The sequence below is a fragment of the Flagellimonas halotolerans genome, from assembly GCF_035818535.1.
GTDB classification, from domain to species: domain Bacteria; phylum Bacteroidota; class Bacteroidia; order Flavobacteriales; family Flavobacteriaceae; genus Flagellimonas; species Flagellimonas halotolerans.
Genome location: NZ_JAYKYV010000012.1, coordinates 1 through 57,671, shown reverse-complemented (window position 1 = coordinate 57,671; position 57,671 = coordinate 1). Strand labels below are relative to the sequence as shown.

Below are 57,671 nucleotides of genomic sequence, written 5' to 3'. Positions count from 1 at the left end.
AAATAAAATTGATACCACCAGCTACATACAAACAGTGGATATTGAAACGGGCAGTATTGAGACCGTACTTGCCATAAACGAACATTTTGAGGCCCCAAACTGGCATCCCAACAATTATTTGATCGTAAACAGTAAGGGAAAACTGTACACTTTGGACTTGGAAACCAAGGATTTGGAGGTGTTGGATACCGATTTTATTGACCAGAGCAACAACGACCACGGGATTTCCGCTGATAGCAAATGGCTGGCCATTAGCCACAACGATGTGACCGATCCCTCGCCCAAACCTTATAAATCCGCTATCTATGTGATGCCTGTTGAAGGTGGAAAACCTAGAAAAGTAACTTCCAAAGTGCCATCCTACTGGCACGGTTGGTCTCCCAACGGAAAACGATTGGCTTATTGCGCAGAACGAAACGGTAATTACGATGTGTATACCATCAGTGTGAATGATGGAAAAGAAAAAAGGTTGACCATGGCCGAAGGGCTGGACGATGGGCCTGAATATTCGCCCGATGGAAAATATATTTATTACAACTCCTATAAATCTGGACACATGCAGATTTGGCGGATGCTTGCCAATGGAAGAAAGCAAGAGCAGTTGACCTTTGATAAAAATTCCAATTGGTTTCCACATCCATCGCCCGATGGAAAATGGATTGCGTATATCGCCTACACTTCCGACCAAAAGCAAGACCATTTGTTCGGCAAACAAGTAAAACTTAGGCTTATGAACATTGAGACGAAGGCCATAAAAGATATTACCCCTGTTTTCTTTGGTGGCCAAGGTACCATCAATGTGCCTTCTTGGAGTCCGGACAGTAAAAAATTGGCCTTTGTGAGTTATTCAGTAAACTAAAACCTATATATAAAATCAACAATTGATGAAAAACAATTCAAACAAAAGAAGAAAATTTTTACGACAGATAGGAGCCACTACTTTGGCCTCTGCTGCCACCCCATTCACATCTTTTGCAGCACAAAAAAAAGCAGAAGAGCGCATGTTACGATATGAAAAAGGATTTTCTAACAACGATAAAATAAGAATCGGAGTAATCGGATACGGGGTACAAGGGCATTTTGACCTAAACACCGCGCTACAAGTTCCCGGGGTTGAACTTGCGGGTATCTGTGACCTGTACAAAGGCAGGTTGGTCCGGGCCCAAGAAGAATTTGGAAAAGACCTGTTTGTTACCCGAAGTTATAAAAATCTATTAGACAGGGATGATATTGACGCCGTGCTAATTTGTACTACCGATGTTTGGCATGCCCAAATAACATTGGATGCCCTTGCGAAAGGCAAACACGTATATCTGGAAAAACCCATGATGCACAAAATTGAGGAGGGCTACCCTATGATGAAAGCGGCCAAAAAATCCGGTAAGGTTGTTCAGATAGGTAGTCAAAGAGTAAGTAGTGTTGGGTATGCCAAGGCCAAAGAACTTTTGGCCGCAGGTGAAATCGGCGACCTTAACATGGTGCAAGCGGCCTGGGACCGACAAAGTTCCATCGGGGCATGGGAATATACCATTCCTGACGACGCCAGTGCGGAAACCACGGATTGGGACACTTTTATAGAGGTAACCGATAAAATGGAGTTTGATGCCAAAAAATTCTTTTGGTGGCGGGCTTTTAAGGAATTTGGTACAGGTGTAGCTGGCGACCTTTATATCCATTTGTTGAGCGGAACCCATTTTATTACGAATTCCAAAGGACCGGAAGATATTTATAGTACAGGCCAATTTAGTTATTGGAAAGATGGTAGAAACATGCCCGATGTAATGTCCGGTGTAATGCAATACCCGGATAGTGAGGAACACCCTGCGTTTCAATTAAATCTGCGCGTAAACTTTATCAGCGGTACGGGAGGCCAGGAAATTATACAAATGATAGGTTCCGAAGGTACCATCACCATAAACGGAAACGATATTACCGTGGGGTACAGCAAAATGCCCGAAGCCCCAGGTTTTGGTGGGTACGACTCTGTATTTACCTTTCCAGAGGAAATGCAAGACCGCATGACGGCCGATTACAATGCCAAATGGACCAAGGCGCAACAAAATAAACATCCAAAAGGCGATGTTATTTACAAAGCGCCCGAAGGCTATAGTGCCCATTTGGACCATTTTACCAATTTTTTTGATGCCATAAGGTCTGGAAAAGAAGTGGTGGAAGATGCTGAATTTGGCTTTAGGGCAGCGGCTCCGGCCTTGGCCTGTAACACCAGTTATTTTGACAAGAAAATAATGACCTGGGATCCCATCAATTTGAAATTGGTCTAAATTCCCAAGTTTCTTTTGGAAGGTATTGGAGGCATTAGGGACTTTTCAATGGTACATCGGATTGTTTCACCATGCTTTGGATATCCTACTGTCTCCTTCCCAAAAGAGGTGTTTTGTCCATAATTACACCCTCCGCCATTGTCACAATTATATTTATTGATATATTTACATGTTTCAATATGTAATTGTTTTGAACCTTAAACAAGTAGAGAAAATATCAAAGGCTTTGAGCGATGTCAATCGTTTGAAGATTCTTCAAGCAATCCAATGCTGTGATGACAAACTTGAATGTAGTACCATCACTGCATCACTACATCTATCACAACCATCGGTAAGCCATCATATAAAAAAATTGGTCGATGCCGAATTGATAGAACCTCAAAAAGAGGGACGGTTCTATTTTTATTCACTCAACAAAAGTGTGATGGAAAACTACTTGAAAGCCCTCAAAAAACTTTAATTTTTATTTCGACAATACATCGATACATATAAATATATGAATTCAAAAAAAATAGCGTACTCTATTCTGGAACTGGCCGTTCTTCCTAAAGGAAGCTCTATTAACCAAGTTTATAAAAACACGGTAGCCCTTGCCCAAAAAGCCGAGGCTTTGGGTTATGAGCGTATGTGGTTTGCAGAACACCACAACATGCCCGCCATTACCAGTAGTGCCCCCGAAATTTTAATTGGCCATGTGGCCCAGCACACCTCTACTTTACGTGTAGGTTCGGGTGGGGTAATGTTGCCCAACCACTCCCCTTTTGTTGTTGCCGAAAAATTCGGAACCTTGGGGAATTTGTTCCCGAACCGTATTGATCTAGGTTTGGGCAGGGCACCGGGCACCGACCAACAAACGGCACGTGCCATTAATCCAGGGTTTATTGAGGCTACACATTCCTTTCCTAGCGATATTGAAAAAATTCAGAACTATTTTTCAACCGACAACAAAACATCCAAAGTTAGGGTAACCTTGGCCGAAGGGGTTGATGTGCCCATCTACATTCTTGGTTCAAGTACCAGCAGTGCTCGATTGGCCGCCCAAAAAGGATTGCCCTATGCCTTTGCCAGTCATTTTGCAACGGCCCAACTCTTCAATGCCCTAGAAATTTATAGGGAGCAGTTTCAACCTTCGGAAGCATTACAAGAACCTTATGTTATTGCAGGTATCAACGTAATCATAGCCGATACCGATGAGGAAGCGGAAAGTTTGTATACATCGGCCTTAAGAATGGTCATCAATATTTTGTCGGGAACCCAAAGCGAGTTTATTGAACCTCCTACCGAAATGAGCACGGGTTTACAGGAAGTACGACAGCACCCTGCCATTATGCAAATGACGCGATATTCTTTTGTAGGTAGCAAGGAAACGGTAAAAAAACAGGTTCAGGGCTTTATTGGCGAAACACAGGTTGACGAACTAATGGTTTCATCCATAATGTACAGTGTTGAAGACCGAATAAAATCGGCCGAACTATTCGCGGAGATTATGGTGGAGATCAATGAAAGTGCCGAAGTCCGAAAAGCATCTTCTGTAGAGTAATAAAAAACAAGCATGGACCAATATCCATGCTTGCAGGTATTTTTAATGTATTTGAGCAGATCGATCCTCTCAACACTTGGATTGCTTTTACATCTCCGCCATCAGGGCCAAAAACTCTTTGTCGTGCTGTGGTTTTACCTCACAAGTATTGTCAAAAAACATGGTAGGTGTACGCTCCGGGGTATATTCAGGCCACTGTGGTAACCCTTTGTGGTTCGGATTTCCTGTTTTAGCAAAATTGATCCAGGCACTGCTCATTTTATTGGCAAGTACATGGGCTTCCTGTCCACCACCTGTCATTTGTCGGGCACGTTCAATATTATCAAAAACAAAAGGAAGTTCCATGCAATGCAGGGCTTTATACTTCCCATCAAAAACAGGGGATTGCCATGTGAACATAAACATATAAACGGGTGCCCCGCTATTTAATTCTGACTTTTTATTGGCCTGGAAAACGGCCCCTGGCCTAAATGTGGCATCTATGTCCAACAGGTCGGACGGTCTGGTATCGTTAGGATATGCTTTCTTTACAGCTGCCACATAATCATCTGCCTTGTCTTTGTACGTCTCCTTAATATGAGCCATCACTTCTTCTTCGGATGCTTGGAAAAAACGTCCGTTCATAAATGGTGTAAATTCATTTTTTGTGGTTCCCAACATCAAGGGAATATCTTTGGAAAGTTCGAATGCTTCGTCAGACATTAAATCGTGGGGAAGAACATTCCCATCCATACTTGGCCCCCAATTGAGGCTCAATCCCACAGGAACAATGCCTTTGGCATTCATTTGCTCGGCTACTTTTTGCAAGGCTGCAGTTCCCGCTGCGCTTAATTTATCGAACGGTATGGTTTGAAGACTATCCACTTGGTCTTCGGATAACGAAAGTTGCTGCAACACCTCAGCTGCAATGGCTCTTGTGGTTTCCTTTTTGGACAAACTGCCCCTGAACGACCCACTTTGGTTAATTGCTTTATGAAACAATCCCTTGGCTCTGGGCATAGCCATCAATGTATTTACTTTGGCTCCTCCCCCGGACTGACCAAAAATGGTAACGTTGTTAGGGTCACCGCCAAAATTGGAAATATTGGTTTTTACCCATTCCAAAGCTGCAACAATGTCCAACATACTGTTATTGGCCGATTCCTTGTACTTATCACCATAGGCGGATAAGTCCAAAAAGCCGAGAATATTGAGCCTGTGATTGATGGAAACCACGACAACATCTCCCTTAGCACTTAAGTTTTCGCCATGGTAAGAAGGAAGCTCTTGACTGGAACCTGCCGTATATCCCCCACCGTGAATCCAAAAAAGCACTGGTCTTTTTTTGCCATCATCAATACTTGGGGTCCAAATATTGATACGCAGGCAATCTTCGCTGGTATAGCCCCAATCGTGGTCAAAAACAAATTCAGGTTCATCTTGAACCTGTGTAGTGGGAGTCATTAAAGGTGCCACGGGACCATACATGGTCGAGCTTCTCACTCCTTCCCAAGGTTCCACTTTTGTTGCTGGCATAAAACGTTCTGCCGTTGCGTAGGGAATTCCTTTATAGGTGTAAATTCCATTTTGGATAAATCCGCGGACTTTTCCGGATTCGGTGTCGGTGACCGCAACATTTTCTCCGGTAACAACTTCAGTTTGTGCATATATTGAGCTCAACCCTGAACAGACCAAGGTTGCTAGGAGCATTGTTTTTAATTTCATTACAGTTTGTTTAGTTGTTAAATTTATGTGTAAAATTTAATGTATTTTTTCCTGATTCAGGAATAAACCCATTAAAGAATGCCTGTTTTTGAATGATAATAACAAAATAATCGTCAGTTTGATTTTTTCCTTGGAAAAAGCCTGTCCGCCTTTGGGAGGATATCGAGAACAAGGGTTTTAAGTATTGAAATCAATTCTCGATACTATTTTCCTTAAGCGCCTAGATTAACCTAAAAGCAGCTCTACAGGTTCAAAAACATCTTTTTCAGAACCACAAACAGGACATATATAAGCTTCGGGCAAATCCTCAAACTTTGTATGGGGCTCTATACCGTTTTGGGCATCTCCCGTTTCACTATCATACACCGTTAAGCAGTTTGGGCATTGATGAACCTTGTGTTTTACTTGTTCCTTTTTTGCTGTTTTCTTTGTTGGTGCGGTTTTCTCTTGTCCAAGTTGCTGGAAATATTCTCTGCTCAACTCGATCAAGAGGTTGGGCAATTCCTTTTTGTCCACATCTCGGGCATAGATTAAATAGTGTCTTGTGTTGGGGTCAAAGTCTTTAAAGTAACAAACATTGTACGTTGGTCTTACTTTATAATCCAATCCAATCTGGGTTGGTGGGTTCTTCTCAATGACAATGGATGAAAAATGGGACTGTTTTCCCACATCTTTACTAATACCAAAGGTAAGCCCATAAGTACTGATGTCGTTCTGGTCAAAATTGTTTACCAAATACTGTTTAAGTTCCAATGCTTCCTGGTCATCCACGGGCAAATGCCAGTTCATTTCCAATTGCGAGTGCCGAACATTGATTCCCCTTTGCCCAAGGAACCTTTCCAGCTCAGGGCGGCTCTCCTTAGAAATTCCCTTTACTATGAACGATTTCCAAGGCGTGATGCATATTTTACCTATGCTGTTGTCCAGACAAAATCCGCAAAATTCCTTTAAAAATTGAAGATCATAGCGGTTGTTGCGCCAATATAGCCCCAACCAAAATTGGTCCAACCCCATTCGGTTCATTCCCTCGTAGTAGGGAAATGTAACAAAAGGAATTTGAAGTTCCTTTTTTATGGTCCTGTTGTTATGGGTCTGCAATTTCTGGTTCAGTATGGCAAAGAGTTGATCCACATTGTCCATGGCCGGGTAAACTTCTTCTATGGCCCTACATACCGAAACCATGTCCCAGCTGTAGATCAATACAGGATAGTAAGCACTTTTCTTCCAATGCGGCAGCAGGATGTTCAAATACCAATAATCTTCGTCTTCGGATGCCACAAAATTGAGGTTTCCACTGAAAATAGGCACCAAGCGTTGTTTTGGATCGGTAATATTGATCTTTAACCTTGGCATAAAATCAAACTGTTCCAAAAGATACAGGTAGGTGGAACCTTTGAGCCAATGGGTGCCATCAAAGATATCTGCCGATACATAAGAACAAACAATATTTTGGTAAGATCTATCGGCAACAATATCCATCTTGTATTTCGAGGTCTTTTCCAAAGGGCGCTTTTTGTTATTGTCCAACGGAAAAAGCAAATCCTGCCTTGAGCCAAAATAAACTTCCGATAGCCCTGCGGCCTCTAACATGGCAATACTATCTTTGAGTTCTCCGGGAGAAGTGATGCCTCCTTTCATCAATATCCTGTGCAAATCATCGTTCATAGCCTTAAACCATTGTTGTTTTCAGTTGTCCATTCAATATTGCCTGAACTTCGGGCTTACAGCTTCCACAACCCAATCCGGCACCAGTTTGGGAACAGAGCTGTGCAAAATCCGTGCAACCACCTGTAATGGCATCTTTTATATTACCATCGCCCACTTGGCTACAAGAACACACCAGACTTCCTTTGAGCGGTTCCATTGTTGATGTACCCCGTAGCAATTCCTCTCTTTTTTCAGAGAGCTCTATTTCCTCTTCAATAAGCCGCTTGAATTCTGCAAACTCGTTCTTATCCCCCATCAGGATGGCTCCTTTGAGCGTATCGTCCTTTACGATACATTTTTTGTAGAACCTTTTGCTTACATCCATCAGTAAAATCTCTTCGTAGGAAGGGTCGTTTTTTGGAGCATTTACCATTCCGATACTACAGAGATCAAGATTCTCAAATTTTAAAATATTCATCAATACCGAACCGCTGTACATACTTCCCAAATCGCCCAAAATATAATTTGCGGCCACATCAGCTTGTTGTTCGGCCGCCGAGGTAATGCCGTAGAGTGCATTTTCGAACTCAGCGATTTCGCCCAATGCAAAAATGGATGGGTCACTTGTCTTAAGGTAGGCATCCACCAGTACGCCCCTTCTCGTTTCAAGACCGGCTTTTGTGGCCAAGGATATGTTGGGCCGGGTTCCAATAGCATAAACAATGGCATTACAACGTAGCGTCCTACCTGTCTTTAGATTGACCATCAAAGTATATTGAGATTCCTCTTCCTCAAAAATGGTGCTTACCTCATTGTCAAAAAACAATTGAATTCCCCTTTCTGAAACATCTTCGGCCAATAATTTACTGGAAACAGGGTCCAACTGGCGTTCCATTAATCTTGGGGCGCGTTGTATTATGCTGATGTTGATATTGATTTTTTTCAGGGCAGCAGCGAGTTCAAGGCCTAGCAAACCTCCTCCCACGATCACCACATGCTGTTCGTCTGCAGGAAGCCCTGTTTTGGATAGATAGTTTTTGAGGCGGTCTGCATCCCCCCTTTCCCGCATCGTAAATCTTCCCGGAAGATCCATACGCACTTCATTGGGTACAAAAGCCCGACTTCCAGTGGCCATCACCATAAGATCGTAATCATGTACCTCGCCCAACTCGTCCGTAACAGTCTTTGCTTTAGCATTGATGCCTTGGATACCATTATTGGGGTACAGCTTCACTTTGAGTTTCCCCAGTTCGCCTTGTTTCAATTTTTGAAGGGCTTCCCAAGACAGTTCTTCGTTCACATATTCCGGTAACAAGACACGGTTGTAAAAAGGGTACTCCTCTTTGGAAAACACATGGATTTCATCCGTTCTGTTCTTTTCCCGATAGGTTTGGATAAAACGGTAAGCTGCGGCCCCAGCTCCAACAACAACTATTTTTTGCTGGGGCTTCTTATATTTTTCAACCTGAACGGCACAATATTTAAAGTCGGGTTCCTTGGATACGGGGTCTACAATATTATTGGTAAGGTTGTTGGCCCGACTAAAATCACTGTTAAGGATTTTGCCCCAGTGCATGGGAAGAAAGACCACCCGTTCACGAATATCGTAATTGATCTTGACCTTGACCCTTACATTGCCCCGCCTGCTCTTAACAACGGCAATATCGCCTTCCTTAAGGTTCCGCACATAGGCATCCACTTTGTTCATTTCAAGGAAAGGAGATGGGATATGGGTCAATAATCGTTTTACTTTTCCCGTTTTTGTGCGAGTATGCCATTGATCCCTGATCCTTCCGGTATTGAGCACCAATGGAAAGTCCGTTGTTGTGACTTCTGATTTGTTGTACAGGTTTCTGGGTGCATTGAAATGTACTTTCCCATTTGCAGTGAAATATTTTTGGTCTTGAAAAAGCCGTGGTGTCCCTTTGTGTTCTGGAGAAGGAACGGGCCATTGAAAGCTCCCTTCTTTTTTAAGTCGGTTATGCGATAATCCCGAAATATCGATATTGGTTCCCTTGGTCATCAAACAGTATTCATCATACACTTCCGACACATTGTTATAGTCAAAGCCACCATATCCCATTTCTTGGGCAAACCTCCACAGGATCTCCGCATCGGGCAAGGCTTCACCTGGAGCGTCGATTACCTTGGGCAAATAACTTATCCTGCGTTCGGAATTGGTCATAGTGCCTTCTTTTTCCAACCAACCTGCCGCGGGCAATAATAAGTCGGCATATTTTGTGGTCTCCGAATTATGGGAAATATCCTGAACAATAACAAAATTGGCCTTTTCCAGCGCTTTCTCTATTTTTTTGGCATTGGGCATACTCACAACTGGATTGGTACAAATAATCCAAACGGCCTTCATTTTTCCAGACTCCAAGGCATCGAACATTTCCGTTGCCGTAAATCCAGGTTCTCCTTTAATTTCTTTTCCTCCCCAAAATTGCTGGACTTCTTTCCTGTGTCTGGGATTTCCCAAATCCCGATGGGCTGCCAACAAACTGGCCATCCCCCCTACTTCTCTTCCCCCCATGGCATTGGGTTGCCCTGTTAAAGAAAAAGGACCGGAACCCGGTTTTCCAATCTGTCCCGTCAATAAGGAAAGATTTAATAGCGATACATTTTTGTCGACCCCGATCACGCTTTGGTTCAGCCCCATGGTCCACATACTGATGAACCCTTTCGCATCGGCTATCATTTTGGCTGCCGTTCGTATTTCATTGGCCGTAATGCCACATTTTTCCGCTGCCTGACGAATGGAAAGTTCAAAGGCCATCTGTTTACAGGCTTCAAAATTGGAGGTATGTTTCTTGATGAACGCCTTGTCGATTTTCTTTTTTTCGATGAGCCATCTAGCCATGGCATTGAAAAGAATGACATCGGTGCCCGGTAAAATTTGTAAGTGCAGGTCTGCCAAGGCACATGTCTGTGTCTTACGTGGGTCTACTACAATCAGTTTAACCTTTGGGTTTTGTTCCTTATGCTTTTCAATACGGCGGAACAAAATGGGGTGGCACCATGCCGGATTGGCCCCTGCGATCAAAAAACAATCTGCCAGTTCTATATCGGCATAAGCAATGGGAACGGCATCGTTGCCCACGGTCTTCTTGTAGCCGACTACGGCAGAACTCATGCAAAGCCTGGAGTTAGTGTCAATATTATTAGTTCCCAAAAAGCCCTTGGTCAGTTTATTGGCCAAATAATATTCTTCGGTAAGACATTGCCCCGACACATACAGCCCAACACTGTCCGGGCCATATTTTTCCATGATACTTCCAAAAACGGCAGTTGCCCTTTTAAAGGCAATATCCCAAGTAACCCGTTGCATGGGATGGTTTCTACTCCATCGCATTTCTGGATAAAGTATTCTATCCTTGGTATCTTGGGCCACGTAATTCAAAGTTTTTCCCTTGGTGCAGAGCATCCCCTTGTTAACGGGATAATCCTCATCCCCTTTAACGGACAATATGCCCTTGACATCTTTGGATACCTCGATGCCGCACCCCACTCCGCAATACGAGCAAATAGTTTTATGTGTGTCTTTTTTCTGCATTCTGGCAACACCGTATTTTTTCGATGTTGAAAATTAAAAATTTACGTATAAATACGTAGTGATAATTTAATAAAAGTGATGCTCTAAATCGAGAGAATGATAAAAATCACGGCAAAATGTTGAAAAAATGGAACCTAGACTAAATTGTATTTGTTTGCCTTTTTGGAAAGATCTATCAAGTTTTTCACTTCCATCTTCTTCATCAGGTTGAAACGATGGGTCTCGATAGTACGTTTACTGTTCTGCAGCTTTTCCGAAATTTCCTTGTTTGTGTACCCTGCCAAAATAAGTTCCAACACCTGAAGCTCCTTGTTGGTAAGATCGAACGGGTTGTTTTTCCTATCCTTTGAAGCTGGCTTTGTCTTTTTGTCCGGACCGAAGAGATTATTGACCAAAACATTGGAAATATCCCCGCTAAAATATTTCCCGCCTTCTTGAACCATGTGAATTGCCTTGACAAACTCAGTTTTGCCCGTATCCTTTAAAAGGTAACCATTGGCCCCGGCCTGTACCGATTTAAGAATGTATTCCTCCGAATCGTGCATGGAAAGAATAATGGATTTGGTTTTGGATTCGCCCTTGGCATTCAAACGTTCAACGGTCTCGATACCGCCCAATTCGGGCATGCGAATATCAATGATCAGAATATCCGGGGATTTCTCACTGACCATTTTAAGGGCATCCAATCCATTGGAAACTTCTCCGATTACATCCAAATCAGGTTCCTCTTCCAATAAAGCGCGTATGCCATCCCGAACCAAAGAGTGGTCATCTGCCAATACTATGGTAATGGTTTGTTGCTGTTCAGAATCTTGCATTGCACAAAAATAATCGAATTATTGAAATACGTAGGACATAAAAAAGGGCCATCCCATTTGAAACTGAACAGCCCAATCATCTGACCAACTCAATATTTTATTTTCATTTGTCCGAAGAAAACAACTTGGGTTTTATGATCAGCATGGCCCATGCCCAATTTTGGGTACTGGCGGCATCACTCTCGGCCACGCCTTTGAGTTCGTACATCCCATCTGATGGAAACAAGTGTGAATACCCGATTTTTAGTGCATACCCCTTAAACTTTTGGGCGAACACTAAATCCACCTCGGTTCCCAAAAAGTTTTCACCACTGGGCAGGTCTTGCTCTCCCCTAAAATTTAAAACCTTGGCCAAGAGGCTAGATTTTTCTCCTAATTTTATATTGGTGCTGACATGGATATCGAACAATCCTATGGAATTAGCATGGTTGCCCACATAGAAGTAATCCATAAAACCATTGAATTTGTGATTGGTGCCATACAACGGAAAAAAAGCTCCTGTTTCTCCCGCTGTTTGTCCATCATTTCCACTTATGATTTCAAATCCAGCCCCCAAACCAATTGCATTTGAAGCTTTGTAGCTGGCATCCAACCCTATCAGGTAAGCCCCTTTCACTTGCAACTCCCCTCGTCTTTCCCCTGTTTGGAGAAATGCGTTTGCGGTCAGTCCAAAACTTCCGTTTTTATAGGTAAGATGTGTACCCAAGGTCTGTAAATTGCTCAGTCCGTTTGCTGCATCATTTCCATCAAAATTTTGAAACCCATTGTTGAGCAACAACAAGCTTGCTGCAAAACTTTCCCATTTTTGGTTTAGATAAAGCATCTGCATGGTCTTGTAACTGAAAAAGCCCTTTGTATTGTACACATTGCTTTCGGACTGAAAGCCGCTAGGATTGTCATAATCCTGATTAAAGGCAAAGGCAGCATCGATGACAAAATTAACTTTGGAATATCGTATCAGAGCCGCATCGTGGTTTCTGGCCTGCTGCGTCCAATCCACTTCGCCCAAAATACGCTGATCATCATAGGAAAGTACCTGCCTCCCCAATTTTGTGGACCAACCGGAACCAAGCTCAAGTTGTGCCCATGCTTCAAAAACGGCAAAGGAATTGTTCTCATCATCGGGCCGTAACTGGCGGTTTTCCCCCCAGACCAAAACATCTTGGAGACTTAGATAAAACTTATAAGTTTCGTTTTGGTAGCCCGTATTCAAGCGAACCCGTGTAGCAGTTGCAAAACCAGGGTCGGAGGCATCGGAAATCAAACTGCCAAAGCCATTTCTATATTCCGTTCTAGGTCGAAACTGTCCATCTACAACAAACTGCGCAAATGAAAGATGCATCCCCAAAAAACATAGGCACACCAAGAACCCTTTCTTATTGATAAATTTCATGTTGTTTACTATTTGGTTGAATTATTAAGAAAACAATGAAGTCTAGTTTTCCACTGTTGACAAGGCCATTTTACCTTCCATCTCTTGAAGTACGGCCTCTTCATCAGCCGTAGAAAACTTGATGGCAAACGCACTGATGGCAGCTACGACCACAAAAACCCCAATAATAAAGTATCCGCTTGACACAGCACTCGAGGCAGCGGCAGCTTGTGCGGCCTTTACCGCTTCTTCCCCAAAGGCAGCGTTGGCCTTTATCGCCGTGGTTTCCGCAACGGCAGATTTGGATTTTAGGAACAATGCGGCCAAAAATGCACCAACATTACCCCCTGCCCCAACGATTCCCGAGATGGAACCAATGGCTTTTTTATTGATAAAGGGAACAACCGAAAATGTAGCGCCCTCTGCCATTTGCACCGTAAGACTAAAAGCCACCAAAAAGATGATTCCAACCGCAAGACTTGTGGTCAATGAGAATACGGAGAGCATAACGCCTTCGGCCATCAAAATAAAAGTCAGGAACAATACTCTTCCACGAAGACCTTTTAACTTTCCGAAACGATCACCGAAAAAGCCGCCCAAGGTACGGGCAAAAATATTCATCAGGGCAAAGGACAAAACAATGTTTCCTGCCGTAATCCTATCCAAGCCAAAGGTGTTTTGCAAATAATCGTCCATGGTTCCATAAACGGTAAGCTCCATACCAAAACAAGCAGCATACACCAAGAACAATATCCAAACGCGGTAATCTTTCAAGGTGCTTACAAAAGATACTTTATCCTTCTTCAAAACCGGCATGTTTCCTGTTTTCCGCAATTCTGCAAAATTGCCCTCTGGGGTATCCTGGGTAAAGAAGTAGTACACAAGCCCCATTAAAAAACATACTATTCCAGCAATAACCATGGAGTAACGCCATGCAACTTCATCGGCAACACCAAAACTTACCACAGCTGCAGCAATTAAGGGCATTCCCAATCTGTTGGCACCACCACCAAGATTTCCCCATCCTGCGGATGTGGCATTGGCTGTACCTACGATATTGGGAGCAAACATTATGGATGTATGGAATTGGGTAATCACAAAAGAAGCACCAATGAATCCAATTAAAAATCTACAAAGAAGAAATTGAAGCGGTGTTTGTACCAAACCAATTAAAATCACGGGTATCGACCCGATAATCAGTAACCAAGTGTAACACAGTCTCGGACCAAATCTGTCGCACAATTTACCGATTAGCAATCGGGCAAAAACAGTACCTGTAACCGCCAGAATTATAGAGTTCCATTTTTGGGCTGGTGTGAGCCCTAAATCTTTTACTACATCCGGCATAAATGGAACAATTCCAAACCATGCAAAAAAACAAATGAAGAAGGCTATGGCGGATATCCAAAACGTTCTAATGGGAATACTTTTAAGGTTCAATAGATTTAATCGTGTGGCTTTCATAATACTTAGATTAATTGATTAGACAATCAAAACTAAGTATTTATACGTATTAATTAAATTATATAACGATTTCCTACGTATTTTTACGAGATAACACAAAGGACCCCTGTCATATTGTGACATTTTAAAATTGAGCCTTGTGTTACTGATAATTTGAAAATAAACATTGAAAACAATGTAATCCATACTATATTAAGGTATGGGTTCAAAGCTCCATACCTACCACTCTTTGGATGGCATCTTCAAAAAATGAAGGATGGTCAGCCACCACATCGCCCACAATAATGATTCCAGGGCATGATAAATCCAATTCGCTGGACATATGGACAGCATCATTTAATGTGCCCGTGATACAATTCTCGTTTGGCAAAGTTCCATTTTGAACAATGGCAAGCGGCGTGTGACCTTCTCTATACCTCCCTATTTCCTTAGCTATGTCTACCAATTTACGGACTCCCATCAAAATGACCAGTGTTGCGGAAGATTGAGCGGCCAATTGAAAGTCCCTGGAGAGCCCCCCTTCTTTTGTTGTTGCGGTCACCACCCAAAAACTTTCGCTCACCCCTCTTTTGGTTACAGGTATTCCTTGACTTGCAGGCACAGCTATGGCACTGGAAACCCCTGGCACAACAGCTACGGGAATTCCAAAAGATTCAACATATTCAAGTTCTTCCGACCCCCTACCAAATACAAAAGAATCCCCTCCCTTTAGTCGCACTACATGGCCGTATGTGAATGCATTTTCCACAATCATTGAATTGATTTGATCCTGAACAAAGCTATGCTTTCCACATCGTTTACCTACGTATATTTTCGGAACACCATCAGCAACTTCATCCAACAGAGCAACATCCGTCAACGCATCGTACAAAACAACATCTGCTTGCTTCAAAGCCCTTAAACCCCTTACAGATATAAGGTCTGCAGAGCCTGGACCAGCTCCGACCAAGGTCACTCTTGCTTCTTTGTCATATTGTTTCATTATAAATATTTGTTTTGATTTTTATGAATACCGCAACAAGAATACGTATTTATTTTTAAAAAAACATCAATAATATACGTAATTATACTTAGTTTTGATTTTTATTTCAAAATCATATGGATATGAAAACTATAATTGTAGTGGGAAATGGGATGGTCGGATATAAGTTTTGTGAAAAATTTATCGCATCATCCTCCAATGATGGATATAAACTTTTAGTATTCGGGGAAGAACCCAGACCTGCATATGACAGGGTGCATCTCAGTGAATATTTTGAAAACCAAAATGCAAAGGCCCTAGAACTCGCACCTGCTTCTTGGTACAGTGATAATGGCATAGAACTTATTACAGGGCAACGGGTCACAGACATTAAAAAAGAGGACAAGGAAATCCACACAGCTACGGGCAATTCCTATACATACGACTACTTAGTGCTAGCTACAGGCTCTGTACCTTTTGTACCTCCCATTTCCGGTGTTGAAAAGGAAGGTGTTTTCGTTTACCGCACCATAGAGGATTTGGAAGATATGATGGCTTATGCCTCACAAATCAAAGCCATCAAACCCAATGGAAGGGCAGCCATCCTTGGAGGTGGCCTTTTAGGTCTTGAAGCTGGGAAAGCGGTCTTGGATATGGGGTTGGAACCTCATGTAGTGGAATTCGCCCCAAAACTCATGCCCAGGCAATTGGACACGCGAAGCAGCAATGTGCTTCGGTTAAAATTGGAATCGATGGGAATACAAATCCATCTGAGCAAGGCGACCAATCAAATATTGGGAGATAAAGTCATCGAAGGGATGGAATTTGGAGAAGATGACCAGTTGGATGTGGATATGCTCATCATCTCGGCCGGAATACGCCCTAGGGATGAACTAGGTAAAACCTGTGGGCTTGACATGGGTACTCGTGGCGGAATAGTTGTCAACAACAAGATGCAAACATCCGCTAAGGACATTTTTGCCATTGGTGAGGTAGCCCTTTACAATCAGATGATATATGGTCTTGTGGCCCCCGGGTACGAAATGGCCGATGTGGCCGTAAACCAAATTTTGGGTAACCAAGAAGTGACTATGCCGGAAGATATTGATATGTCCACCAAATTGAAACTAATGGGCGTGGACGTGGCGAGTTTTGGCACTCCATATATGCCTGCGGATAAAGGTTTGTCCATCATTTTTGAAAATAAGACCAAGTTCCTGTACAAAAGAATCAATGTAAGCCATGATGGAAAAACCCTCTTAGGGGGAATTCTCGTTGGAGATGCCGCGGACTACAATATTCTGCACCAAATGTACCTTAATGGAATGGCCTTGCCCGATAATGCGGAAGAATTGATCGTGGGAGCTCGTGGCGAAGGAGGTTCTGCCTTTGGCAGTGCCATGGATTTGCCCGATACAGCTCAAATATGCTCCTGTGAAAGTGTTTCCAAAGGAAATATTTGCTCGTCCCTGTTAAATGGCGAATCCGATTCCCTCAAAGATATTATAAGCTGTACCAAGGCCGCCACAGGCTGTGGAGGGTGCAAACCCATGGTGATGGAACTGGTCAATGAGACCCTTAAATCCATGGGGAAAGAGGTAAAAGATGTTATTTGCGAACATTTTGAATATACCCGGCAAGAACTCTACGGCATTATCAAGGTAAAGGGCATCACAAGTTATGATGAAGCCCTCGACAAATGTGGACAGGGCGATGGGTGTGAAGTGTGCAAACCTGCTCTTGCCTCCATTTTTGCCACCATTTATAATGACACGGCCAACAAGGAAGATGTGATACAGGACTCCAACGATCGTTTTTTGGCCAACATCCAACGGAATGGCTCCTATTCGGTCGTACCACGGATACCCGGAGGAGAAATTACCCCGGAAAAATTGATCGTTATTGGAGAAGTGGCCAAAGAATTTAATCTGTACACCAAAATTACCGGGGGACAGCGCATTGATTTATTCGGTGCCGAGCTAAACGATCTTCCCGCCATCTGGAAAAAACTCATCGCTGCAGGTTTTGAAAGTGGTCACGCCTATGGCAAGTCCTTACGTACCGTAAAAAGCTGCGTGGGCTCCACATGGTGCCGATACGGTATGGACGAGAGTGTAAGCTTTGCCATTGCCCTTGAAGAACGTTATAAAGGAATTCGGTCCCCCCACAAACTAAAGGGCGGTGTATCGGGATGCATTCGCGAATGCGCGGAGGCCCGCGGCAAGGATTTTGGGGTAATCGCGGTAGAAGGCGGTTGGAACCTTTATGTATGTGGCAATGGAGGAGCCACACCAAAACACGCACAATTGTTGGCAGAACAAATTGATAACGAAACGGTCATAAAATACCTGGATCGCTTTTTAATGTACTACATCCGAACAGCTGCTCCATTGATGCGTACCGCTGCATGGCTTGAAAAACTGGAAGGCGGCATAGAACAGCTCAAAAAGGTTGTAATCGAAGACAGCTTGAACATTGCCGAAGAACTCGAAAAGGATATGCAAAGTCTTGTGGACAAATATGAATGTGAATGGAAACAAGCAGTGGAAAATGAAGAAATCGGAAAGCGTTTCAAGCACTTTGTGAATACTGATGATAAAGACGACAACTTGGTTTTTGTTCCTATGAGAGAGCAGAAAATGCCACAACCATGGACCAACTAAACACCAATAACATGGAAACATTATTTCACCAATACGCTCCCGTTGCCTTGGACAAGGTAACGGTTTGGTTCAAAGCCTGCCATGAGCAAGACATACCAGAAAATGGCGGGGCATGCATCAAATACAAGGACAAGCAAATTGCCGTGTACCATTTTAAACGAAAACAAAAATGGTATGCCTGTCAAAACTTGTGTCCCCATAAAATGGAAATGGTACTTTCACGGGGCATGATAGGAGATTCCGAAGGTATTGCCAAAGTGGCCTGCCCCATGCACAAAAAAACATTTTCTTTGGAAACGGGGGAAAACCTCAACGGTGATCTGCCTTCGATTGCCACTTTCCCCATAAAAGTTGAAAATGGCTTTGTGTATATTGGTTTTTCTGAATAGTTTTAAGAAAACCACTAGATATGGGCAAATCCAAAAAACTTTTGGAAGCATTCAAGCTATTTGATGAGGCCAATACACAAGACCCCAACAAGGAAAATTTTGAAGGGACAGCATACCCAAAAGAGCTTTTATATGCACAGCGTATGACGGATACTCTGAATGAATTTGAACCCGATGCTTCGGAGGCCCTTCAGTTAACGGCACGCTGCCAGCACATCTGCCGTTGGGAAATCCCGAGGGAATCCTACGAAATGAACCGCGTTGGCTACCTAAAATGGAGGCAAGAGCTCAAAAAGTTCCATGCTGAAATGTCCAAGTCCATATTAAAAGAAGCGGGGTACGATGATAAAACTATTGACAGGGTTGCTTTTTTGCTCCTCAAAAAACAATTGAAAAAAGATGAGGAGACCCAAACCCTGGAAGATGTTATTTGCCTGGTTTTTTTAAAGTATTATTACGAACCTTTTCTAGTCAAGCACGATGACCATAAAATCGTCTCCATTTTACAAAAAACCTGGAAAAAGATGTCCCCAAAAGGACATAAGGCCGCTTTGTCCATATCTTTTTCGGAAAGGGGGAAGGAATTGATCACCAAAGCCCTTAATTAACACCCTACCTGGGTTTAAAAAAATCAATGAAAAGGAAGAAACAGCAACAAACATTGGACGTCTCAACATTTTTGAGAATCCGCAAGTGGTATCTACTGGCCCTATCGGCCATAGCCATTACCATTATTGTCGCTCAAATTTTGATACAACAGCACCTCAACTCCCAATTGAACGACTCCCGTGTAATCAATGTAGCGGGCAGACAACGTGCCTACAGCCAAAAATTGGTCAAAGAAGCCCTTTTACTGCAAAGTGGAAACCTTGACAAAAATAAGCACAGCGAGCTTTTGGAAAGATTGGAAAACACCCTTTTTATTTGGAAGACTTCCCATGAAGGACTTCAAAACGGGAATGATAGTATTGGTCTGCCCAAAGAGGACAATCCATCCATCTTAAAACATTTTGAAGAACTTTCCCCGCACCACAACGCCATGGTAAATGCGGTGAGAACTATATTGAAACAAGGGGACAGTGGTTCCCATCAGCAACAAATGGATATTTTATTGGCCAATGAAGCCCCTTTCCTAGAAAAAATGGACGCCATCGTCAATGAGTATGATGCCATCAGTAAGGAACGCCTGCAACGACTGAAACTCAAAGAATATCTATTACTCGCGTTTTCGCTGTTGATTCTGATTCTGGAAGTGCTCTTCATCTTCAGGCCATTATCCATTCAGATAAAGGAAACCATTCAGAAATTGGTGAAAAGCAGGTTGCAATCGGAACAGGACGCCCAAGAGATCAAGAAAATATTCCAAGAGAAAGAAAAATCCCTCCAAGAACTTAAGGAACTCAACTTTGTTATTGACAACGCCGCACTATTTGCCAGTGCCCGTAATGATGGAACGGTCGTCTTTATCAGCAAAAAATTCCTTACCCTATTGGAGACGTCCAACATCCCCCCCAACACCCATCTTTCCGAAATATTGACCACCGATGAGGGACAACGGCAATATCTTGGAGAGATTTTGACCAAACCACGGAAGAGCATCAGAACGGAGGAAATTGAAATTAAGACCAAAGCGGGCAACAAATTATGGTTGGATATGTCCATTGTTCCCATGCACCAAACAAGCCTAAAACAAAGTGTTTTGCTGTTATGTTCCGATATAACGGAGCGCAAGAACAACCAAGAAAAGGTGGAACAACTCACCCTTCAGAATTACGAGGACCGCATGCGCCAAAAACAAATACAGGCCAGCCTTATTGTTGAGGGCCAGGAAGAAGAGCGAAAACGTATTGCCAAGGACATTCATGACGGCATAGGGCAAATGCTTACGGCCCTACGGTTCAATATTGAATCCATCAACTTGGACCAAAAGGAGCGCACCAAAGAAAAAATAGCTTACCTAAAAGAGCTTACTTCCGATTTGATCAAAGGGGTGCGCACCGCCACCTTTAATCTTACTCCTCCCGAATTGGGCGACCACGGTATTTTTCCCGCATTGCAAAAAATGACTTCGGAATTGAGTAAATTAACGGGAAAGAACATTTTGTTCGAAAACAAGGCAGAACAGAACATCCGTTTTGATTCGTTGGCGGAAACCAATATTTACAGGGTTACACAAGAAGCCGTGAACAATGCCATTAAATATGCGGATGCTAATTATATTTTGGTTTCCATAAACCATACGGACAATTTGTTGAGCGTGGTCATAGACGATGATGGCAAAGGTTTTGACCCGACTGTTTTGGAGCGTCCTCCAAAAAACAACAGTGAAGGCGGAATGGGGGTGTTTTTTATGAAGGAGCGCATAAGTTACATCAACGGCAGATTGTTCATCAACTCCAGCCCCGGTGAAGGAACACGTGTTACCATCAATTACAATTTGAACGAGACCAAAAAGCCAAAAAAAGAAACGTATGAAGATTAGGATAAAAGGAAATTCGATACGATACAGATTGACGAAGACCGAAGTGGAAACCTTCTGCAAAACAGGATTGTACAAGGAAACCACAGATTTTGGTCACAGTGTATTCAGTTATGTGCTAAAAGCAAAGAAAGGCATTGATAGCCTAGAGGCCTCTTTTGAGGAAAATACCATTACCCTGTACCTGGCCGATAAGAAACAATCGGGATGGGACATTTCGGATAAGGTTGGTTTTAGCGGCATAATGGATTTACCCAACGGAAAACAGCTTTCGTTATTGGTTGAAAAGGATTTTGCTTGCTTGGACAACACTACCGAGGACCAATCGGACAATTATCCCAACCCAAAAAGTAGCACTACCGAATGCTGAATCCTTCAAATTTGACGGGTATTGTTTTAGCGGGTGGAAAAAGTACCCGTATGGGCAAGGATAAGGCTTTTTTGATGCTTGATGACAAACCTTTTATCTCCCATATTTTAGAAACAGTAAAACAATGTGCTGAAAATGTCCTCATCATATCAAACAATCAAAAATTGGATAGTTTGGGCGTAACAAGGCACGCTGACCTGATTCCCTGTGTTGGCCCCATAGGTGGCATTTATACCGGTCTGACCCACTCAAACACCGAGTTTAACATAGTTGTTGCCTGTGACACCCCTTTATTGAACAAGGAAACCATTGGTATTTTGATTGATGGAATTGATGATAAGCATGATGGCTTTATCGTACAACATGAAGATGTACCCATGCCATTGGTCGGTATCTACAGAAAAAGTAGCATAGCTTATTTTAAGGAAGCCATTGATGAGGAAAAGCTAGGCCTGCAAAAACTACTGGCAACATTACGTACAAAAACCATTGATTTGCCCAAGTCCCACTCCAAGTCAGTATGGAACATTAACACGCTGGAGGATTTTAGAACAATCAAAAAAAATCGAAAAGAAACCTAACTATTGACAGTTCCGGACTATAATGGAAAAAATTCTTCAATATTTTGTTTTCCTTCAACCAAGTCCAAAATGGTCGTATTTTCCAGAACGTTAATAAATTTAGACTTATTGGCCCCTACAAGTTTATGAAGCACGCAAGGGTTGTCCATATCACAGTTTCTCATACCCATGACGCAGGAGTGCACACGTTTTTCCCCATCGATTACCCTTACAATATCCATTAAGGTACGCTTTCGGTCATCCTCGCTCAAATAAAAACCTCCCTTGGGCCCCCGTACTGAGGAAATAATTCCATGGCGGGACAATTCTTGCAATAATTTGGCCAAGTATGCTTCCGGCACATGCACTACCTCAAAAATATCCCTGACCATAATTTTATGGGACTCATTGGAGTTCAATGCTAAATAGAGCACCCCCTTAATGGCATATTTGGATGAATTGGAAAGCATGGCTTGAAATGTTAAGCAAAGATTAAAAGATATTTTTATCCTTTTTATGATTAATATCATGTTATAGGTCTATGCCTCTATATACTTTTGAAACGAAATTTTAACCATTGATCACATGAAAGCAATAGTAAAAAGTATGGCCCTGCTCTTCGCCCTTATTATGATTAGTTGTGGTGGAAAGAAAGAGGAAAAAAAAGAGGAAGGCTTTAGCGTACAACGCAAAAAGGCTCAAACAGAACAACCTGCAGAAACCAACACCACTGATGAGGTTAAACCTTCTGAGCGTGTGGACATGACCACAAAAGGGGTTGGTCCCGTAACATCTGTTGAATTATCGCCAGAAATTGACCAAGCCATGGCGGAAAACGGTAAAAAGGTATATGACCAAATGTGTTTGGCATGCCACAGAATCGGTAAAAAATTCATTGGCCCTCCCCCTAACGGGATATTGGAAAGAAGAACCCCTGAATGGGTCATGAACATGATCTTGAATCCTCAGGAAATGGTACAACAAGACCCTTTGGCAAAAGACCTACTGCAGGAGTTCAACGGATCGCCAATGTCCAACCAAGGACTAACGGAAGATCAGGCCAGGGCCATTCTTGAATATTTTAGAACCTTAGAATAAACGTTATGAAATCGACCATTAAACTCAGTATGATGGGGTTATTTTTACTGCTCGCAATTATGAGCAGCTGTAAAAACGAACCCAAAAACGAAACAGGGAACTCCAATTCAAATGAGTCTTCTGTTGGTTCGGAGTACAATAAGGGACAAGCCTTTATACAGGATGATGAATCCACGCCCAATGTACTGCAAATAGCATTGGAATCTCCTGACCATACCACACTCGTTGCTGCCGTACAGGCGGCAAAATTGAAAAATGTATTGGTCAATGCTGGTCCGCTGATGGTTTTCGCTCCTACAAATGCTGCTTTTGATGCACTGCCCGAGGTTACTGTGGAAGACCTATTGAAGCCAGAAAACAAAGATGCCCTGGCCAATATCCTTAAATACCATGTAACCCCTGGGAACTATTCCAAAGAATTTTTGATGAATTTCAAAAAATTCGGCCAGGCCAATGATCAAAATGTAACCGTTGAAGTAAAAGACAACGAAGTCTATATAGGCGGAGCTAAAATAGTGGCCAGTATAACTGCAGGAAACGGAATCGTGCATGTAGTGGATAAGGTAATCCTACCTCCTACCCAATAATAATTATAAAAACAAAAACTAATACAATGAAAATTTATAGCTATTTAACAATGACCATGGGAGCAGCACTAATGCTGGTTTCCTGTGGCCAGCAGAACCAAAGTTCAAACGGTGCGCTGTCGTCCAGTGCTGCCGAAAAAGTATACGTAGCTCCGGGTGAGCAGGACGAATTTTACGCCTTTATGTCGGGTGGTTATAGCGGAAACCTTACTGTTTACGGATTGCCTTCCGGACGAATGTTCAAGGAAATTCCGGTATTCTCGCAATTTCCAACATCAGGTTATGGCTACTCCGAAGAAACCAAACCGATGCTCAACACTTCCCATGGTTTTGTGCCTTGGGACGATGCCCACCACCCTGACATATCACAGACCAATGGAGAATTGGATGGACGTTGGATTTTTATCAATGGGAACAATACCCCCAGAATCGCACGTATCAGCCTGAGCACTTTTGAGACCGAAGAAATCATCGAGGTACCCAATAGTGCCGGGAACCACAGTTCTTCCTTTATTACGGAAAACACGGAATATGTAGTGGCGGGAACCCGTTTCTCTGTTCCCATTCCACAAAGGGACATCCCCATCAATGAATACAAAAGCAATTTTAAGGGCTCGTTGTCCTTTATCAGCGTTGACCCGGAACACGGTCACATGGACATCAAATTCCAGTTGATGATGCCCGGTTTCAACTATGACCTTTCCCATCCAGGAAGGGGAAAATCCCATGGTTGGTTCTTCTTCACTACCTATAACACAGAAGAGGCACACACCCTTCAAGAGGTAAATTCTTCTCAAAACGACAAGGATTTTATTGCCGCTGTCAATTGGAAGAAAATTGAGGAATATGTGAACAATGGCGGAGGTACCAAGGTGCCCGCCGAATACGCCCACAATTTATACGATGAAAGTACCCATACAGCTACCACTACCATGAAAAAAGAGGTGTTGACGGTGGATCCCTTGAAAGTTCCCGGGGCTGTTTACTTTTTACCCACCCCAAAATCTCCCCACGGTTGCGATGTAGATCCCTCTGGACAATATATTATTGGTAACGGCAAATTGTCCGCAGACTTGACCGTACACTCCTTCGATAAAATGATCGCCGCCATTGAAGGTGAAAAATTTGATGGGGAAGCTTACGGCATCCCTATCCTCAAATTTGAAGATGTGCTGGCAGGACAGGTAAAAAGTGGCGGATTAGGGCCATTGCACACTGAGTTCGACGATGAAGGAAATGCCTACACTACTTTCTTTATCTCTTCCGAAGTAGTAAAATGGAAATTAGGAACTTGGGAGGTTATTGACAGGAAACCGACATACTATTCCGTAGGCCACTTGATGATTCCCGGAGGAAACTCCAGAAAACCTTTTGGCAAATATGTTGTGGCGCTAAACAAGATTACCAAAGACAGGTATTTGCCCACAGGACCTGAAATGGAACACTCAGCCCAGATTTACGACATCTCTGGGGAAAAAATGGAGTTGATCTATGACTTCCCTACGCACGGTGAACCTCACTATGCCGCAGGAATCCCAGCTGAGATCTTGGCGCCAAAATCCAAGAAAATATATAGGTTGGATGAGAACAAACACCCCTATGCCGTATTATCTCCCACCGAATCCAAAGTGGTACGGGACGGAAACGAGGTACATGTATATATGTCCACTATTAGAAGTCACTTTACTCCTGATAATATAGAGGGAATCAAAGTTGGTGATAAGGTATATTTCCATATTACCAACCACGAACAGGATTTTGATGTACCGCATGGCTTTGCCATGATCGGACAGAACACATCAGAGCTTCTCATTATGCCCGGACAGACCAAAACATCGGTTTGGGAACCTAAAAAAGTTGGGGTATGGCCATTCTACTGTACAGATTTCTGTTCTGCACTGCACCAAGAAATGCAAGGATATGTTAGGGTTTCCCCAGCCAACTCCAATGTAGAGCTTAAATGGTCACTTGGTGAATAATTCGGATTGAACCACCATTACATAAAGCGGGCTGCGTCCATGACCTGCCCGCTTTTCTTACAAATTCCCTCCAAAAGCCACGCTCAATTTGTAACTTTTAAATCATAAAAAATGAAAAAGGCTAGTATTTTAATGATTGTTGGCCCGCTCTTCTTATTGGGATTGTACATTTTTCCTTTATGGAACATCATGTTGGGTGCCCCCCAGTACCCAGACCCATTGGGCATGGATATATACATCAATGGGCTGAAGGGGGTGAACGAATTCGACATCCAGAACATTGATGGCCTTAACCACTATATTGGTATGCAAACCCTGCCCAAAGCAGACGAAATGTGGGAATTTGGTGCTTTTCCAATTGTTATTGGGGTCATGGTGACTCTTGGATCATTGATCGGTATTTTGGGCTATTTGAACAAACTAAGCTACAAATGGTTCTTGGGATGGTTCTTGACCATGTCCGTTCTCGGTGTATTGGGCATGTACGATTTCAATGAATGGCTGATCGACTATGGTACCAACTTGGACCCCAATGCCATTATGAAACTGACCAACACCGATGGAAGCCCAATGACCTACAAACCTCCATTGTTGGGACATGTAAAAATGCTCAATTTTGATGTAACCTCTTTACCTGCTTCCGGAGCTTGGTTAATGTTCGCTGGAATGATGCTAACATTACTTGCCGCATTCCTTGGGTGGAAAAACCAAAAAACAGTAAAAAGTATATCATGAAAAAACACATAACATTGCTCTTTATCATGCTTAACGGCAGTATAGGATGCTCCGTGGGACCAAAACCCATTGATTATGGGCATGTGGGCTGTCATTATTGCAGCATGACCATTGTGGACAAACAACATGCCGCACAATTGGTGACCAAAAAAGGCAAGGTCTTTAATTTTGATGCCATTGAATGTATGATGAACCAATTAAAGGATGAAGGTGAATCCGCCATGGCCCTTTTCCTGGTCAATGATTTTGGCCAACCCGGTGAACTGGTGGATGCCACCAAGGCCACCTATCTTATCAGTGAGAACATTCCCAGTCCCATGGGTGAATACCTAAGTGCCTTTACCAATGAAGAAGCTGCCAAGGAAACTATGACCAAGCAGGGTGGTGAACTTTATACATGGACTGAAATTAAAAACAAATTTAAACTTTGAACATGAGCACAATCGCAGATTTGGAACTGGTAAAATGCACCGGACTTTTGGCAGACAATTATGTGGGACACCTTGCCTACATTGCCAATAATGAACCCCATGTAGTGCCATCGACCTACTTTTTTGATAAGGATGAAAAGAGTATTTTGTGTTTTGCATCCAACGGACATCGGATAAACGCCCTTAGAAAATGCAATACCGTTTCTTTTCAAGTGGATAGTATCGAGTCGTTTCGTAATTGGCAATCGGTACAAGTACATGGTACATTTCAAGAACTTACCGGAGATAGTGCCAAGCTATGTTTAAAACGTTTTGCAGACGGCGTACAGCGAACCATAGACAGTAAAAATGCTGAACGCCCCCATTTTTTAAGCCACTTTTCAGGAAAATTGCAAGAAGCGGAAATGCCCGTGGTATACCGCATTGCAGTAACTAAAATAACAGGAAAGTCAGTGGAAGATTTAACATAATTCAAATAAAAAATGGAAATTATGGCTCTCGGTATGACTTTGCGCCACCTATAGGATTTAGTGCAAGAATCGAATTATTTTATGAAATTGGATATACAACTTATAAAACGTATTCTAGGATTTGTTTTTTTGATGGGCTTTCAAATAGGCTTGGCAAACACCTGGACCGTTTGTAGCACCTGCGAGAACAGTTCCATCAAGGAAACCATTTTACGTGCTGCTCCCTACGACACCCTGTTGATTGAAAAAGGTACATACAAGGAATTTGAGATTTTGGTAGACAAACCCTTGGTCATCAAAGGGATTGATTATCCCATTGTTGATGGCGAAAAAAAGGGAGAAATCTTTAGAATCACATCGGATGATGTTACATTGGATGGGCTTTTCGTCATCAATGTAGGGGTTAGTTACACCAAGGACAACGCGGCCATACGGGTGGTACAAAGCAAAAATTTCCTCATCCAGAATATGGTATTGGAGCAATTGTTCTTTGGTATCTATTTGGAAAAATCATCACACGGCAAGGTCTACCACAATAGAATTATTGGCGAAGCTGTGGACGAATATAACTCGGGCAATGGCATTCAACTTTGGTACTCCTCGGATATAGAAGTGGCCAAAAACCATGTTCAGGGCACTCGGGATGGTATCTATCTGGAATTTTCCGACCGCATCACCATCTCCGATAATGTGAGCATGAACAATCTCCGCTACGGACTACATTTCATGTTTTCCAACCATGATGTGTATACCCGCAATACGTTCGAAAACAACGGTGCCGGGGTTGCTGTGATGTTCTCCAAGTTCATCACCATGAAAAACAACACTTTTCGCAAGAATTGGGGCACAGCGGCCTACGGCATGCTATTGAAAGAGATTACTGATGCAGAAATTGTTGGGAATATTTTTGAGGAAAACACCATCGGCATCAATATCGAGGGATCTAACAGAATCCAATATACCAATAACGACTTTATAGGCAATGGTTGGGCCATACGAGTGGTCGGAGCCTGCTATACCAATAGTTTTAAGGGCAATAATTTTTTGTACAACTCTTTTGATATCTCCTACAACAGCAAACTGAACGATAATGTGTTCGAGGGTAACTTTTGGAGCAGCTACACGGGTTACGACCTGGACAAAGACGGTGTTGGGGATGTCCCTTACCGCCCTGTTAAGTTGTTTTCCTATGTAGTGAACCGCACCCCCGAGACCATTGTACTTTTACGGAGCCTGTTCATGGATATTATTGATTTTTCCGAACGAGTGTCCCCCGTTTTTACGCCCGATAATTTAAAAGATGCCCAACCCTTAATGAAAATACGCCCATGACCATTGCAATACACAACCTTCATAAGCGATTTGGCAAAAACCAAGTATTGAAAGGAATAGACCTTTCCATTGACGAAGGACGCATTTATGCCATCCTTGGTCCGAACGGTTCGGGAAAAACCACCTTGATCAAGAGTATTCTGGGTATGGTAATCCCCGATAAAGGAGAAATATCCGTGTTGGAACAATCCATTAAAAAAGGGTGGAAGTACCGCAAAAAAATCGACTACCTGCCCCAGATTGCCAATTTCCCCCCAAATATCAAGGTCAAGGAATTGATCAACATGATCAAGGACCTAAGAAATAGCCCAAGTACCGAAGCGGAGCTTATCGAGCTCTTTGGATTGGAACCCTTTCTGAACAAAAAGTTGTCCACCCTATCGGGCGGTACCAAGCAAAAAGTGAACATTGTACTCACTTTTATGTTCGACAGTCCCTTGATTATTTTGGATGAGCCCACAACAGGTTTGGATCCCAAAGCATTGATTCGTTTAAAAGAATTGATCCAAAAAGAAAAAAACAATGGCAAGACCATTTTGATCACCTCGCACATTATGCAATTTGTGGAAGAAATGGCCGATGAAATCCTATACCTACTGGAAGGGGAAATTTATTTTAAAGGAAGTATTCAAAAACTATTGAAACAGACCAAACAAACCAATTTTGAACACGCCATTGCGGCCATAACAACCGGTAGCCATGCTTAAAATATTAAAATACAGTTTTTACGATTTGATACGAAGCCGATGGAGCTACGTGTATTTTCTATTTTACCTTGCCCTTGGATTTGTGCTGCTGTTCTTGAACAACGATGTTTCCAAGGCTGTGATTACCCTAATGAATGTGATCATTGTCCTGATTCCATTGATAGGTACCATTTTCGGTGTGATGTACTACTACAATTCCCGGGAATTTACCGAGCTCCTATTGGCGCAGCCCATAAAACGGAGTTCCATTTTTATGGGGCAATATTTTGGTGTGGCAGGCTCGTTGACGCTGAGTCTGGTGTTGGGGCTGGGGATTCCATTTGTGCTATATGGACTTTTGCGAAGCAATGCTATTTTTGATTTTTCCCTTTTACTGGTCACCGGTGCATTTCTCACCTTTATTTTTGTGGGACTTTCCTTTGTGATTGCCATATCCAACGAAAACAAGATAAAAGGATTTGGATATGCCGTATTGCTTTGGCTTTTCTTGGCCGTGGTCTATGATGGATTGTTCCTGATGTCCCTGATTGTTTTTGAGGAGTATCCGCTGGATACCTTTTCCTTGGTGGCCACCGCGCTAAATCCAATAGATCTTTCCCGCATATTGATTCTCCTTAAATTGGATATCTCTGCACTATTGGGGTATACCGGTGCCATTTTCAAAAAGTTTTTTGGGACCGACCTAGGGTTTCTGATTTCCATAGCAATTCTTTTATTATGGACCATTCTGCCTATCTTGGGCTTACGCTATAAAGCTGGAAAAAAAGATTTTTAATCTTGATCAGCGTAATGTTCACAAACAACACAAAGTGAAGCATCAGTCGTATCAATCGCATATCCTAATTGCCGTGATTTACTTTCTTGTGGCGGCCCTATTGGGGTTGCTGTTGCGTACCTACCCTATTTTCGCTTTTGATTTCAACTACAGGTTTGTTGTCCATGCCCATTCTCACATAGCCCTCTTGGGTTGGGTATATGTGGCCCTAACTACCTTGTTGCATTATTGTTTTGTGGATAAGGATGCGTCCAGCAGAAAGTACAAACGTATATTTTGGTGTACGCAAACCACCTTGGTGGGTATGTTGGTGACCTTTCCTTTTCAAGGGTATGCGCTGTTTTCCATTATTTTTTCTACCCTTTTCCTGATCGTGTCGTATGTCTACGTTTACCATTTCTGGAAAAACATCAACCCAAAATACAAGCACAGCAAAGGATTGCAATGTGCAAAAGCGGCCCTGATCTATATGGTAATCTCCAGTTTGGGACCTTGGGCCTTGGGAGCAATCATGAACAGTTTGGGAGCTCAATCCATTTGGTACCGACTGGCGATATATTTTTACCTCCATTTTCAATACAATGGCTGGATGATATTGGCCTTGGTAGGGCTTTTCATTTATGTTTGGGAACAGCGCGGTCTTGAAATTCCCACAAAAACCTTCGCTCGCTTTTTTATAAGTCTAAATGTGGGGATTGTGCTCACCTTTTTCTTGTCCACACTTTGGACAAAACCTTCTTTTTGGTTTTATGTGTTGGCAGGTCTGGGAGCTGTTTCACAGTTTTATGCCTTTGCAGTATTATGGGGTATGTTAAAGCGTAACATCGGTAAATTATCTTTGTCAAAAGTGCAGTTTTTACTGTTCAGAACAGTACTGGTTTTGATATGGATCAAAATAGTATTGCAACTTTTGACCGCTCTCCCCTATTTTGCCAATATGGCGGCCAACTACCTTGATCTGACCATTGGGTATCTGCATTTGACCTTTTTGGGCATCATCAGTATTGGCCTGTTCCTATTCATGGATTATTTTAGCTTGTTTCGAATATCGAAGAAATCTTACTCATGGTATTTTTTGGGGTTCCTTCTCACCGAAGCTCTCATTTTTTATAGGGGTATGGCTGCGTGGCTGCAGTGGAACATCTTCAATGGACATTTAGAAATCTTGGCGCTGCTCACTCTTTTAATTCCTTTGGGGATTGCAATGATGCTCATAGAAAACCGAGTCCCCAATTAAGTTTTTTGTATGAACCTATATGACCTCCCCTACAATGGCGTATATTTGATTTCTTTCAAAGAAATCTTTTCATAAATAATAAAGGACAATTTTGTCCGAATTAAATTTTAATGGTATCTTTGTACCTGTAAAAGTTCCCTATGATGTTTTCAAAAGCCTGTGAATATGGTATTCGGGCAGCGGTTTATATTGCGCTGCAATCCTTGGATGGAAGACGTGTCAGTGTCAATGAAATTGCCGAGGAAATAGATTCGCCCATAGCTTTCACGGCCAAGATTTTGCAACAACTCTCTAGGAACAACATCATCCACTCCGTTAAAGGGCCCACTGGTGGTTTTCAAATTGCCCGGGAAGATATGGATGCGGTAAAATTGAACATGATAGTCAAAGCCATAGACGGAGATGCTATTTATGTAGGGTGCGGTCTCGGACTCAAGGAATGTAATGCCCAAAAACCCTGCCCCCTGCACGACAAATTCGTTGATATCCGTACCGATTTGAGCAAAATGCTGAAAAGTACCAGTTTATATGAACTGGCCACGGGATTGGAGGTTGGGTTGACCTATTTGAAACGATAAAAAAATTTGAGCAAATAAAGGACATTTTTGTCCGATTAATGAAAATATATTTAAAATCATTTATTATGAACGATACCTTGGATAAAACAATAGGGCAAATGGTAGCAGAGGATTACCGGACTGCCCAGATTTTCAAAAATCACAAAATAGATTTCTGCTGTAAAGGCAACCGCACGCTCCAAGAGGTTGCAGAGAAAAAAGGGCTCGATTTGGACAGCCTGGTTCAAGAACTTGATACGGTACAAAATCAAAACCAAAGTGACCAGCCCGATTTTAAAACCTGGCCTTTAGATCTTTTGGCCGACTATATTGAAAAGAAGCACCATCGTTATGTGGAGCAACAAATCCCGATCTTGAAGCAATACCTGACCAAACTTTGCAAGGTACACGGGGAAAGACATCCCGAACTGCACGAGATTTTTGAACATTTCAATGCCTCTGCGGGCGAATTGGCCATGCACATGAAAAAAGAGGAACTGGTACTTTTTCCGTGGATACGTAAAATGGTAAGTGGTCCTACAAATGAACAGCCGCATTTTGGAACCGTTAAAAATCCCATCAAAATGATGATGGAAGAACACGACAATGAAGGCGAGCGTTTCCGAAAGATCGCTGAATTGAGCCATGATTATACCCCTCCGGCCGATGCATGCAATACCTATCGGGTAGCCTTCTCGCTATTGCAGGAATTTGAGGAAGACCTTCACCGCCACATCCATTTGGAGAACAACATCCTCTTCCCCAAGGCTGAAATTTTGGAAAACAACGTATTAAGCAACTGATTTGAATATGGGGGGCACACGCATTTAATGTACAGTGCCCTCTTATAAAGCATCTCACAAACATCAAAAAAAACAATGGAAAATTCAACAACAATACACATGGCCCATTCTAAAACCGTACCTAACACAAATGGATCGAAAAACATTTACAGGCTCATGTTCAATGAGTTCAAAAAAAGACAATTGGGTTATTCCACCATCGCCATTATAGCACAGAGCTGCCTTGGTTCCGCTGCGGCCATGGCACTTTTGATGGGGGGAATGGACATGGTCTTAAAAATGATACTGCTCTTTTTTGTTACCATTTTCTGTATGGCGTTCAATGGGGCCGTATTGGCCCAACTAAAACCCCTGACCACATTTAATCTGTTAATTTTGAGTGTTGTCTTTAGTTCTTTAGTTATTATTGCCCATATCATATAATATTGGAGAATCTATAAAATGGTGCAAAAAAAGGAAATCCAAAGCTTGGAGGAGATAAAGCAATTGGTAGACCTCTTTTATGGAAAAGTCCGAAAAGACCCCTTATTGGCAGATATATTCAATGCTGTCATAAAGGACAATTGGCCTGTCCATTTAGAGAAAATGTATCGCTTTTGGCAAACAGTATTATTACAGGAGCACACCTACCAAGGCAGCCCTTTCGCTCCCCATGCCAAGCTTCGTGTGAACAAAGCGCATTTTAACCGGTGGAAACAATTATTTTTTGAGACTGTTGATGAAAATTTTCATGGAGAAAAAGCTGTGGAGGCTAAATTTAGAGCCGAGAAAATGGCTGAAATGTTCCAGTTGAAAATTGAATATATCCAGAAACACACCTGAATCAGCAAGGTAACAATACAACTATAACTTTCGACGGCCTATTCGGTTACTTTTTACATACAGCTTCCCCCAAAAATTGGGGCAAAACCTTAAACCACATGTGTCCAATGAATCTTAAAAAATAAATTCTGAATGGAACATATAAGGATTTAAGGTTATTCTTGAATTTATAATTGGGAGTACGAAACTGGCCTTAAGAACACCCGTATAATACTGTTCATGGCATGTGCATATTCTTCCAAATTAGAGATTCGCTTCCATTCCGGATGAGGCCCGAATTTGCTCCATGCTTCCGAGTGGGCCTGCTTATCTTTGAAGGCCAACATATAGGTTAAACATGGCATATTGTTCCCGGCAATGTTAGATCCAAAAAATACAGTAGGAAGACCAACATCTTCAAAAATACTGAATTCACTGTCGTTGAACATTTTGACCTTTCTTCGCAGGGCGTCCTCATTGTAACTTTCGTAAATCCTAAGTTCAAAAAAGTCTGCATTGTCGGCTGGTTTCTGAAGGCTTGGAAAACCTGTTGTAGACTGAATAAGATCGGTGGAAATCCTACTGTACGGGATTAAGTTTTCAGCTACTTTAAGGTAAGTACCGGCATCTTCCAGATACTTTTTGTCCTTGATCAATAACTCCTTGCTTTTTTGAAAGGTAGTGATGTCATCATAAGGGATGAGCACATATATTTTTTTTGGTAAACGCTCCCCTACTTCTTCGAACACACCAATATTATTGATGCCCTGGCGGTTCATGGCCGGTATGAATGCATCCTTGAAATAATCGTGAAGTATGTGTTCTGGCCTACCAAATTCCAACTCATAGGTCCTCAGTTCGTAGACTTGCTCTTGTGCCGTACTATTGAAGTTCAGCATCAAAATAAACAGTATGGAAAAAAATTCTTTCATCTTTCTTGTTGATTTATTACTTGCCGGGTAAATTATCACCGGTATACCCTTTTAAATTAATGTAGCAAGGTGTGTTGCACATTATCCTTTACCTGAAAGGATGTTTTCGATTGTGTTCAATTCCTCTTGGTCAAAATCAGGATTTTGCAAAGCCCGCAACGAATCTTCCAACTGTTCGGGTCTACTTACCCCCAATAAAACGGACGTAACCCTTGGGTCTCGCTTTACCCACGAAAGTGCCATCTGGGCTAAGCTTTGACCTCTTTCTTTTGCCACATTGTTTAATCTTGCTACGATATCCAGCTTTTCTGGGGTGATTTGGTCAGCCTCCAAAGCACCGTTCCCACGACCAGAAGCAGCTCTGGATGATTCTGGAATTCCGTGAAGATATTTGTTGGTCAACAACCCTTGCTCCAAGGGTGAAAACACAATACTTCCCACACCTTCATTCCCCAACAGATCCAACAAACCATCTTCTTCTATCCATCTATCGAACATGGAATATCTAGGTTGGTGTATTAAACATGGGGTTCCCATTTCCTTTAATATTTTTAGGGCAGCCTTTGTTTCAACTGCATTGTAACTGGATATTCCAACATAAAGCGCCTTTCCTTGCCGGACGATTAAATCTAAAGCTCCCATGGTTTCCTCTAAAGGTGTGTTTGGATCCGGACGGTGATGATAGTAAATATCTACATAATCCAACCCCATACGTTGTAAACTCTGGTCCAAACTGGAGACCAGGTATTTTTTGGAGCCAAAATCACCATAAGGACCCTCCCACATCTTCCACCCTGCTTTGGTGCTCACAATTATTTCATCCCTGTATTGGGCCAAATCCGATTTTAGGATTTTACCAAAAGTAGTTTCGGCCGAACCAGGTGGGGGACCATAATTGTTTGCAAGGTCAAAATGGGTGATACCTGCATCAAATGCCTTTTGCACTATCGTCCGGGCATTGTCAAAACTATCCGTTTGGCCAAAGTTATGCCAGAGGCCCAGGGAAAAAGCAGGTAGCAACAAACCGCTATCGCCACAGCGATTATAGGTCATTTCATTATATCTATTCTTGTTTGGTCGGTAATCCATAACAGTTAAATTAAAAGTTTATACCAATGCATAATAGTCCATAAACAATTTTATGGTACAGTAAAAGACTAGGTACTTCATTTATCATAAAACATGGCATTAATTATTGAAAGGATGTTTCTTTCAAAATTCTTTGATACATTGCCAGAAACAAATTTATTGGGTTTTTCACCCCTTTTTATTGAACTAGGACAAGAAATTACTTTCGGTTTTTTCAATTAATGTTTTATGAAAAATGAGCTAAAAAAATATTTGGAACGTTTTATCGAATTATCGGATAAGGAATCCGATATGGCGCTTCAGTTTTTTGAGTATCAGAAAATCCCGAAGCACACACTTATTTTACGCTCGGGAGACATCTGTAGTTTTGAGGCATATATTAAACGAGGTTGTGCCCGAGAATTTTTTACCGATCATAAGGGCAACGAACATACGGTTGAATTCGCGGTTGAAGATTGGTGGATCAGCGAAATCAATAGTTTTGAGAACAAGGTTCCCAGCCAAGTAAGTATCGAAACCTTGGAGGAAACCGAGATATTGTTCCTTTCCTTGGAATCAAAAAAAGAACTTCTTAAAGCAGTTCCGTCCGTAGAACGAATGTTCCGAATTATGATGCAACGCCATGTACACGTCCTTAAAAAACGATTGCTCCAAAATATGTCTAGAAATGCGATGGACCGATACCTGACATTCCTTGAGCAATACCCTACCGTTGTACAGCGTGTTCCGCAATATCATATTGCTTCCTATCTTGGAATATCCCAAGAATTCCTGAGCAAATTAAGAAAGAGAGCGCACCAATAAATGTTGAAGTATATAAAATCCGTGGTCATAAAAAAACTATCCACACTTTAAACTGTTCTATATCCAACCTTTGGAATTCATTATCTTTGAAGCATGAAATTCCTGGTGATTGTTTTGTCTTTGCTTACCATATTCCTGTCTTCGTATCCATGTTGTCAGGAAACGGTTTCTTGTACAAACACTACGACCGTGAATCACTGTGACGATGACGGTTCTGAAGAACAGTCCGAAGGAGACAGCACTCCTTGCTCCCCATTTTATGCCTGTGGACGCTGTCCCGGGTTTACAATGAATTTTGAAACATTGGATTTCGCAGCCTTGGAACTTCCAAAGGAAAACCATCCAATCCCCCACTACATTGAACTGCTTCCCAAAGAAGTATATTTCTTTTCCCTGAAACCCCCACGTACTCTTGAAGTGTAGCTTACCTTAAGATTAAATCTTGGTCAATTCTTTTTTGGCCGTAATTCAGCATACTTCAAAATCCATATCAATGAAAATAAAATTATTTATGATATTGTCCCTTGTCGGGATGGTATCCATATACGCACAAAACACACTTGACATTACAGTTAAGGATTCCCTCAGCAATGAACCGCTAATTGGGGTCACTGCGGTTTTGCCCTCCCTTAATCAAGGAACCATCTCCGACGAAGCGGGTAAAATCCATATGGAAAATATCCCCAATGGCATCTACAAACTACGGTTGAGCTATATGGGCTATGCAATCCTGGAACGCAGCCTTTCCTTTCCTTTGGATGAGGCAGCTCAAGGACAGACCTTTTTCCTTGTGCCCCAAACAGAGGAAATGGAAGAGATTACACTAGTGTCAACAAGAAGCACCAGAACCATTGAGGACATTCCCACCAGGGTCGAGGTTATTGCGGGGGAGGAACTCTCCGAAAAAGGCAATATGAAACCTGGGGATATTCGAATGTTGCTCAATGAGAGTACAGGTATCCGAACACAACAAACATCTGCCACAAGTTACAATTCAAGCATACGTATTCAAGGTCTGGATGGCAAGTACACCCAACTCCTTCGTGACGGATTTCCGTTGTATTCGGGGTTTGCCAGCGGGCTCAGTTTAATGCAAATCGCACCTTTGGACCTAAAACAGGTAGAGGTAATCAAGGGGTCAAGCTCTACCCTATACGGTGGAGGGGCCATTGCAGGACTGGTAAACCTGATCTCCAAAACGCCCGAGGATGAACCCGAGCTTAGCTTTATGGCAAACGGAACCTCTGCCCTTGGGTTGGACCTTAGTGGTTTTTACTCCCAAAAATTCAACAAAATAGGAACAACGGTATTCGCTTCGTATAACCTGGGCACACCCTACGATCCCGCTGATATCGGATTAACAGCCATCCCAGAATTCGATCGCTTTACCCTTAATCCCAAGTTGTACTGGTATTTGGGCGAACAAACCGAACTCCTACTAGGATTTAATGCCATTTGGGAAGACCGTCTTGGGGGAAACATGGATTATGTAAAAGGCGAGTCCGTGTCCAATCCCTATTTTGAATCCAATGAAACGGAGCGAATCTCCACCCAATTGGGGTTTAAACATGCCTTTACTGATCAAAAACGATTGGAAGTCAAAAACAGTTTCAGTTTTTATGATCGAAGTATAGCGATTCCCGATTTCACATTTACGGGGTATCAACGCTCTTCTTTTAGCGAACTAAACTTTTCTGCAAATTCAGAAAATGACCTGGAATGGGTCTTTGGAGCCAATCTCTGGACAGAATACTTTAATGATACAAGGGATAGCGATACCAATGCCCTGGACCAATCCTATCAGATTTTTGGCCTGTTTGCACAAAATGTATGGCCCATCGACGAGACTTTTTCCGTGGAAACCGGTTTTCGTGCCGATTTCCATTCCGATTATGGAGCCATGGCCCTTCCGCGACTATCAATACTCTACGAGCCCAATAGCTCACTTACTTTTAGATTGGGCGGAGGAATGGGTTACAAGACTCCTACCGTGTTCACAGAAGATGCGGAACGCCTGCAATTCAGGAACGTACTGCCCATCAATACAAATGATGCCGACCTCGAACGTTCCCTGGGGGGTAATTTTGATGTAAACTATAAGTGGGTTCCCATGCCAGGAATGACAATGTCCATCAATACACTCCTTTTTTATACCAAAATCAACGACCCCATAACGCTTGTCCCAAATGAAAATGGGTTCTATAGCTTTCAACAACCGGACGGATATGTTGATACCCATGGTGCCGAGATCAACCTAAAAGTTAAGTACGGTGATTTCAAATTGTTCACCGGTTACACCCATGCCAATGTTAAACAGCATGAAAACGGAATGGTGTCAGATTTTCCATTGGTGGCCAAACACCGCTTAAATAATGTGCTGATGTACGAAAAAGAAAAAAATCTTTGGGTAGGGCTCGAAGCCTATTATTACAGTCCACAAAAACTGGACAATGGTGAAACGGGCCAATCCTATTGGATTCTTGGATTGATGAGTGAAAAGAAACTCGGTGAGAAATTTTCGATTTTTTTAAATTTTGAAAACTTTTTGGATACCAGACAAACCCGTTTCAGTGCAATTTACACAGGGAACCTAAGCAATCCAGAGTTTTTGGACATATACGCCCCGGTTGATGGCTTTGTTATCAATGGCGGTTTTAAAATAAAGCTGTAGAAATTAAATTGAATCAAGATTTAGCGTGGCAGGCATTGGATTCAAGGGGTGTCGACCATCAATATATCGGCATCCCTTTTTCTTTACATCAACTCTTCTTCGAAACGATTACACCAACAAATAGGGCAATGCCAATGAAGCACAACGAAACCCATTCTGGAAAAGTATAGTGGTGTGCGAGAATCATTTTTATACCCACAAAACTAAGTATGGCCACGAGACTGTATTTGAGGTAGTAGAACCTACTTATCATGTTCGATAGGAAGAAATACATCGACCTTAGGCCCAAAATGGCAAATATGTTTGAACTGAAGACCAAAAAGGGATCGGATGTAATCGCCAAAATGGCCGGAACACTGTCCAAAGCGAAGAGAATATCCGTAAACTCAATAATTACAAGAGCAATAAACAGTGGTGTGGCGGCGGTAATATGGCGTATTTTGATAAAGAATTTCTGGCCCTGCATATGCGTAGTGATGGGCATAACCTTTCTAAGGTTCCTATAGATGAACGACTTTTTGGGATTGAAGGCCTCCTGCTTGGAAACCAGCATTTTTATGGCCGTAAAGATCAAAAAAGCACCAAAGATATAGGTCATAAAACCGAACTTCTTAATCAATGCCACTCCAAAAAATATCATGAGCGCCCTAAAAACAATAGCTCCCAATATTCCCCAGAACAATACCCTATGTTGGTATTTTTGTGGAATTTGAAATGATCCGAAAATCACCGCTATAACAAAAATATTGTCAATACTCAACGAAAGTTCGATGAGGTAGCCAGTAATATATTTTAAACTGGCATCCATGGGGGTAAGCGCATCTACATTATCTATCTTTCCGCTACCATATAACCAATAGACAACCCCTGAAAATAAAATGGATAAGGTAACCCAAACACTGGTCCATATAGACGCTTCCTTGACGCTTATAACATGGGGGTTTTTATTGAAAACACCAAGATCCAAGGCCAAAAAGACAAGGATTCCCAATAGGAACAGAATCCAAACGGTCATAATTTCGAAGATTTAGCTAGCTAAATTAAAAAATATAACACTATTGAATCGGTATTCCACGCAGTTTTTCAAAAGCTTTATAAGTTTTGTCCACCTTTTCCTTCGGCGTAGTTCCAAACTCCTTATCGGTTACTTTGTAATACGTTTGTAAACTATCCAATTTTTTGTGCATGGAAGCTATTACACCTCTATATTTTTCATCATTGATGGCATTGTGCAATTCTTTGGGATCCTCTTCCAAATCATAAAACTCCCATTCATCAATATCATCGTAAAAATGGATAAGTTTGTACCTATCTGTTCGCACCCCATAGTGCCGTTTTACCATGTGAAAGGCTGGAAAATCATAGTAGTGATAATATACAGCATCTTTGAATTCGTCCTCGGAACCCTCCAATAACCCCTTAAAAGATTCGCCCTGCATCTTAGCAGCATATTCTTGGCCGCCCGCCAAGTCCAAAAAGGTCGGGGCAAAATCCAAGTTTTGCACCAAGGCATCAATATGGGTTCCTGGTTCGATGACCCCTGGCAATTGCATCAACAAAGGCATTTTCATCGACTCTTCGTACATAAATCGCTTATCGAACCAACCGTGCTCACCCAAATAGAATCCTTGATCGGAGGTATAGACCACCAATGTGTTTTCGTCCAATCCAGTCGCTTCCAAATAGTCCAAAATTTTCCCAATACCTTCATCAACAGATTTTACCGTGGCCAAATATTCATGCAAATAACGTTGCCCTTTCCATTCTGCCAGTTCCTTACCATGCAAATCGGCCTCATAAAAAGCATTGTTTTTTGGAAGATAGGCCTCGTCCCAAATGTTACGCTGTTCCGGGGTCATGCGGTCAAAATCTGTGGTCCATGGATTATGGGCCAAATCGGTACTACCATAACCATCGCTCATTTTTAGGTCATGACCCTCGTACATATCTTTGTAAATGGTCTGTTGTTGTTCGGCAGCGGCCCGCTGATTCTCAAATTCCGGAAAATAGGTGTCGGGCAAGGGAAATGTAATCGAATCATAAACATTTAAATGACGTAGTGCCGGCATCCAATTGCGATGCGGGGCTTTGTGGTGCACCATTAAATAGAAAGGCTTTTGGTTTCCCTCCCGCTGCTTGAGCCATTCCAAACTCTTGTCCGTTATCAAATCAGTGGCATAACCTTCGACCACGGTGGTATCCCCTCCTTGAATAAATTCAGGATTGTAATAGTTCCCTTGATCGTTCAGAATATCCCAATAATCAAATCCTGTGGGTTTACCGTGCAAATGCCATTTTCCGACAATGGCGGTTTCATAACCCAGTTTTTTCAAATGCTTCGGCAATGTGGGCTGACTGTTGTCAAACCGTTCCCCGTTCATCCGAAAACCATTGATGTGACTATGTTTTCCCGTTAAAATCACCGCCCTGCTGGGTCCGCAAATGGAATTGGTGCAAAAGTTATTCTGAAAAATGGCCCCATTCTTGGCGATGCGGTCAATGTTTGGGGTCGGCGCCAATTTCCCCAACTCATGCCCATAAGCACTAATGGCCTGAAAGGCATGATCATCCGACATGATAAAAATGATGTTCGGCGGTCCTTTGGCAACTTGATCCTTTGGTTTTTCTTGTTGTTTACATGAAACAATTAAAAGTAAACCGATAAGGGCTAATTCTATTCGCATGCTAAATTTATTTAAGCGTAAATGTTTCTGATAGTTCGGCATCGGAATTAGTTCCCACAAACACTTCAAATTCTCCCGGTTCCGACACAAATTCCAGTTGGGCGTTGTAGAATTTCAGATCATCTGGTGGCAAAGTGATGGTTACCTCCTTACGCTCCCCTTTCTTCAGCATCACCTTTTGAAAACCTTTTAACTGGCGTTTTGGCGGTGTAATGCTCCTCACCACATCCCGAAGGTACAATTGCACTACTTCTTCCCCGTCAAAATTACCTGTATTGGTAATTGTCACAGTAGCAGAAATAGCTTCACCTTGATGGATTTCTTTTTTGTTCAATCGCAGATTGGAATACTCAAAAGTAGTATAGCTCAATCCATAACCAAATGGCAACAAAGGCGCATTGGGTGCATCCAGATAGTTTGACCTGAATTTTTGGAACTCCCCGCTTTCTGGTGCTGGCCTTCCAGTAACCTTTGTACTGTGGTAAATGGGTATTTGCCCCACATTCACGGGCCAGGTAGCCGTTAATTTTCCAGAGGGATTGTAATCTCCAAAAACCACATCGGCAATAGCGTTCCCTGCTTCCACTCCGGGGTGCCAAACCTGTAAAATGGACACGGGCATTTCGAATTCATCAGGAATCGTCAAGGGTCTTCCGCTCATCAACACCAATGCAACAGGTTTTCCTGTTTCTACCAATGCTCTGATTAATTTCTTTTGACTCGCTGGAATGGAAATATCGGTGCGACTGGAGGATTCTCCGCTCATTTCGGTGGCTTCACCAACCACGGCCACCACAACATCCGAAGTTTTTGCCAAATCCACGGCCTCTTTCAACATGGCTTCTGGTGAGCGTTCATCCATTACTATTCTTGGACCTAAAGCATTTACATTCTTGGCAAAATCGGCATCATCAGAAATGTTGGCACCCTTTGCGTATTTGATTTCTGCGTCTGATGCTACGTTCTTAAATCCTTCCAAAATGGTAACGGCCAATTTAAAATCACCTGTGGGCGCCCAAGTTCCGAGCATGTTTTCCCTACTGTCGGCCAACGGGCCTACCAATGCAATCTTGCCTTGCTTTTTTAGGGGAAGCATGTTATTGTGATTTTTTAGCAATACGAAAGACCGAGTTGCCAATTTGCGGGCCAATGCCCTGTTCTCATCCGTCAAGATATCTTTCTTAGGACGTTTGGAATCCAAGTATTTGTATGGGTCATCAAGCAGACCTGAAATATATTTGGCTTCCAACACCCTGCGGCATGCATTTGTAATGTCTTCCTCGGTAACTTTTCCTTCATCCAAAGATTTCTTCAAAGTGGTCAAAAAGCCCTCGCCTACCATATCCATATCCAAACCGGCTTTCAATGCCAAAGCTGAAACGGCTTGAAGGTCACCCAACCCATGCGGAATCATTTCGTTGAGGGATGTATAGTCCGAAACCACAAAACCATCAAACCCCCATTGATCACGGAGAACATCGGTCAACAACCATTTGTTTCCCGTAGCGGGCACACCATCCACATCGTTAAAAGAACTCATTACGCTGGCCGCACCAGCATCAATGGCCGCTTTGTACGGTAGCATGTATTGGTTGAACATTTTGATCTTGCCCATGTCCACCGAACCATAATCACGTCCCGCTTCCGCAGCGCCATATAAGGCAAAGTGCTTCACACAGGCCAACATGGTATGGGCCGCGGCCAAATCATCCCCTTGATATCCTTTTACCATAGCTTCGGCAACTTTGGAACCAAGGTATGGGTCCTCTCCAGCTCCTTCGGCAATACGGCCCCATCGTGGGTCACGGGCAATATCGACCATAGGGGAAAAATTCCAGTTGATGCCATCAGCAGTGGCTTCCCTAGCAGCCATTTGGGCGGCTTGTCTTACCAAATCCATATCCCAAGTGGATGATAGGCCCAACGGAATCGGATAGGTAGTCTTGTACCCATGGATGACATCGGAACCAATAAGCAAGGGTATGCCCAAACGACTTTCATTTACCGCAATTTCTTGGGCTTTGCGCACCCTATCCGGTCCAGCAACACCAAATAGCCCGCCTACTTGTCCGGCCTTGATCTTGGTTCCCACATTTTCACTCACTACTTCGCCCGTAGCAACTCCACCTCCTGGTGTCAGCAGGTTTAACTGACCAATTTTTTCTTCAATGGTCATTTTTTGTAAAAGCTCCTCTACTTCAGGAATTCGTTCCTGGGCATTGGCACTTCCCAAAACGAAAACTAAAATGAAGAAGAGTGATTTTTTATAGTTCATGATCAGGTTGTTTTCTGTATGCTTTTTATTCTGATGTTTCCTGAATTGTTTTTCTAGTGTTCGAAAACAACCAAGGCAATAAATCTGGCTCGGCAAACGCTGGGTCCCAGCTGTTGTGATTGGCAAAATCGTACATGGTGAATTTTGGGTGAGCACCTGCTTTTAATAAAGCGGAAACCATTTCCATGGACTGCAAGGGGTTTACCACATTGTCCTGTGCTCCATGAAAAACCCACAATGGTGTGTTTTTGGCATACACCGAAACGGATTCAGGTTCCCCTCCTCCACAAATTGGAATTGCGGCAGCAAATGTCCCTGGTTTTCTGCTCAACAATTCAAAAGTTCCCATTCCTCCCATGGAAAGACCCATCAAATAGACCTGATCATCCTTGGTATAAGGTTCCGCTATGGTGGTCTCGAGCAAATCCATTACCATTTCCAACGGTTTTGTGGGTCCTTCGCTGTAGGTAAAGTCCAAATTGATGGGATAGGAACTTCTATCCACATCTACACTGGCCCAATAACTGTCTTTTGGACACTGAGGAAATATGACAACTGCCGGATATCGTTCTTGCAGATAATCCGTAGCGAACAATTTGCCACCATTCCACAGTTGTTTTTCATTGTCGTTTCCGCGCTCTCCTGCCCCATGAAGAAAAAGTATTACGGGATATTTTCCGTCCTCTTTAAAATTCTTTGGATACATAATACGATATCGTAAAGTATCGTTCCCATCAATAAGCATTTTGGCTTCGTATTTTGATTGCCATTGTGCAGCGGCCAAATTACAAGCAAGGAACAGTAGAAAAAATGATAATTGTCTTGTCATATCAAAATCCAAGTTTGGTCAAACCAGCTTGAATGTCTTTGTTACCCATAAACAAATTCCAAAGCAAACCGGTTCGATAGTTTTCAATCATGATGATCTGTGGTCCTTGATCTATGGCCAGATATGCTTCTGCAACCCAATCGTATTCTGGGCTGAAGGCATCGTAAAACCCGGCTGGACCCAACAAATCATCTCTATTCTTATAAAAGTAATGCATTGCATCCAAAGATTCGTCCGGTGCATAAGGAATTGAGCTTATTGCCGCTGTTGGCGATATGACCCCGGTATCGTTGTTAGGACTATGGGCGTTGTACCCCATGCTTCCATCGTTGTTTCGGGAGTAACTCGCCGTTAACCCCCAACAATCTTCGCCATAATCTTGATAAAAATCGGGATTGGCTACGCAGTACTCGTAATTGATCATGGTATGGTTGACATTTACATCCCAGTAATCCACATAATCATCGGAAAGATTTCGAGGGTCCAGCCCTAAATAGGAATAGTGCGCCCAAAACAAAGGTCCACCAAACTGTTCAGAGCCATTGTGTTTTACCAAGAGTGGATAACCGTACTGTGTATTCGCCGATTGGATTCCTCCACCGGAGGCCCAACCATTAGCATATACTTCCTTTTCAATGCCGAAATCTGGTGAGGCAGCAGCCATGATATAGGTGATCAACACCTCATTATACCCTTTTAGTTGAAGGTTGATATCGAAACCATGATTGGGGCTCCAATGCCAGTACAACACATTTTGGTTTTGGGTGTACCAATCCCACTCCACACCTTTCCAAAGGTCATCAGCTTGCAAGGCCAAGGCTTGCTCGGTATCTGAGCCATTTTTAAAATATTCTTTGATGCAGATGAGGCCTTGTGCCAAGAAAGCGGTTTCCACCAAATCGCCTCCATCGTCCAAATCGCTAAATGGAATTACGGCCCCTGTGGAACCATTAATCCAATGTGACCATGCTCCGTGAAAGCGATCGGCGTTTTCCAAGAAATCCAACAGGGTGGTCAATCGCCCCAATCCTTCGGCCCTGGAAATATACCCTCTTTCTATTCCGACCAAAATGGCCATCAGGCCAAACCCAGTTCCTCCAGCGGTCACCACCCCTTCACTGTTGCCCGGGTCATTTGGATGATACCTTTCCCTGGCTCCTCCAGAATCGGCATCGGCAAAGTCCCAAAAATATTTAAAGGTGGTCTCTTGGGTAAGGTCCAATAATTCCTCATCAGAAATCGTGGGTTCCTCATCGTCGTCGTCGACAGAACCGTTACCCGGAAGTTCTGGCTCTGTGGGAACATAGGTATAATCATCTCCTCCCCCACAGGATAACATCACTAAAGAAACAAGAAAAAGGTATATCGCGGTTTTAATCATTTGCTATTTCCATATTTGGGCTTTGAAAGCCCAATTTTTTGAGGCCGTTTTGAACCTCTTTATTTGCCATGAACAATTTCCAGAATAGTCCGCTACGGTAATTTTCTATCATTACGGGGATTGGCCCTTGATCTATAGCCAAATATCTTGGCAGGTACCAATCATCCTCCAAACTAAAGGCATCATAAGGTCCGTATTTGCCTATCAGGCTATCCTGTTCGTTGTACATGAACCTTAAAAACTGTTTGCTCTCTTCCGGAGTATAGGGCATAGAGGAAAGTGCAGCGGTTGGGGATATTACGCCCAAATCTTCTCCTGGGCGGTGTCCGGCATAGCCTTTTATGGAGTAGCTGGAGGTCAAGCCCCAGCAATCTTCTCCATACCCCTCATAATCCTTGGGATTGTCCACACAATATTTATAATGAATTAGCGCATGGTTCCGGTTCAATTTCCAGTAATCACCGAACTGATCGGTAAGCCCTTTTGGGTTCAAACCTAAATAGGAATAATGTGCCCAGAAAAGTGGTCCTACAGGAGCATCACTATGTTCATAATGGTTTAGCTCTGTTTCCAAACCATAGTAAGTGGTGTCCTTAGCGATCTGACCGTCCACGGCCCATCCTTTTTCATAAACGGATTTATCAATCGGGTGTGTTGGGGATGCCGCCGCCAAAATGTACATGATGAGGGCTTCGTTATAGCCACCCACGGGAAAATTCATTTCCCATTTATACTCTGGGCTCCAATGCCAGTACAATACATCTTCACCGTTTTTGGTGTACCAGTCCCACTCAACCTCTTCCCAAAGTTGTTGTATTTTTTGGGCCAGTTGTTTTTCGCGTTCGTTGCCATTTTTAAAATATTCCTTGACCGTTAAAAGGCCTTGAACCAAAAAGGCGGTCTCCACCAAATCCCCTCCATTGTCCTTTTTACTGAAAGGGGTTACTTTGCCGGATGGCAATAGCCAATGGGGCCACGCTCCGTGAAAGCGATCTGCTTTTTCCAGAAAACCAACGATACGCTCGTAGCGTTCGAGAGCTTGTTCACGGGAAATAAACCCTCTTTCCACACCGACCAGGATAGCCATGAGGCCAAAACCTGATCCTCCTGTGGTTATAATATCCTTATCGTGGTTGGGATAAATCCCGTCCATGTGCATACGCTCCCTGGCCAATCCTGAAATGGGTTCCGCACCTTCCCAAAAATAATTGAAGGTTTGGTACTGTACGCTGTCGAGCATCACCTCGTCGGCAATGGCAAGACTGTCCGCATCTATTTCGGTTGACTTTTTGGCCTCTTCCTTAGTTTTTTGGCCATTGCACCCTACAAGTAAAGTAACAATGGCCAATGGTAAAATGATTAACCTCATAAACTAACTGAATCAAATTTTTATAGTGCTATAGCACATTAATTATTCATAATTTCTTGGATTTCCTCTTGGGTCAGCGACCTATCGAAAAGGTATAGATCATCGATATAACTCAAATCGGATAAGTGGTTCCAACCAATAAAATTTGGTGCACCGGAACCTATTGAAAGTATAGAGCAGTTTTCCCAACTTATGGTTTTTCCAGCCATATCCCCTGTGTTGACAACAGGTTCTCCATTCAAATAAATCAAGGTTTCCGTTTCGGTAACGGTAAAGGCTACGTGCACCCACACATCTGCGGTGGCATCAATAACTTCTCCGTCGTTCCAAACGTCTCCGGCATCGGTTCCCAAATGTAATTTGATACGCTGCTCATCAGCGGTACCTTCCCTAATAAGCCTGAAGCCTGCAGAAAGATCGTTATCGGTTCCATTCATTGGTGGACTTACCGTTAAAATTCCCGCTCTATCTGGGTCTGAATTGACCTTGTACCAGAAAGCTCCACTAAATTGATTATTGAACAATCCATCAATCGGGAAAGTAAGGTAAGAATCGGTTGCACCGGCATAGGCGTCGCTACCTACGGCGCTTTCACCTGCGAAACTAGGCGTACCTACAACTGTGGCTTCTAGTCCGGAGTTGTCATCAATAGTAGATCCATCAAAAGGCATGTAAAGTGTGGAGCCGTAGTTTTTTGGTGTGACTTCTCCTCCAAAAACTTCTGCTACTTCTTCAGGAGAAAGCGATTTGCTATAGAATCTCAGGTCATCTATTATGCTATTATCCGATGCATGTCCCCAATAATCGAATGTTGGTCCGCCTGCACCTATAGTGAAGGTATCACAACCCGTCCAATCAATCGGTGCCGACATAGCAGATGACAATACTTCGGTCCCATTGAAATAGATAACATTTTCACTATTTGATATGGTAAAAGTGATGTGAACCCATTCACCTGCGGTTACATCTATTACACCTCCATCGTTCCAGCTTTCTCCAGCTCCTGTTCCTACGTTTAGCTTAATACGCTGTTCGTCGGCACTTCCTTCTCGGAAAAGTCTGAAACCTTGAAAACGATCTACTTCGTCATCTCCAATTGTTATGATTCCAGCCCTATCCGGGTTGGCATCCACTTTATACCAGAAGGATCCACTGAACTCTGAAGACTTCAATCCTTCTGCTGGATAGTTGATATAGGAATCGGTGGCGCCCAAATACGCTTGTTCCCCTACTTGACTTTCATCGGTGAAACTTGGCGAACCTACCTGGGTGGCAGCTTTGCTTCTCATTAGATCAATGTAATCTCCATCAAATGGCATATACAATGATTCACCATCGTATTGAGGGATGTATGGGTTGGCGGCATTTATCATAATTTGAACATCGCTCTGCGTCAATGCTTTGTCAAAAATGCGTAGCTCGTCCATTTGACTGGCGTCATAGCCATGATCCCAATAGTCAAAAGTTGGACCCCCGGCACCAATATGCAATTCCTCACAACCTGACCAATCTATTGGTCCTGCCATATCGGAAGTTAGCATTTCGATTCCGTTAAAGTATATGGTACTCTGGGTCTGGGAGATTGAAATGGCTACGTGAACCCACTCCCCCGCAGTTACATCAATCACTCCACCATCGTTCCAACTTTCGCCGGAACCGGTACCTACATTCAATTTGATTCGCTGTTCGTCGGCGTTTCCTTCGCGGAACAAACGGAAGCCCTGGTTTCTGTCCTCGGCACCGTCGCCAACCACTAAAATTCCGGCTCTATCTGGTGTTGGGTTGACCTTGTACCAGAATGCGGCACTAAATTCAGTACTTTTTAGGTTATCCATCGGGAAAGTCAAATATGAATCTACAGCACCTTGAAAAGCATCTGCACCCAAAAAGGCATCTCCAGCAAAACCTGGATTGCCTACTTCCCCAGCCTCTTGGAAGCTAATAAAGTCCATATAATCTGCATTGAACGGCATATAAAGAACCTCTCCATCAAATTGTGCACTGTACGGAGCCAATTTGGCAAAATTCACCTCTTGGGTCGTTGTTTTACCTTCGGCATCAGTAGCCGATACGGTAACTGTGTGCTCTCCATTGCCCAAACCGTCGTAGGTTACTTCTTCCAATACGATCCTATAATCTTTAAAAGAATTGAATGTTGCTATTTGTGAGCCATCCATGGACACGGTCACATTGACCACTTCGATATCGTCGGTTACCTCAAAAGTAATGTCTATTGAGGTTTCTTCTTCAAATGGCATGAGTTCCACCCCTTCGGTAGGATAGGTTATGGTAACCTGAGGAGCTGTTTCATCCACTCCGGCATCTACAGCCGTTATAGGGTCGATTCCCTCGTTACATGAAACCACCAGAAGCCCCAGGAGCATCATTATGGATTTAACTATATATTTCATCTTATGCTGTTTATTTAGTTAGTTTAATCTTCACTACTTCCACCACCCAAGGTCGGAAGTGCGTCAACTTGTGCTTGTGGATATGGTAATGGTTCTTTGTCTGCTGTAAAAGTTCGTCCGTCGTAGCTCAGTTCGGAGTAGTCATCCAAACGAATCATATCATAATAGCGGATTCCCCATTCCATTCCCAGTTCGGCAAACTTCTCGTCCATCACATCATCTGAGGAAACTCCAGATATGGATGGCATTCCCGCTCTGCTACGAACCAAGTTTACGGCTTGGTCTGCGGTCATTCCTGAACCGCTGGCTCCTCTGGTCAATGCTTCTGCATACATTAACAATATTTCTGCGTAGCGTATTACAATCATATTTTTTCCTCCACCGTAATCATTTCGTTGATCAGTGAGCTGTACTGATGGCAGGTAGTGTTTGCCACTAGAGAATAATGCTCTTGCATAATCATTTATGACATCCCCGTCTCTTGTGGTGTTATTCACAAAAGCGGGAAGTGTAGCATAGTTTGGATCTGTTTGCAACTCGGCGATACCTCTATCGGTCCAAAGTACACTGGTCTCCAAACGAACAGCTTCGTCCCTGTCCAGCATAAATTTGATAAACTTCATACTTGGTTCGTAAAAGCCCCACCCATCGGATGCGTTTTCCCTTGCAGGGGTCCAACCTTGGGGACCAAAAGGTGCGTAAAGGTGGTAAAACTCATCGCTGGTACTGGAACCGTAATCGGAAAATTGTAGCTCGAAAAGGCTTTCATCGCTCAATTCGCCAGGTTTTTTGAAAAGGCTATAAAAATCGGGGTACAATGAAAACTTATTGGAGTTGATTATTGCGGCACAGGCATCTGCCATACCTTGATAATCTTCCATTTCCATGTGGGCCATGGCTTTTAATGCAAAAGCCGTATAGCGGGTTACACCACCGGGAATGTCCGTTCTTTCATTTGGTCTTAAGTTGGGCAATACCGGAATGGCCTCATCCATTTGGTCGGATATGTATTGCATCATCTCCTGTTTGGTCGCGGTTCCGTTGGCGATCTCGGCATCGGGTTGTGTGGACTCGATGATGAAAACATCGTTCCAAACCCTTGCCAGATTGAAATGCAACCACGCCCTCATCACTTTTATCTCTGCAATGTATTGGTCTGCTGTTGCCTTCTCGCTTTCATCGGCGAAGTCCTTGAAATTTTCTATCAGCTCTATCTGGGTGTTCAATTCGACTATGTCACCATAATGGACATTCCAAAGTGAGTTGTACATCCAATACCCTTGATCGTAAACAAAATTATCGGTGTCCGCAAAAGGTTGTTGGTCTCCGAGTCCCCCTGCGTTTACATCGTCTCCACGAACGGAAAGCAATAAGGGTTCTTCCCATCCTCTTGTGGCAATTACATAATAGGAGCCGATCAATGCTTGGACCATATCCTCGGTCGCGGTGTAATCCAAATCATCGGCATTGAGCTGTCCTTCTCTTTCTTCGAACTTGTCCGAACATGATTGGATGGCAATCATCGCAATCAGGAGAAATACTACTTTATATAATAGGTTATTATTACGTTTCATCTCAATTTTTTTTATAGTTTAACATTAACACCTATGGTGTAAATCGCAGGAACTGGGTACGTTTGACGATCTACACCATCTGACACCTCTGGGTTAAACCCGTTGTAGCTAAATAATGTCAAAGGTCTTTCGGCTGTCAATGTGAATTTAAAATCGGGCATATTGCCTTTTAGTTTATCACCCCGGAGGGTGTAGGCCAACTGTATGTTCTGGATTCTGAAGAAATCTCCATCCTCTACCCAAAAATTGCTCAATCGTTGGTTCCAGCTGTTTCTAAGTCCTGCCGATGAGGGGTAGCTATTGCTAGTGCCTTCGCCGTGCCAACGGTTTTTGGCCAAATCGGCATCCATATTGGTATCGTTGGTAAAGATGACCTCGCCCCGTTTTCTGTTCAAGATTTTATTTCCTGATTGACCATAAAAATTCATGGAGAAACCAAAATCTTTATAATTTAATCCGAGGTTACCTCCGTAGGTAAACTTGGGAAGGAAAGAGCCCAATACGGTTCTATCCTGATCTGTAATGGCGCCATCCCCATCCCTATCATTAAATATCAAGTAACCGGGTTGAATATTCTGTCCATTTGCAATCGCGCTCTGTGCCACAGGGTCGGCATCAATTTGGGCTTGATTTTGGTAAACTCCGGTGGTTTCGTATCCATAAAATGCATACAATGGTTCTCCCTCCATAGTTCGCTGTCTAAACTCGGCAGAACCTGAATCAATATAACCTCTTTCGTCCTCAATCTCGATGGCCTCATTTTTTACCGTGGTAAAATTGGCTCCAACAGTATAGGTGAAATCGGACGTAATTTCATCACTCCAATTCAATGCGATCTCTACTCCCGAGTTGCGGATAACCCCCGAGTTTCTTGAAATTGTTTGGTCCGCAATGGGAATATACACGGGCATAATGGCATCTTCGGTGTCCCTTATGTAGTAATCAGCCTCAAGCGATAAACGATTGTTGAAGGTATTCATGTTGAAACCAAAGTCCAACTCTTCCACTACCTCCCAGGTTAAATCGGTGTATGTACTTGTAGCGGTAACCCCTGTATTCGGGGTATCGCCCAAATCAACAGTTTCATTTTCAATAGTGTTGGCTCCGGCACTTGCAGGAACATTGTCGTTACCCAATCGACCCCATGCGGCCCTTAATTTTAAGAAATCGAAGAAGCCCACGTTTTCCATGAACGGTTCTTGGGAAATTACCCAACCGGCACCTACCGAAGGGAAATACCCCCACTGCTCCTTGGTAAACTTCGAGGATCTATCTGCCCTAAATGTTCCGTAGAGCAAGTAGCGGTTTTTAAAGTTATAAGATACCCTTCCAAAATAGGATTGTCCGTAAATCCTTTTGTTTTCTTCTTCTACATTGTTGTTGAACGACAACGGGTCTGCAAAATCCAAATACCACGATGTCTCATAGTTGATTCCGGCAATATCGCTACCGGTGGCCTCAAACCTATTGGAAGCCTCGTCCCTAAAAGATGTACCTGCCATTACGGTTACATTGTGGTCTTCGGCATAGGTATCGGAATAGGTAAGAACGTTGTCCCAAATTTGGTTATAGTAATTGTTCTGCTTTCTATTGATGTCCGAGATTCGCTGATCTCCAAAGCCCATATTGTAAGGAAGGTTTACGTAGCGCTCTTCCAGTGCGGAAAAGTCTATATTATAGGTTGTCTTAAAGGTAAGCTTGTCCTTTATCAGGTCTGTTTCCAAATAGATATTGGCCAACAACTTACGAATCTTCAATCTGTTATCGTTGTAGTCCATATCCGGGAACGGGTTTTGTGTGCCCCTGTACCCCAATGCTTGAGCGTTGGCATAGCGTGTGGGTGTTGCCTCGGTGTTCATATCATCAAAAACAGGAAGAATAGGAACGGCAAAATATGCTTTGAACCAAGCTGAGTTTTCAGGGGTTTGCTGCGTTGCATTACTGAAAACGGTATTCACCCCCATTTTTAAATTATCGAGAACGTCCACATCCAGTTTGGAGCGGATATTGAACCGTTCGTACTCGTTTTTCATATCCAACAGACCTTCTTGGGAGAAGTAGTTTGTACCAAGGGAATAGGATACATTATCGGTACCTCCGGTAACACTTATACTGTGATTTTGAATAAGTCCATCACGAATGATCTCATCGTACCAATCCGTGTTTACATCGGGCACGTTCGGATTAATACGACTTCTGCCATAGCGTTGCATGGCATTCAATATAAATTGGACGTCCGCTTCGGAGCCAGACTCAACAGCCATGGTGACAAATTGTTCGGCATTGGCCATTTGTAAAACATTTTGGGCACGTTGAATACCTGTATAGCCATTATACTCTATGGTAGGTTTTCTGTTTTTTCCGCCGGACTTTGTTTCAATGATGATAACACCGTTGGCCGCCCTTACCCCGTAAATGGCCGAAGAGGAAGCATCCTTTAGTACGTTCATCGACTTGATGTCGTTGGGGTTCAAGAAATCTATATTGCTGTAAAACATGCCGTCTACCACATACAGCAAACTGGTTGCATTGGAATAGGTTCCCAAACCACGAATCCTAACTGTAGGAGAAGCTCCTGGTGAACCTGGCGATACAATCTGAACCCCGGCCACTTTGCCTTGCAAAGATTGAACTGGGTTTGCCGATGGTGTTTTTTCAATTTGTTCCGCATCCACTGTGGCAATGGAACCCGTTAAATCGGCTTTCTTTTGGGTACCGTAACCTACCACGACCACTTCGTCCAAGTTTTGGGTGTCTTCCTGCATGGTCAGATCAATGGTAGTCCTATTATTAATAGGTACCATTTGAGTTGTAAATCCGACGTAACTGAACACCAATGTTCCGTTACCCGGAATGTTCTCCAAACGATAATTACCATCGAAGTCTGTTTGAATCCCTGTTGTAGTGCCTTGTAGCACTATGCTTGCCCCGGGCAACGGTTGTCCTTGATCATCCATGACCGTTCCCGAAATCGTTATATTGTCTTGAGCCAAAAGTACAGCCTGAAACAACAAAAACGAGATTAGCAATAGTTTGCTTTTAATTTTCATAATTGTGCAAAAATAGAGTTAGATTTTTACTAAATTAATAAAGTAGCTTGTGATCAAAGGCTAGTTGGAATACATAAAAATTACATCATCAAATAAAGAGCTCAAAAGCCTTATTTCACCGTGTTTGCAGTAGTGCTCCTTATTTTGATGTAAAAAGAATTAACACTATGATGTAGTGTTGATGTAGTTTGTTAAATCACTTTTAACATACCTAAGTAAGCGATTCTATGGTTTTAAAAAGTGATAAGAAAATTGGAAAGGTTCTCCGAACTGTCCATATCGAGTTTTTTTCTCAATCGGTAACGGTGTATTTCCACTCCCCTGATCGTTATCCCCATTAGGGGGGCAATCTCCTTGGTAGAAAGATTCATTTTGAGGTATGCACATAATTTAAGGTCCTTTGGAGTCAATGCTGGGTATGATTTGAGCAGTCGCTCAAAGAAATCTTCGTGCAACTCCTTAAAATTGACTTCAAAACGTTTCCAATCTTCCGTATCCTCGATAGAACTGTTCAGTTTTTTAATGAAGGACCTGTATCGGTGGGAATTGGGGAATTTATCTTTGTTCATCACCAACATATTCTTAAGCTCCAATATCATTTCATTTTTTCTGGCGATGTTCAGTGTTGTACTGGCCAACTCATTTTGTTTGAGCTTTACTTCCTTGGCCAACTCTTCTTTTTCCAATTTTGCCATTCGTTCCTGTTGCTCCTGCTCCATACGTTCCATAAGCTCCCTATGCTTTCTTTCCAGTTTTTTTCTGTTGTACCGCCTTACCAAATAAATTGTCAAGACCACCAATGCCCCATAAAGAAAAAGACTCCACCACGAGAAATACCATGGTGGCAAGATTTCAAAGTTCAAGCTATTGGATTCGGATATGGCATTGCCCATACCCACGGTAGCCACTTTAAGGGTGTATGCGCCATAGGGCAGGTTTTGAAAGTTGATGAACCCGTTCTCTGCATACTCCGAATATTCCTTAGGACCTTCCAACTTGTAATAATAATGGGGCAATATATATTCTGGCGATGCCACCTCAATAGCTAGGGATTGAGAGCGTCCAAAGGGTATTTCCACAGATCCACCCAAAACGGAATGTTTTGCTTTCTGATCCTTTAAGACAACAAAATTTGGTACAGGAAGTTCCTGATTTTCGGAAAGACTTTTAAGGCCATTGGTGTTTATCTTGGCAAATCCATCCGTTAAAGTTATGTAGGATGCACTATCGTTCACCCTTACCACTTTCTGCGAATCCGGTGCCAATCGTTCCCTTAAGGGAAGATCCGTAATTAGTAGACTATCGCCTTTTAAATTGGTATGGATAATAGCCTTCTGCTCTTTATCATCTACAAACCAGAAATAGTGTTCATCAAAAAACAACAGCTCTTTGTTCTGGTAATACATGAACGCTTCAAACTTTTCGATGTGATCCACAATAGGATTATATGTAAACCAATTGCCCTCACTGTTGAGTACAATATTGTTTTTGATATTATAGAGCTTTACATTGTATTCACTCGGAGCGCCTTCGCTCTCAAAACTCTGGATCCTGTCCACCTTATCATATGTTCCCTTTCCAAAGTGAATCCTATAAAAACCTTTGTAGGGGTGTGCTGCCCAAAGAATATTGGGTGTTTCAAAACATAACTGTTTAATGGGATCATCAAATCCTTCAATTTTTGTCACTTCCCATTTGCCGTTATCCAATTTTTTGAACTTTGCGAGTCCGTTGTACGTACCCTGAACAAAGGTTGAGTTCGCATCCGGCACTTTGATTATTTGATATCCCCCCGCAATCGTCCCAACAAGTTCAAAACTGTTCTCGGTTACCCTATAGGTCCCTGTGTTGTGCCCACAGAGCAAATCACCCTCTATAACTTCCAAGTCCCAAACATGGCCTTGTGAACCACTTACAAACCTAAGTTCGTTGCCCTCAAAATAAAAGACCCCTGTGTTGCTTCCTAAGAATAATTTACCGTTGTACCATGCTATATCGTAGACCATGCCCAGCGTACCTGTATAGTCGGTATAGTATGCTATTGGGTTGTTCAGTTTTACCCGGGCAATTCCGTTATCCAACCCCAACCACAATTGATCTTTGAACAATAAAGAAGAAAGTACCGTGTTGTTTTGAAGACCGGATTCCCTATTCAATACGCTGTAACGCCTGGAAACAGTATCGTACAGGTACATTCCATTTTTAATGGTTCCCAAAGCCAGAAGACCGTTGCCCAAAAGGGTTATCTTATTTAGTTGATGTTGTTTTAGGTCGTCATTTATGGGAGCCGACCATGGTGATAATGTGCTGCCATCGTACAAAAAACAACCATGCAATTTGGTCCCTATCAAAAGTTTGTTTTGGAAAATGGCCATATCATTAACGGTCTTCCCCAACAAGATATCTTGGTTTGGCAGGGACACCAACCCCTGATCTTTCACCTCAAAAAGACCTACAGATCCCCCAGCTACAATCAATCTATCATTGAACTCAATAAAATCAGAAACCACATCTGGTGGATCCACAACGGATATTTTATTGTTATCATAGGAATAAATTGCTGAAAAGGAGCGGAACATTACCCTTCCATCCTTAGCTGGAAAAATTTCCCAGAATTCCTCACTGGTAAACGTATGGTCCTTAATAAGGTGCGTCAAGGAGGTATAGCCCAACTCTCCAAACCTGTTCTTGGTCCAGTAGCCAAACTCCTCGTACGAACCCGTATATACCCTATCACCGATACTCTCTACAGAACGTATTATGGTATTGTTGGGTAATTTGTTCAAAGTCCACTGCTCCCCATTATAATGGAGCAAGCCTTTGTTATTGGCTACAAAAAGTTCACCCTTGCCATTTACGGCAACATCCCAGTTTTTACTGCCTCCCTTATAATCCAGTAATTGATAATTTTGAATCGGGGGTAATAATTGTTGACCGTTAACCGATAAACGGACCAACAACAATATGATCGATAAAAGCCTGAAATGCATGCTGTACAGTTATGTATGATAAAGATCTTTTGAATCTTTGAATATACAAAACCATGGGGATTTTCAATTTATTTTAAAACGTGGTTTGAGATGGATTAATGAATACAGGCCCCTAAAAAGGAGCCTGTATCAAATTAACTAAACTAACTCAAATCCAATCTATGGCAGAATTTTCCATAAAGAAGCTTTGGTTATTCCATATACATTACGTTAAGAGGTTTCCATCCTCGTCCCATTCGGCGATGATGCCCCGCTTGCTCTGGTCCACACATTTGGCGAGCCATTCCTCGTCGTA

Annotated in this window: 48 protein-coding genes and 1 pseudogene (1 of these 49 running past the window's edge); 27 read left to right on the top strand and 22 right to left on the bottom strand. The window is 42.7% G+C overall.

The genetic code is table 11. The annotated features are described in order from the left end of the window. The 4 genes from VM932_RS13100 to VM932_RS13085 form a co-directional block, all read left to right on the top strand. A protein-coding gene (locus tag VM932_RS13100; protein ID WP_326279205.1) for a TolB family protein crosses the window boundary here: on the top strand, window positions 1-859 show its 3' portion. Its footprint begins 500 nt before the window's first position; only the last 859 of its 1,359 coding nucleotides appear in the window; its start codon lies beyond the left edge, outside the window; it ends in the stop codon at window positions 857-859. A gap of 25 nt (window positions 860-884) precedes the next feature. Then, window positions 885-2,282 carry a Gfo/Idh/MocA family protein gene (locus VM932_RS13095; RefSeq protein ID WP_326279204.1) on the top strand — a complete coding sequence of 466 codons (1,398 nt, stop codon included), beginning with the start codon at window positions 885-887 and terminating at the stop codon, window positions 2,280-2,282. 169 nt (window positions 2,283-2,451) lie between these two features. Next, a complete protein-coding gene (locus VM932_RS13090; protein WP_326279203.1) occupies window positions 2,452-2,742 on the top strand; it encodes an ArsR/SmtB family transcription factor in 291 nt (96 codons plus the stop codon). A gap of 36 nt (window positions 2,743-2,778) precedes the next feature. Next, window positions 2,779-3,822, top strand: a complete 1,044-nt coding sequence (locus tag VM932_RS13085) for an LLM class flavin-dependent oxidoreductase (RefSeq protein WP_326279202.1) — start codon at window positions 2,779-2,781, stop codon at window positions 3,820-3,822. An 87-nt stretch (window positions 3,823-3,909) separates the two neighbouring features. Here the strand turns inward: VM932_RS13085 and VM932_RS13080 are convergent, their stop codons facing one another. The 7 genes from VM932_RS13080 to cobA all read right to left on the bottom strand — a co-directional run bounded on the left by VM932_RS13080 (window position 3,910) and on the right by cobA (window position 15,365). Then, entirely contained in the window at window positions 3,910-5,526 is a 1,617-nt protein-coding gene (locus VM932_RS13080) for a carboxylesterase/lipase family protein (protein WP_326279201.1), read from the bottom strand. A gap of 225 nt (window positions 5,527-5,751) precedes the next feature. Beyond that, a complete protein-coding gene (locus tag VM932_RS13075; RefSeq protein ID WP_163626410.1) occupies window positions 5,752-7,191 on the bottom strand; it encodes a rubredoxin in 1,440 nt (479 codons plus the stop codon). A gap of 4 nt (window positions 7,192-7,195) precedes the next feature. Next, window positions 7,196-10,729 carry a molybdopterin-dependent oxidoreductase gene (locus VM932_RS13070; protein WP_326279200.1) on the bottom strand — a complete coding sequence of 1,178 codons (3,534 nt, stop codon included), beginning with the start codon at window positions 10,727-10,729 and terminating at the stop codon, window positions 7,196-7,198. A 134-nt stretch (window positions 10,730-10,863) separates the two neighbouring features. Further along, window positions 10,864-11,547: a response regulator transcription factor gene (locus VM932_RS13065; protein WP_326279199.1), complete on the bottom strand. Its 684-nt coding sequence runs from the start codon at window positions 11,545-11,547 to the stop codon at window positions 10,864-10,866. A 103-nt stretch (window positions 11,548-11,650) separates the two neighbouring features. Then, window positions 11,651-12,940, bottom strand: a complete 1,290-nt coding sequence (locus tag VM932_RS13060; protein ID WP_326279198.1) for an alginate export family protein — start codon at window positions 12,938-12,940, stop codon at window positions 11,651-11,653. Window positions 12,941-12,982: 42 nt separating this feature from the next. Continuing rightward, window positions 12,983-14,383, bottom strand: coding sequence for an MFS transporter (locus VM932_RS13055; protein ID WP_326279197.1), 1,401 nt, complete (start codon window positions 14,381-14,383; stop codon window positions 12,983-12,985). A gap of 205 nt (window positions 14,384-14,588) precedes the next feature. Next, window positions 14,589-15,365: a uroporphyrinogen-III C-methyltransferase gene (gene cobA / locus VM932_RS13050; protein ID WP_326279196.1), complete on the bottom strand. Its 777-nt coding sequence runs from the start codon at window positions 15,363-15,365 to the stop codon at window positions 14,589-14,591. Between the two features lie 122 nt (window positions 15,366-15,487). On the opposite strand from cobA, the gene nirB reads away from it, so the two are divergent. Next, complete coding sequence (nirB, locus tag VM932_RS13045) at window positions 15,488-18,007, top strand: nitrite reductase large subunit NirB (protein ID WP_326279195.1); 2,520 nt, start codon at window positions 15,488-15,490, stop codon at window positions 18,005-18,007. A gap of 11 nt (window positions 18,008-18,018) precedes the next feature. Beyond that, the gene (gene nirD, locus VM932_RS13040) at window positions 18,019-18,396 is read left to right on the top strand and encodes a nitrite reductase small subunit NirD (RefSeq protein ID WP_163626403.1); all 378 of its coding nucleotides are present in this window, start codon (window positions 18,019-18,021) and stop codon (window positions 18,394-18,396) included. Here nirD and VM932_RS16820 read toward each other — a convergent pair. Then, window positions 18,317-18,484 carry a hypothetical protein gene (locus tag VM932_RS16820; protein ID WP_487309606.1) on the bottom strand — a complete coding sequence of 56 codons (168 nt, stop codon included), beginning with the start codon at window positions 18,482-18,484 and terminating at the stop codon, window positions 18,317-18,319. The genes nirD and VM932_RS16820 overlap by 80 nt on opposite strands. Between VM932_RS16820 and VM932_RS13035 the strand changes: the two genes are divergently transcribed. From VM932_RS13035 to mobA, 4 genes are read left to right on the top strand one after another with little or no spacing between them, the layout of a single operon-like run. After that, on the top strand, window positions 18,417-19,004 hold the full coding sequence (locus VM932_RS13035) for a DUF4202 domain-containing protein (protein ID WP_326279194.1): 588 nt from the start codon (window positions 18,417-18,419) through the stop codon (window positions 19,002-19,004). The genes VM932_RS16820 and VM932_RS13035 overlap by 68 nt on opposite strands. 26 nt (window positions 19,005-19,030) lie before the next feature. Then, window positions 19,031-20,878, top strand: a complete 1,848-nt coding sequence (locus VM932_RS13030; protein WP_326279193.1) for a PAS domain-containing sensor histidine kinase — start codon at window positions 19,031-19,033, stop codon at window positions 20,876-20,878. Beyond that, window positions 20,868-21,245: a DUF7009 family protein gene (locus VM932_RS13025; RefSeq protein ID WP_293162375.1), complete on the top strand. Its 378-nt coding sequence runs from the start codon at window positions 20,868-20,870 to the stop codon at window positions 21,243-21,245. The genes VM932_RS13030 and VM932_RS13025 overlap by 11 nt, the downstream gene beginning before the upstream one ends. After that, window positions 21,239-21,826 carry a molybdenum cofactor guanylyltransferase gene (gene mobA / locus VM932_RS13020; protein ID WP_326279192.1) on the top strand — a complete coding sequence of 196 codons (588 nt, stop codon included), beginning with the start codon at window positions 21,239-21,241 and terminating at the stop codon, window positions 21,824-21,826. The genes VM932_RS13025 and mobA overlap by 7 nt, the downstream gene beginning before the upstream one ends. Before the next feature lie 17 nt (window positions 21,827-21,843). Here the strand turns inward: mobA and VM932_RS13015 are convergent, their stop codons facing one another. After that, window positions 21,844-22,275 (bottom strand): RrF2 family transcriptional regulator, encoded by a 432-nt coding sequence (locus tag VM932_RS13015; RefSeq protein ID WP_163626398.1) that lies wholly within the window; start codon window positions 22,273-22,275, stop codon window positions 21,844-21,846. Window positions 22,276-22,390: 115 nt separating this feature from the next. Here VM932_RS13015 and VM932_RS13010 point away from each other — a divergent pair, with 115 nt between their 5' ends. The 14 genes from VM932_RS13010 (at window position 22,391) to VM932_RS12945 (ending at window position 33,338) form a co-directional block, all read left to right on the top strand. Further along, window positions 22,391-22,903, top strand: a complete 513-nt coding sequence (locus tag VM932_RS13010) for a c-type cytochrome (protein ID WP_326279191.1) — start codon at window positions 22,391-22,393, stop codon at window positions 22,901-22,903. 5 nt (window positions 22,904-22,908) lie between these two features. Next, window positions 22,909-23,490 carry a fasciclin domain-containing protein gene (locus VM932_RS13005; protein ID WP_326279190.1) on the top strand — a complete coding sequence of 194 codons (582 nt, stop codon included), beginning with the start codon at window positions 22,909-22,911 and terminating at the stop codon, window positions 23,488-23,490. Between the two features lie 56 nt (window positions 23,491-23,546). Then, window positions 23,547-25,469, top strand: a complete 1,923-nt coding sequence (gene nosZ / locus VM932_RS13000) for a Sec-dependent nitrous-oxide reductase (RefSeq protein ID WP_428979750.1) — start codon at window positions 23,547-23,549, stop codon at window positions 25,467-25,469. Between the two features lie 111 nt (window positions 25,470-25,580). After that, window positions 25,581-26,204, top strand: a complete 624-nt coding sequence (locus VM932_RS12995; protein WP_326279188.1) for a hypothetical protein — start codon at window positions 25,581-25,583, stop codon at window positions 26,202-26,204. Further along, window positions 26,201-26,635: a nitrous oxide reductase accessory protein NosL gene (locus VM932_RS12990; RefSeq protein ID WP_326279187.1), complete on the top strand. Its 435-nt coding sequence runs from the start codon at window positions 26,201-26,203 to the stop codon at window positions 26,633-26,635. Before VM932_RS12995 ends, VM932_RS12990 begins: the two co-directional genes overlap by 4 nt. Window positions 26,636-26,637: 2 nt before the next feature. Then, window positions 26,638-27,105, top strand: coding sequence for a pyridoxamine 5'-phosphate oxidase family protein (locus VM932_RS12985; protein ID WP_326279186.1), 468 nt, complete (start codon window positions 26,638-26,640; stop codon window positions 27,103-27,105). Between the two features lie 132 nt (window positions 27,106-27,237). Next, window positions 27,238-28,437 (top strand): nitrous oxide reductase family maturation protein NosD, encoded by a 1,200-nt coding sequence (locus VM932_RS12980; RefSeq protein WP_326279248.1) that lies wholly within the window; start codon window positions 27,238-27,240, stop codon window positions 28,435-28,437. After that, entirely contained in the window at window positions 28,434-29,144 is a 711-nt protein-coding gene (locus VM932_RS12975) for an ABC transporter ATP-binding protein (protein WP_326279185.1), read from the top strand. Before VM932_RS12980 ends, VM932_RS12975 begins: the two co-directional genes overlap by 4 nt. Then, window positions 29,137-29,919 carry an ABC transporter permease gene (locus VM932_RS12970; RefSeq protein ID WP_293162345.1) on the top strand — a complete coding sequence of 261 codons (783 nt, stop codon included), beginning with the start codon at window positions 29,137-29,139 and terminating at the stop codon, window positions 29,917-29,919. The genes VM932_RS12975 and VM932_RS12970 overlap by 8 nt, the downstream gene beginning before the upstream one ends. A gap of 34 nt (window positions 29,920-29,953) precedes the next feature. Then, the gene (locus VM932_RS12965) at window positions 29,954-31,156 is read left to right on the top strand and encodes a hypothetical protein (protein WP_326279184.1); all 1,203 of its coding nucleotides are present in this window, start codon (window positions 29,954-29,956) and stop codon (window positions 31,154-31,156) included. 143 nt (window positions 31,157-31,299) lie between these two features. Continuing rightward, entirely contained in the window at window positions 31,300-31,734 is a 435-nt protein-coding gene (locus tag VM932_RS12960) for an RrF2 family transcriptional regulator (protein WP_326279247.1), read from the top strand. Between the two features lie 65 nt (window positions 31,735-31,799). Continuing rightward, window positions 31,800-32,516: an iron-sulfur cluster repair di-iron protein gene (gene ric, locus VM932_RS12955; RefSeq protein WP_326279183.1), complete on the top strand. Its 717-nt coding sequence runs from the start codon at window positions 31,800-31,802 to the stop codon at window positions 32,514-32,516. Window positions 32,517-32,615: 99 nt separating this feature from the next. Further along, on the top strand, window positions 32,616-32,939 hold the full coding sequence (locus tag VM932_RS12950) for a hypothetical protein (RefSeq protein WP_326279182.1): 324 nt from the start codon (window positions 32,616-32,618) through the stop codon (window positions 32,937-32,939). An 18-nt stretch (window positions 32,940-32,957) separates the two neighbouring features. Then, window positions 32,958-33,338 carry a group III truncated hemoglobin gene (locus VM932_RS12945; protein WP_293162335.1) on the top strand — a complete coding sequence of 127 codons (381 nt, stop codon included), beginning with the start codon at window positions 32,958-32,960 and terminating at the stop codon, window positions 33,336-33,338. Window positions 33,339-33,505: 167 nt separating this feature from the next. On the opposite strand, the gene VM932_RS12940 is transcribed toward VM932_RS12945, so the two are convergent. Both VM932_RS12940 and mgrA read right to left on the bottom strand, forming a co-directional pair. Then, window positions 33,506-34,249, bottom strand: coding sequence for an NIPSNAP family protein (locus VM932_RS12940; protein WP_326279181.1), 744 nt, complete (start codon window positions 34,247-34,249; stop codon window positions 33,506-33,508). Between the two features lie 81 nt (window positions 34,250-34,330). After that, entirely contained in the window at window positions 34,331-35,338 is a 1,008-nt protein-coding gene (mgrA, locus tag VM932_RS12935; RefSeq protein ID WP_326279180.1) for an L-glyceraldehyde 3-phosphate reductase, read from the bottom strand. Between the two features lie 228 nt (window positions 35,339-35,566). Here mgrA and VM932_RS12930 point away from each other — a divergent pair, with 228 nt between their 5' ends. The 3 genes from VM932_RS12930 (at window position 35,567) to VM932_RS12920 (ending at window position 38,813) form a co-directional block, all read left to right on the top strand. Then, entirely contained in the window at window positions 35,567-36,142 is a 576-nt protein-coding gene (locus tag VM932_RS12930; protein ID WP_326279179.1) for a Crp/Fnr family transcriptional regulator, read from the top strand. Window positions 36,143-36,235: 93 nt separating this feature from the next. Next, on the top strand, window positions 36,236-36,565 hold the full coding sequence (locus tag VM932_RS12925; protein WP_313790323.1) for a DUF6660 family protein: 330 nt from the start codon (window positions 36,236-36,238) through the stop codon (window positions 36,563-36,565). Window positions 36,566-36,635: 70 nt separating this feature from the next. Beyond that, window positions 36,636-38,813: a TonB-dependent receptor gene (locus VM932_RS12920; RefSeq protein WP_326279178.1), complete on the top strand. Its 2,178-nt coding sequence runs from the start codon at window positions 36,636-36,638 to the stop codon at window positions 38,811-38,813. Between the two features lie 88 nt (window positions 38,814-38,901). Here the strand turns inward: VM932_RS12920 and VM932_RS12915 are convergent, their stop codons facing one another. The 11 genes and pseudogenes from VM932_RS12915 to VM932_RS12865 form a co-directional block, all read right to left on the bottom strand. Next, entirely contained in the window at window positions 38,902-39,828 is a 927-nt protein-coding gene (locus VM932_RS12915; RefSeq protein ID WP_326279177.1) for a TerC family protein, read from the bottom strand. 40 nt (window positions 39,829-39,868) lie between these two features. Further along, window positions 39,869-41,497: a sulfatase family protein gene (locus tag VM932_RS12910; protein ID WP_326279176.1), complete on the bottom strand. Its 1,629-nt coding sequence runs from the start codon at window positions 41,495-41,497 to the stop codon at window positions 39,869-39,871. Between the two features lie 7 nt (window positions 41,498-41,504). Beyond that, entirely contained in the window at window positions 41,505-43,772 is a 2,268-nt protein-coding gene (bglX, locus tag VM932_RS12905) for a beta-glucosidase BglX (protein WP_326279175.1), read from the bottom strand. A gap of 25 nt (window positions 43,773-43,797) precedes the next feature. Continuing rightward, window positions 43,798-44,601 (bottom strand): carboxylesterase family protein, encoded by an 804-nt coding sequence (locus VM932_RS12900; RefSeq protein WP_326279174.1) that lies wholly within the window; start codon window positions 44,599-44,601, stop codon window positions 43,798-43,800. 1 nt (window position 44,602) lies between these two features. Further along, the gene (locus VM932_RS12895; protein ID WP_326279173.1) at window positions 44,603-45,982 is read right to left on the bottom strand and encodes a glucoamylase family protein; all 1,380 of its coding nucleotides are present in this window, start codon (window positions 45,980-45,982) and stop codon (window positions 44,603-44,605) included. Then, entirely contained in the window at window positions 45,975-47,351 is a 1,377-nt protein-coding gene (locus tag VM932_RS12890) for a glucoamylase family protein (RefSeq protein ID WP_326279172.1), read from the bottom strand. The genes VM932_RS12895 and VM932_RS12890 overlap by 8 nt, the downstream gene beginning before the upstream one ends. A gap of 38 nt (window positions 47,352-47,389) precedes the next feature. Beyond that, a complete protein-coding gene (locus VM932_RS12885) occupies window positions 47,390-49,762 on the bottom strand; it encodes a LamG-like jellyroll fold domain-containing protein (protein WP_326279171.1) in 2,373 nt (790 codons plus the stop codon). 23 nt (window positions 49,763-49,785) lie between these two features. After that, window positions 49,786-51,336 (bottom strand): RagB/SusD family nutrient uptake outer membrane protein, encoded by a 1,551-nt coding sequence (locus tag VM932_RS12880; RefSeq protein ID WP_326279170.1) that lies wholly within the window; start codon window positions 51,334-51,336, stop codon window positions 49,786-49,788. An 11-nt stretch (window positions 51,337-51,347) separates the two neighbouring features. Beyond that, on the bottom strand, window positions 51,348-54,386 hold the full coding sequence (locus tag VM932_RS12875) for a SusC/RagA family TonB-linked outer membrane protein (RefSeq protein ID WP_326279169.1): 3,039 nt from the start codon (window positions 54,384-54,386) through the stop codon (window positions 51,348-51,350). 233 nt (window positions 54,387-54,619) lie between these two features. After that, window positions 54,620-57,376 carry a Two component regulator three Y domain-containing protein gene (locus VM932_RS12870; protein ID WP_326279168.1) on the bottom strand — a complete coding sequence of 919 codons (2,757 nt, stop codon included), beginning with the start codon at window positions 57,374-57,376 and terminating at the stop codon, window positions 54,620-54,622. A 205-nt stretch (window positions 57,377-57,581) separates the two neighbouring features. Next, window positions 57,582-57,671 (bottom strand): annotated as a pseudogene (locus VM932_RS12865) (gluconate 2-dehydrogenase subunit 3 family protein); the annotation flags it as partial.

Coding starts and splice junctions, on each gene's coding strand:
- VM932_RS13095 (WP_326279204.1), top strand. CDS start 885: ATGAAAAACAATTCAAACAAAAGAAGAAAATTTTTACGACAGATAGGA.
- VM932_RS13090 (WP_326279203.1), top strand. CDS start 2,452: ATGTTTCAATATGTAATTGTTTTGAACCTTAAACAAGTAGAGAAAATA.
- VM932_RS13085 (WP_326279202.1), top strand. CDS start 2,779: ATGAATTCAAAAAAAATAGCGTACTCTATTCTGGAACTGGCCGTTCTT.
- VM932_RS13080 (WP_326279201.1), bottom strand. CDS start 5,526: ATGAAATTAAAAACAATGCTCCTAGCAACCTTGGTCTGTTCAGGGTTG.
- VM932_RS13075 (WP_163626410.1), bottom strand. CDS start 7,191: ATGAACGATGATTTGCACAGGATATTGATGAAAGGAGGCATCACTTCT.
- VM932_RS13070 (WP_326279200.1), bottom strand. CDS start 10,729: ATGCAGAAAAAAGACACACATAAAACTATTTGCTCGTATTGCGGAGTG.
- VM932_RS13065 (WP_326279199.1), bottom strand. CDS start 11,547: ATGCAAGATTCTGAACAGCAACAAACCATTACCATAGTATTGGCAGAT.
- VM932_RS13060 (WP_326279198.1), bottom strand. CDS start 12,940: ATGAAATTTATCAATAAGAAAGGGTTCTTGGTGTGCCTATGTTTTTTG.
- VM932_RS13055 (WP_326279197.1), bottom strand. CDS start 14,383: ATGAAAGCCACACGATTAAATCTATTGAACCTTAAAAGTATTCCCATT.
- cobA (WP_326279196.1), bottom strand. CDS start 15,365: ATGAAACAATATGACAAAGAAGCAAGAGTGACCTTGGTCGGAGCTGGT.
- nirB (WP_326279195.1), top strand. CDS start 15,488: ATGAAAACTATAATTGTAGTGGGAAATGGGATGGTCGGATATAAGTTT.
- nirD (WP_163626403.1), top strand. CDS start 18,019: ATGGAAACATTATTTCACCAATACGCTCCCGTTGCCTTGGACAAGGTA.
- VM932_RS13035 (WP_326279194.1), top strand. CDS start 18,417: ATGGGCAAATCCAAAAAACTTTTGGAAGCATTCAAGCTATTTGATGAG.
- VM932_RS13030 (WP_326279193.1), top strand. CDS start 19,031: ATGAAAAGGAAGAAACAGCAACAAACATTGGACGTCTCAACATTTTTG.
- VM932_RS13025 (WP_293162375.1), top strand. CDS start 20,868: ATGAAGATTAGGATAAAAGGAAATTCGATACGATACAGATTGACGAAG.
- mobA (WP_326279192.1), top strand. CDS start 21,239: ATGCTGAATCCTTCAAATTTGACGGGTATTGTTTTAGCGGGTGGAAAA.
- VM932_RS13015 (WP_163626398.1), bottom strand. CDS start 22,275: ATGCTTTCCAATTCATCCAAATATGCCATTAAGGGGGTGCTCTATTTA.
- VM932_RS13010 (WP_326279191.1), top strand. CDS start 22,391: ATGAAAGCAATAGTAAAAAGTATGGCCCTGCTCTTCGCCCTTATTATG.
- VM932_RS13005 (WP_326279190.1), top strand. CDS start 22,909: ATGAAATCGACCATTAAACTCAGTATGATGGGGTTATTTTTACTGCTC.
- nosZ (WP_428979750.1), top strand. CDS start 23,547: ATGGGAGCAGCACTAATGCTGGTTTCCTGTGGCCAGCAGAACCAAAGT.
- VM932_RS12995 (WP_326279188.1), top strand. CDS start 25,581: ATGAAAAAGGCTAGTATTTTAATGATTGTTGGCCCGCTCTTCTTATTG.
- VM932_RS12990 (WP_326279187.1), top strand. CDS start 26,201: ATGAAAAAACACATAACATTGCTCTTTATCATGCTTAACGGCAGTATA.
- VM932_RS12985 (WP_326279186.1), top strand. CDS start 26,638: ATGAGCACAATCGCAGATTTGGAACTGGTAAAATGCACCGGACTTTTG.
- VM932_RS12980 (WP_326279248.1), top strand. CDS start 27,238: ATGGGCTTTCAAATAGGCTTGGCAAACACCTGGACCGTTTGTAGCACC.
- VM932_RS12975 (WP_326279185.1), top strand. CDS start 28,434: ATGACCATTGCAATACACAACCTTCATAAGCGATTTGGCAAAAACCAA.
- VM932_RS12970 (WP_293162345.1), top strand. CDS start 29,137: ATGCTTAAAATATTAAAATACAGTTTTTACGATTTGATACGAAGCCGA.
- VM932_RS12960 (WP_326279247.1), top strand. CDS start 31,300: ATGTTTTCAAAAGCCTGTGAATATGGTATTCGGGCAGCGGTTTATATT.
- ric (WP_326279183.1), top strand. CDS start 31,800: ATGAACGATACCTTGGATAAAACAATAGGGCAAATGGTAGCAGAGGAT.
- VM932_RS12950 (WP_326279182.1), top strand. CDS start 32,616: ATGGCCCATTCTAAAACCGTACCTAACACAAATGGATCGAAAAACATT.
- VM932_RS12945 (WP_293162335.1), top strand. CDS start 32,958: ATGGTGCAAAAAAAGGAAATCCAAAGCTTGGAGGAGATAAAGCAATTG.
- VM932_RS12940 (WP_326279181.1), bottom strand. CDS start 34,249: ATGAAAGAATTTTTTTCCATACTGTTTATTTTGATGCTGAACTTCAAT.
- mgrA (WP_326279180.1), bottom strand. CDS start 35,338: ATGGATTACCGACCAAACAAGAATAGATATAATGAAATGACCTATAAT.
- VM932_RS12930 (WP_326279179.1), top strand. CDS start 35,567: ATGAAAAATGAGCTAAAAAAATATTTGGAACGTTTTATCGAATTATCG.
- VM932_RS12925 (WP_313790323.1), top strand. CDS start 36,236: ATGAAATTCCTGGTGATTGTTTTGTCTTTGCTTACCATATTCCTGTCT.
- VM932_RS12920 (WP_326279178.1), top strand. CDS start 36,636: ATGAAAATAAAATTATTTATGATATTGTCCCTTGTCGGGATGGTATCC.
- VM932_RS12915 (WP_326279177.1), bottom strand. CDS start 39,828: ATGACCGTTTGGATTCTGTTCCTATTGGGAATCCTTGTCTTTTTGGCC.
- VM932_RS12910 (WP_326279176.1), bottom strand. CDS start 41,497: ATGCGAATAGAATTAGCCCTTATCGGTTTACTTTTAATTGTTTCATGT.
- bglX (WP_326279175.1), bottom strand. CDS start 43,772: ATGAACTATAAAAAATCACTCTTCTTCATTTTAGTTTTCGTTTTGGGA.
- VM932_RS12900 (WP_326279174.1), bottom strand. CDS start 44,601: ATGACAAGACAATTATCATTTTTTCTACTGTTCCTTGCTTGTAATTTG.
- VM932_RS12895 (WP_326279173.1), bottom strand. CDS start 45,982: ATGATTAAAACCGCGATATACCTTTTTCTTGTTTCTTTAGTGATGTTA.
- VM932_RS12890 (WP_326279172.1), bottom strand. CDS start 47,351: ATGAGGTTAATCATTTTACCATTGGCCATTGTTACTTTACTTGTAGGG.
- VM932_RS12885 (WP_326279171.1), bottom strand. CDS start 49,762: ATGAAATATATAGTTAAATCCATAATGATGCTCCTGGGGCTTCTGGTG.
- VM932_RS12880 (WP_326279170.1), bottom strand. CDS start 51,336: ATGAAACGTAATAATAACCTATTATATAAAGTAGTATTTCTCCTGATT.
- VM932_RS12875 (WP_326279169.1), bottom strand. CDS start 54,386: ATGAAAATTAAAAGCAAACTATTGCTAATCTCGTTTTTGTTGTTTCAG.
- VM932_RS12870 (WP_326279168.1), bottom strand. CDS start 57,376: ATGCATTTCAGGCTTTTATCGATCATATTGTTGTTGGTCCGTTTATCG.